This window comes from Archangium sp. (assembly GCF_057119385.1).
The window spans coordinates 1-57,671 of record NZ_DBNGVP010000057.1 but is presented as its reverse complement, the minus strand read 5'-3'; the positions used below and the strand labels follow the sequence as shown (position 1 = coordinate 57,671).

Annotated in this window: 46 protein-coding genes and 1 pseudogene (1 of these 47 running past the window's edge); 29 read left to right on the top strand and 18 right to left on the bottom strand. The window is 69.4% G+C overall.

The window, feature by feature from the left end; all coding sequences use genetic code 11:
• The 3 genes from AC16DP_RS12735 to AC16DP_RS12725 form a co-directional block, all read left to right on the top strand.
• Positions 1 to 862, top strand: partial view of a phosphatase PAP2 family protein gene (locus tag AC16DP_RS12735; RefSeq protein ID WP_483956711.1) — the 3' portion only. It extends 53 nt beyond the left edge of the window; 862 of the gene's 915 nt are visible here — the last part of the coding sequence; its start codon lies off the left edge, out of view; it ends in the stop codon at positions 860 to 862.
• Between the two features lie 136 nt (positions 863 to 998).
• Positions 999 to 1,604: a tlde1 domain-containing protein gene (locus AC16DP_RS12730; protein ID WP_329731278.1), complete on the top strand. Its 606-nt coding sequence runs from the start codon at positions 999 to 1,001 to the stop codon at positions 1,602 to 1,604.
• Positions 1,597 to 1,929: a hypothetical protein gene (locus tag AC16DP_RS12725; protein ID WP_329731279.1), complete on the top strand. Its 333-nt coding sequence runs from the start codon at positions 1,597 to 1,599 to the stop codon at positions 1,927 to 1,929. Before AC16DP_RS12730 ends, AC16DP_RS12725 begins: the two co-directional genes overlap by 8 nt.
• A 17-nt stretch (positions 1,930 to 1,946) precedes the next feature.
• Here the strand turns inward: AC16DP_RS12725 and AC16DP_RS12720 are convergent, their stop codons facing one another.
• The 3 genes from AC16DP_RS12720 to AC16DP_RS12710 all read right to left on the bottom strand — a co-directional run bounded on the left by AC16DP_RS12720 (position 1,947) and on the right by AC16DP_RS12710 (position 7,135).
• Positions 1,947 to 2,855 carry a metallophosphoesterase family protein gene (locus AC16DP_RS12720; RefSeq protein WP_329731280.1) on the bottom strand — a complete coding sequence of 303 codons (909 nt, stop codon included), beginning with the start codon at positions 2,853 to 2,855 and terminating at the stop codon, positions 1,947 to 1,949.
• A gap of 124 nt (positions 2,856 to 2,979) precedes the next feature.
• A complete protein-coding gene (locus AC16DP_RS12715) occupies positions 2,980 to 5,946 on the bottom strand; it encodes a choice-of-anchor D domain-containing protein (protein ID WP_329731281.1) in 2,967 nt (988 codons plus the stop codon).
• 292 nt (positions 5,947 to 6,238) lie between these two features.
• Positions 6,239 to 7,135, bottom strand: a complete 897-nt coding sequence (locus AC16DP_RS12710; RefSeq protein WP_329731282.1) for a DMT family transporter — start codon at positions 7,133 to 7,135, stop codon at positions 6,239 to 6,241.
• A gap of 183 nt (positions 7,136 to 7,318) precedes the next feature.
• Here AC16DP_RS12710 and uvrA point away from each other — a divergent pair, with 183 nt between their 5' ends.
• Together uvrA and AC16DP_RS12700 are read left to right on the top strand one after the other, a co-directional pair.
• The gene (gene uvrA, locus AC16DP_RS12705) at positions 7,319 to 10,204 is read left to right on the top strand and encodes an excinuclease ABC subunit UvrA (RefSeq protein WP_329731283.1); all 2,886 of its coding nucleotides are present in this window, start codon (positions 7,319 to 7,321) and stop codon (positions 10,202 to 10,204) included.
• An 87-nt stretch (positions 10,205 to 10,291) separates the two neighbouring features.
• The gene (locus AC16DP_RS12700; protein ID WP_329731284.1) at positions 10,292 to 10,978 is read left to right on the top strand and encodes a hypothetical protein; all 687 of its coding nucleotides are present in this window, start codon (positions 10,292 to 10,294) and stop codon (positions 10,976 to 10,978) included.
• 24 nt (positions 10,979 to 11,002) lie between these two features.
• Here the strand turns inward: AC16DP_RS12700 and AC16DP_RS12695 are convergent, their stop codons facing one another.
• Positions 11,003 to 12,289, bottom strand: a complete 1,287-nt coding sequence (locus AC16DP_RS12695) for a patatin-like phospholipase family protein (RefSeq protein ID WP_329731285.1) — start codon at positions 12,287 to 12,289, stop codon at positions 11,003 to 11,005.
• Between the two features lie 159 nt (positions 12,290 to 12,448).
• Between AC16DP_RS12695 and AC16DP_RS12690 the strand changes: the two genes are divergently transcribed.
• The 3 genes from AC16DP_RS12690 to AC16DP_RS12680 all read left to right on the top strand — a co-directional run bounded on the left by AC16DP_RS12690 (position 12,449) and on the right by AC16DP_RS12680 (position 15,866).
• Complete coding sequence (locus AC16DP_RS12690; RefSeq protein WP_329731286.1) at positions 12,449 to 13,252, top strand: hypothetical protein; 804 nt, start codon at positions 12,449 to 12,451, stop codon at positions 13,250 to 13,252.
• A 192-nt stretch (positions 13,253 to 13,444) separates the two neighbouring features.
• The gene (locus tag AC16DP_RS12685) at positions 13,445 to 14,335 is read left to right on the top strand and encodes a hypothetical protein (protein ID WP_329731287.1); all 891 of its coding nucleotides are present in this window, start codon (positions 13,445 to 13,447) and stop codon (positions 14,333 to 14,335) included.
• Between the two features lie 70 nt (positions 14,336 to 14,405).
• Positions 14,406 to 15,866 carry a POT family MFS transporter gene (locus AC16DP_RS12680; protein WP_329731288.1) on the top strand — a complete coding sequence of 487 codons (1,461 nt, stop codon included), beginning with the start codon at positions 14,406 to 14,408 and terminating at the stop codon, positions 15,864 to 15,866.
• 109 nt (positions 15,867 to 15,975) lie between these two features.
• On the opposite strand, the gene AC16DP_RS12675 is transcribed toward AC16DP_RS12680, so the two are convergent.
• From AC16DP_RS12675 to AC16DP_RS12660, 4 genes are all read right to left on the bottom strand, one after another.
• Positions 15,976 to 17,367, bottom strand: coding sequence for a peptide MFS transporter (locus AC16DP_RS12675; protein ID WP_329731289.1), 1,392 nt, complete (start codon positions 17,365 to 17,367; stop codon positions 15,976 to 15,978).
• Between the two features lie 101 nt (positions 17,368 to 17,468).
• On the bottom strand, positions 17,469 to 20,393 hold the full coding sequence (locus tag AC16DP_RS12670) for an ATP-binding protein (protein WP_329731290.1): 2,925 nt from the start codon (positions 20,391 to 20,393) through the stop codon (positions 17,469 to 17,471).
• Entirely contained in the window at positions 20,390 to 21,181 is a 792-nt protein-coding gene (locus AC16DP_RS12665) for a class I SAM-dependent methyltransferase (protein ID WP_329731291.1), read from the bottom strand. The genes AC16DP_RS12670 and AC16DP_RS12665 overlap by 4 nt, the downstream gene beginning before the upstream one ends.
• Entirely contained in the window at positions 21,178 to 23,598 is a 2,421-nt protein-coding gene (locus tag AC16DP_RS12660) for a PilZ domain-containing protein (RefSeq protein ID WP_329731292.1), read from the bottom strand. Before AC16DP_RS12660 ends, AC16DP_RS12665 begins: the two co-directional genes overlap by 4 nt.
• Before the next feature lie 377 nt (positions 23,599 to 23,975).
• On the opposite strand from AC16DP_RS12660, the gene nadA reads away from it, so the two are divergent.
• From nadA to AC16DP_RS12645, 3 genes are all read left to right on the top strand, one after another.
• Positions 23,976 to 24,908 (top strand): quinolinate synthase NadA, encoded by a 933-nt coding sequence (gene nadA / locus AC16DP_RS12655; protein ID WP_329731293.1) that lies wholly within the window; start codon positions 23,976 to 23,978, stop codon positions 24,906 to 24,908.
• Positions 24,909 to 25,009: 101 nt separating this feature from the next.
• Entirely contained in the window at positions 25,010 to 25,591 is a 582-nt protein-coding gene (locus AC16DP_RS12650; RefSeq protein ID WP_329731294.1) for a zinc ribbon domain-containing protein, read from the top strand.
• Between the two features lie 23 nt (positions 25,592 to 25,614).
• Positions 25,615 to 26,415, top strand: coding sequence for a class I SAM-dependent methyltransferase (locus AC16DP_RS12645; RefSeq protein WP_329731295.1), 801 nt, complete (start codon positions 25,615 to 25,617; stop codon positions 26,413 to 26,415).
• Here the strand turns inward: AC16DP_RS12645 and AC16DP_RS12640 are convergent.
• The gene (locus AC16DP_RS12640; RefSeq protein WP_329731296.1) at positions 26,408 to 26,767 is read right to left on the bottom strand and encodes a metallothionein; all 360 of its coding nucleotides are present in this window, start codon (positions 26,765 to 26,767) and stop codon (positions 26,408 to 26,410) included. The genes AC16DP_RS12645 and AC16DP_RS12640 overlap by 8 nt on opposite strands.
• Positions 26,768 to 26,953: 186 nt before the next feature.
• Between AC16DP_RS12640 and AC16DP_RS12635 the strand changes: the two genes are divergently transcribed.
• The gene (locus AC16DP_RS12635; RefSeq protein ID WP_329731297.1) at positions 26,954 to 28,516 is read left to right on the top strand and encodes a hypothetical protein; all 1,563 of its coding nucleotides are present in this window, start codon (positions 26,954 to 26,956) and stop codon (positions 28,514 to 28,516) included.
• 99 nt (positions 28,517 to 28,615) lie between these two features.
• Complete coding sequence (locus AC16DP_RS12630; protein WP_329731298.1) at positions 28,616 to 29,863, top strand: hypothetical protein; 1,248 nt, start codon at positions 28,616 to 28,618, stop codon at positions 29,861 to 29,863.
• 30 nt (positions 29,864 to 29,893) lie between these two features.
• On the opposite strand, the gene AC16DP_RS12625 is transcribed toward AC16DP_RS12630, so the two are convergent.
• From AC16DP_RS12625 to AC16DP_RS12615, 3 genes are all read right to left on the bottom strand, one after another.
• Positions 29,894 to 30,697: a hypothetical protein gene (locus AC16DP_RS12625; protein WP_329731299.1), complete on the bottom strand. Its 804-nt coding sequence runs from the start codon at positions 30,695 to 30,697 to the stop codon at positions 29,894 to 29,896.
• 157 nt (positions 30,698 to 30,854) lie between these two features.
• Positions 30,855 to 33,218, bottom strand: coding sequence for a serine/threonine-protein kinase (locus AC16DP_RS12620; RefSeq protein WP_414640767.1), 2,364 nt, complete (start codon positions 33,216 to 33,218; stop codon positions 30,855 to 30,857).
• A gap of 61 nt (positions 33,219 to 33,279) precedes the next feature.
• Positions 33,280 to 34,344, bottom strand: coding sequence for a hypothetical protein (locus AC16DP_RS12615; protein WP_329731301.1), 1,065 nt, complete (start codon positions 34,342 to 34,344; stop codon positions 33,280 to 33,282).
• A gap of 132 nt (positions 34,345 to 34,476) precedes the next feature.
• On the opposite strand from AC16DP_RS12615, the gene AC16DP_RS12610 reads away from it, so the two are divergent.
• The 13 genes from AC16DP_RS12610 (at position 34,477) to AC16DP_RS12550 (ending at position 51,077) form a co-directional block, all read left to right on the top strand.
• Complete coding sequence (locus AC16DP_RS12610; RefSeq protein WP_329731302.1) at positions 34,477 to 35,298, top strand: glycerophosphodiester phosphodiesterase family protein; 822 nt, start codon at positions 34,477 to 34,479, stop codon at positions 35,296 to 35,298.
• A 13-nt stretch (positions 35,299 to 35,311) separates the two neighbouring features.
• Positions 35,312 to 36,088 carry a deoxynucleoside kinase gene (locus AC16DP_RS12605; RefSeq protein ID WP_329731303.1) on the top strand — a complete coding sequence of 259 codons (777 nt, stop codon included), beginning with the start codon at positions 35,312 to 35,314 and terminating at the stop codon, positions 36,086 to 36,088.
• A gap of 64 nt (positions 36,089 to 36,152) precedes the next feature.
• The gene (locus tag AC16DP_RS12600) at positions 36,153 to 36,626 is read left to right on the top strand and encodes an acyl-CoA thioesterase (protein ID WP_329731326.1); all 474 of its coding nucleotides are present in this window, start codon (positions 36,153 to 36,155) and stop codon (positions 36,624 to 36,626) included.
• A 479-nt stretch (positions 36,627 to 37,105) separates the two neighbouring features.
• The gene (locus AC16DP_RS12595; protein WP_329731304.1) at positions 37,106 to 38,944 is read left to right on the top strand and encodes a sensor histidine kinase; all 1,839 of its coding nucleotides are present in this window, start codon (positions 37,106 to 37,108) and stop codon (positions 38,942 to 38,944) included.
• A gap of 134 nt (positions 38,945 to 39,078) precedes the next feature.
• Positions 39,079 to 39,960, top strand: a complete 882-nt coding sequence (locus AC16DP_RS12590; protein ID WP_329731305.1) for a nucleotidyltransferase — start codon at positions 39,079 to 39,081, stop codon at positions 39,958 to 39,960.
• A gap of 25 nt (positions 39,961 to 39,985) precedes the next feature.
• On the top strand, positions 39,986 to 41,917 hold the full coding sequence (locus AC16DP_RS12585; protein WP_329731306.1) for an SAVED domain-containing protein: 1,932 nt from the start codon (positions 39,986 to 39,988) through the stop codon (positions 41,915 to 41,917).
• A gap of 83 nt (positions 41,918 to 42,000) precedes the next feature.
• Positions 42,001 to 42,546 carry an RNA polymerase sigma factor gene (locus tag AC16DP_RS12580; RefSeq protein WP_329731307.1) on the top strand — a complete coding sequence of 182 codons (546 nt, stop codon included), beginning with the start codon at positions 42,001 to 42,003 and terminating at the stop codon, positions 42,544 to 42,546.
• Positions 42,546 to 45,515, top strand: coding sequence for a CHAT domain-containing protein (locus tag AC16DP_RS12575; protein WP_329731308.1), 2,970 nt, complete (start codon positions 42,546 to 42,548; stop codon positions 45,513 to 45,515). Before AC16DP_RS12580 ends, AC16DP_RS12575 begins: the two co-directional genes overlap by 1 nt.
• Before the next feature lie 49 nt (positions 45,516 to 45,564).
• Positions 45,565 to 46,161 (top strand): hypothetical protein, encoded by a 597-nt coding sequence (locus AC16DP_RS12570; protein ID WP_329731309.1) that lies wholly within the window; start codon positions 45,565 to 45,567, stop codon positions 46,159 to 46,161.
• On the top strand, positions 46,158 to 47,582 hold the full coding sequence (locus AC16DP_RS12565; RefSeq protein WP_329731310.1) for a hypothetical protein: 1,425 nt from the start codon (positions 46,158 to 46,160) through the stop codon (positions 47,580 to 47,582). The genes AC16DP_RS12570 and AC16DP_RS12565 overlap by 4 nt, the downstream gene beginning before the upstream one ends.
• Before the next feature lie 60 nt (positions 47,583 to 47,642).
• On the top strand, positions 47,643 to 48,731 hold the full coding sequence (locus tag AC16DP_RS12560; RefSeq protein ID WP_329731311.1) for an SMODS domain-containing nucleotidyltransferase: 1,089 nt from the start codon (positions 47,643 to 47,645) through the stop codon (positions 48,729 to 48,731).
• 65 nt (positions 48,732 to 48,796) lie between these two features.
• Positions 48,797 to 50,560: a ThiF family adenylyltransferase gene (locus AC16DP_RS12555; protein ID WP_329731312.1), complete on the top strand. Its 1,764-nt coding sequence runs from the start codon at positions 48,797 to 48,799 to the stop codon at positions 50,558 to 50,560.
• Positions 50,478 to 51,077 (top strand): Mov34/MPN/PAD-1 family protein, encoded by a 600-nt coding sequence (locus AC16DP_RS12550; RefSeq protein WP_483956710.1) that lies wholly within the window; start codon positions 50,478 to 50,480, stop codon positions 51,075 to 51,077. The genes AC16DP_RS12555 and AC16DP_RS12550 overlap by 83 nt, the downstream gene beginning before the upstream one ends.
• On the opposite strand, the gene AC16DP_RS12545 is transcribed toward AC16DP_RS12550, so the two are convergent.
• The 3 genes from AC16DP_RS12545 to AC16DP_RS12535 all read right to left on the bottom strand — a co-directional run bounded on the left by AC16DP_RS12545 (position 51,044) and on the right by AC16DP_RS12535 (position 52,334).
• Positions 51,044 to 51,187 carry a hypothetical protein gene (locus AC16DP_RS12545; protein WP_329731313.1) on the bottom strand — a complete coding sequence of 48 codons (144 nt, stop codon included), beginning with the start codon at positions 51,185 to 51,187 and terminating at the stop codon, positions 51,044 to 51,046. The two genes, AC16DP_RS12550 and AC16DP_RS12545, sit on opposite strands and share 34 nt — an antisense overlap.
• Entirely contained in the window at positions 51,171 to 51,779 is a 609-nt protein-coding gene (locus AC16DP_RS12540; protein ID WP_329731314.1) for a DUF7710 domain-containing protein, read from the bottom strand. Before AC16DP_RS12540 ends, AC16DP_RS12545 begins: the two co-directional genes overlap by 17 nt.
• A 168-nt stretch (positions 51,780 to 51,947) precedes the next feature.
• Positions 51,948 to 52,334, bottom strand: coding sequence for a HesB/IscA family protein (locus AC16DP_RS12535; protein WP_329731315.1), 387 nt, complete (start codon positions 52,332 to 52,334; stop codon positions 51,948 to 51,950).
• Positions 52,335 to 52,535: 201 nt separating this feature from the next.
• On the opposite strand from AC16DP_RS12535, the gene moeB reads away from it, so the two are divergent.
• Positions 52,536 to 53,696, top strand: coding sequence for a molybdopterin-synthase adenylyltransferase MoeB (moeB, locus tag AC16DP_RS12530; RefSeq protein ID WP_329731316.1), 1,161 nt, complete (start codon positions 52,536 to 52,538; stop codon positions 53,694 to 53,696).
• Between the two features lie 12 nt (positions 53,697 to 53,708).
• Positions 53,709 to 54,041: a rhodanese-like domain-containing protein gene (locus AC16DP_RS12525; RefSeq protein WP_329731317.1), complete on the top strand. Its 333-nt coding sequence runs from the start codon at positions 53,709 to 53,711 to the stop codon at positions 54,039 to 54,041.
• 6 nt (positions 54,042 to 54,047) lie between these two features.
• On the opposite strand, the gene AC16DP_RS12520 is transcribed toward AC16DP_RS12525, so the two are convergent.
• The gene (locus AC16DP_RS12520) at positions 54,048 to 56,345 is read right to left on the bottom strand and encodes a serine/threonine protein kinase (protein ID WP_329731318.1); all 2,298 of its coding nucleotides are present in this window, start codon (positions 56,343 to 56,345) and stop codon (positions 54,048 to 54,050) included.
• Between the two features lie 105 nt (positions 56,346 to 56,450).
• Between AC16DP_RS12520 and AC16DP_RS12515 the strand changes: the two genes are divergently transcribed.
• Positions 56,451 to 57,152 (top strand): hypothetical protein, encoded by a 702-nt coding sequence (locus AC16DP_RS12515; protein ID WP_329731319.1) that lies wholly within the window; start codon positions 56,451 to 56,453, stop codon positions 57,150 to 57,152.
• A 21-nt stretch (positions 57,153 to 57,173) separates the two neighbouring features.
• Here AC16DP_RS12515 and AC16DP_RS12510 read toward each other — a convergent pair whose 3' ends face one another.
• Complete coding sequence (locus AC16DP_RS12510) at positions 57,174 to 57,308, bottom strand: hypothetical protein (RefSeq protein ID WP_329731320.1); 135 nt, start codon at positions 57,306 to 57,308, stop codon at positions 57,174 to 57,176.
• Between the two features lie 79 nt (positions 57,309 to 57,387).
• Positions 57,388 to 57,671 (bottom strand): annotated as a pseudogene (locus tag AC16DP_RS12505) (AHH domain-containing protein); the annotation flags it as partial.

The following is a 57,671-nucleotide window of genomic DNA, read 5'->3' as shown; positions in this document are numbered from 1 at the left end:
CGCCTCCTCCCCCCTCCCCTCCGAGGCCCTCCCCTCGGCGGCCCGGCAGGCCGCGGACGCCCCCACGGTCCAGGCGCTCGACTTCGACTGGACGCGTGATGGAGCCATCACCGCCGCCGCCGGGGTGCTGTGGATCGGCAGTGAGGCCCTCTTCAAGAAGGACCTCGCTCCGAAGACCTGCCGCTGGTGCGACCGCTCGGTGGATGGAACGGACACCCTCAACGGATTCGACCGGTGGGGCCGGAGCGTGGCCGCGGACACGTTCGAGGGCCGCGAGCGCTGGGACCTGTGGAGCAACATCGGAGGCTTCGGCGTGCTCCCGGTGGGCGTGCTCGGGGCGCAGTACCTGCTGTCCTCGGGGAGCGGCGCGCCGCTGAGGTACTACGCGCAGGACGCCACCATCATCATCGAGTCGGTGGCGGTGGCCGCGCTGGTGAACCAGGTGGTGAAGTTCTCGGTGGGCCGCGAGCGCCCCTTCGTCCACGTGCTGCCCGAGGACCAGAAGGGCAGCACCAGGCACCCCACCGACAACAACCTGTCCTTCTACAGCGGGCACACCAACATGGCCTTCGCGCTCGTCACGGCGGCGGGCACGGTGTCCGAGCTGCGCGGCTACAAGAACCGCTGGCTCATCTGGGCGGTGGGCCTGCCGGCGGCGGCGTCCATCGGGTTGCTGCGCATGGGCGCGGACCGGCACTACCTCACGGACGTGCTGGTGGGCGCGGCGGCGGGCACGATCTTCGGTGTGGGCATGCCCCTGCTGCTCCACGGCCGCGAGGAGGCGCCGGCGTCCCGAGCCACGAGCATGTCGATGAACGTGTCCGGTGGCCTCGGCGGTGTGATGTTCTCCGGGCAGTTCTGAGGCCGCCAGGGGTCAGGGGAGGCAGAACCCCGGTGCACCATTCAGCACTTGACGTGCCCGGCGGATGACACTGAGTTAGCCCCATCGCGGAGTACGGAGCCTGGAGGAGCACGGCATGTCCTGGACAGGGCAACACATGCACTTCTTTCGCAGCACCCCCATGGCCATGCAGCAGGCGAGGCAGTGGCTCGCCAGGGCGGCGCCTACCGTCCAGGTCTCCTTGATGAGCGACGAGCAGGTCATCCAACAACTCGCCCGCATCATGGCGCCCCAGGCCTCCGTGGAGCCCGCCACGCTCCACTTCAACGGCCACATGCTGCGCTGGAGGCAGGCCTTCCCCGACAAGATCTGCGCCACCAGTTGGCCGGCGGTCTCGGGAAGGAGCGGCTACCAGACCAGGGAGCACCAGGACAAGGCGGACAAGGGACCCATTCCCGAAGGCGAGTGGCTCGTCGCCCAGGGGCAGTACCAGCAGATGCCGGAGCGCAGCCTGCTCGACAAGCTGATCAACGAGTTGGGGCGCGGCGGCTGGCCGGGTGGAGAGAGCTCCTGGGGCAAGCACCGCATCTGGCTGAAACCCAAGTCCGGGACGAAGACCTACGGGCGCAGCGGGTTCTCCATTCATGGAGGCGACAGCGCGGGCTCCGCCGGGTGCATCGACCTGGTGGGCCAGATGCCCAACTTCGTCAAGATGTTCCGGGCCTATGGCAAGGACATGGACCTGACCGTGAAATATGAGTAGCCCACCGGCCTCGCGCTGGCTTCGTTGGCTCAACGGGCTGCTCCAGCTGCTCATCTTCCTGCTGCTCGCCCTCTGCGTGGCGACGCTGGCCTCCTACCTGCTGCATCCCGAGGAGTACCGCTTCGGCACGGAGGTGGGCGGCCTCCGCTACCGCTCGAGCCTCCACTATTCAGGACTCCTCCTGCTCGAAGCGCTGCTGCTCTGCTGCGGACTCGTGCTGACCTTCGTCACCCGGACGCCCATCCGCCGGATGTGGCTCGCGCTGGGCGTGGTGCTCCTGGACGGCGTCGTCTTCGTGGGCCTGCTCCATGGCGGGGGACACTGACGCTTCACCGGCGCGTGTCAGCAGCCCGTGCCCAGGGGCTCGGGCTCCACGGGCGCCGGCAGCACGCCCAGGCCCCACGGCTGCCCGGCCCGCCACGACACCTGGCCCGACACACCCCACCCGGCGCACGCCACCTCGCGGCCCTGGAACTCCATCCAGAACACCGACTCCTCGGGCCGCGCCGCCTGGTCCAGGCACGCCACGCGCGTCAGCGGCCTGGCCGCGTTGCCCCCGAGCGACACCGCGAAGGCCCGGTGCGAGTGCCCGCACAGCACCCACTTCGGGTGCACCGTCTCCACCAGCCGCCGGGTGATGGGATTGCCAATCCAGTACGAGGGCAGCGTCCGGCCCGGCGGCGGCACCTCGCGCTCCTGCGCCCGCTGCGGCAACCCTCTCGGCCACTCGTGCACCAGCAGCAGATCCATGTCCTTCAGCGCCGCCACCTTCTCCACCTCGGGCGCGCGGAAGTACCCGGCCTGCTTCGCCGTATCCAGCGAGCGCGGCCGCTTCAACGGCTGCCCGTAGAAGCGCGGCGCGTGGATGCCCGACAGGTAGCCCACCCGCAGCCCGTGCAGTTCCTTCAGGCCCGCCCGCCCCAGGTAGTGCACGTTGGGCGCGAGCTGGAAGCCCTCCGGCCCGTCGTGCAGCGCCTCGAAGTCCTCGTTGTTGCCGCCAATGAAGTACAGCGGCCGCGACATCTCCCGGATGCCGTCCGCGTACTCGGCGAACTCGGCGGGCATGGCGCGCTTGGCCGCCTTGCGGCGGTGATCATCCGCCTGCCGGAAGGCCTCCACGTCGCCCACGGCCAGCACCAGGCCCACCGGACGGCCCCGCGCCTCCGCCAGCGCGTCGAGCCACGAGTCCACGCGGCGGAAGCGGCCGTGGATGTCTCCCACTGCGGCGACCAGGAGGGATTCTGGAGCCATCGTACCCATCACCCTGCCCCGCCCCCCTCGTGCTGTCGAGTGGGATTACCGCGCAGTGTGTCAAAAAGGAAAAGGGGCGCCCCGCGAAGAGCGCCCCCCGCGCGAGCCTCTCGCACTCCCGGTGCTAGCAGCCCACCGGGTAGGTGATCTGCACGCTGGCCCCGGGCTGCGGTGCCTTGTCCACGTCGAAGATGACGGTGTTGCTGGCCGCGTCGTACGTCCACCCGCCCGTCACCACCCCACCGTCCACGCGCACCACGATGCGCGAGGTGTCCGCGGGCGTCTCGCTGAGCGGGAAGGAGCGGTTGGGACCGAAGGCGTTCTCCGAGATGCGCTCCAGCGACTCGGCCCAGTTGGGCGTGCAGATGCTCTCCACCACGCCGCCGGTGGCCTGGGCCAGCTGGATGTAGCGGCTGCCGGTGCTGCTGGCCCGCGGGCAGGTGGTCAGGTCCCCAGGCCCGGCGATGGCGGAGAAGAGGACCTTGGAGCGATCCCCCCCCTTGAGGCCCAGCAGGAACGTCTCGTAGGCGGACACCGGCTGCGGGGAGAAGTCCTCCTCGTCGGTGACGGCGATGATGGCCAGCTTGGCGTCCTCGCGCAGGAAGCCGGCGTTGCCGTCCAGCGTCTGCGGCGTGCGCGGGTCATCCATGTCGAAGACGAGCGGATCCGACAGGGCGCGGTACATGGCCTCCAGGCCCTGCTCGTTCCAGTGGCACACGCCCACGTTGGTGTTGCGGGCGAAGACGGCCTCGGCCCCGGGCGTGGAGGGCGTGATGATGCGGGGCGAGGAGTTGTCCACGGGGAAGAAGCGGCCATTCTCACCGCCCTCGGCGCCACCGGGGCACACCGCCCAGCCGCCCGAGGAGCGCTCCAGGCCCGTGGTGGTGACGGCGATGTGGTAGTCCACGCCCGCCTCGCCCGCGTGGGACAGGAAGGCCGAGAAGTTGGCGCCCAGGCTCTGCTGCTCGTCCATCATCGAGCCCGAGTTGTCCACCACGAAGAGCACGTCCACCTTGGCCTGCGCCTCCTGGACGAACTCGTCCGTCTGCTCGTTCTTCAGCACGCCCTTGCCCATCAGGCCCACCGTGTAGGGCGCGCCCGTGGCCAGGTCGAACCGCAGCGCGGCGGCGTCATCCCCGTCGCTCGACGGCTCGTACGTCACCTTCATGGCCACCCGGCTCTTGGGGGCGAGCACCGCCGGGAACGCGAGGCCGTGGGACACCTTGAAGTCCGAGGCATCACCCTCGGTGCGCAGGGCCCTGACGGTGGTGGGCCCCGGGCAGTCGTTGTAGACGATGAGCTCGCGCTCGCGCGGGCCGCAGGTGAGCCGCGTGATGCCGAAATCCAGGCTGGTGGGCTGCACCGAGAAGCACCCCTGCACGCCCTGGCCGTGCAGCGGCACCAGCAGATGGCCGGCGCTGGCGTGGTTCACCCAGCCCTCCGCCATGCCGGAGAACTCCCCTTCCGAGCCCGGCTTGAAGCGCACCAGCAGCCGCGCGCGCTGCCCCGGCATCAGCACCTGGTTGCCCAGCCGCTCCGCCCGGAAGGCGTCATCCGAGCCGCCCGCCACCTGCATCCCCTTGAGGAAGCACTCGGACGTGCCGGTGTTGCGCACCGTCGCGCCGAGCGTCACCTCGGAGCCCACCGGCACGCTGCCGAACTCCACCACCTCCGGCTCCAGCACGTACTCGCAGGGCGCGAACACCTTGCCCGTGCCCTTCACCTCCACCACCTCGGTGGAGATGCTGGCGCCGTTGCTGATCTTCACGGAGAGCTCCGCCGCGCCCTCCCCCAGGCCGGCGCGCGGCATGAAGGTGATGGGCACGGCGGCGGACTGGCCCGCGGCAATGGGCAGGCTGGAGGGCGCCGTCGCCAGCAGGAAGTAGCCGCCCTTCTTCGTGGTGAGCGCCACGTCGCTCAGCAGCACGTCCGTGCGGCAGCGGTTGATGACCTGCACGTCCCGGGTGGCGCTCATGCCCTCGGCCACCACGCCGAAGTCGAGCGGATCCGGCTGCAGCGCCACGCACGAGTTGCCCACCTCGCCCCGCAGCGACACCTTGGGCCCCGGCTTCGAGGTGCCCAGGGGCTTCACGTCCAGCTCCAGCCGCGCCTCGCGCACCGGGCCGGGGGCCGTGGGCGTGAAGGCCACGCGAATCTCCGCCACCGCGCCCGCGGCCAGCACCCCGGCGGCCACCGGGGGCGCGCTCACCACGCGGAAGGCATTGCCCGTGTTGTCCAGCAGCTTCACCCCGCCGTACGCCATGGCCTCGGTGCCCAGGTTGCGCACGATGACGCGCTCCTCGGCGGTGGCCCCCACCGGCACGCGGCCGAAGTCCACGCGCAGCGGCGTCACCTCCAGCAGCGTGGCGATGCCCGTGCCCGACAGGTTCACCACGACGGGCTCGCACATGGGGCACTCCACGCCCACGTGCACCTGCGCCGCGGCCGCGCCCAGCCGCTGCGGGCTGAAGGACAGCGGCACCCGGCGCTCCTCTCCCGGCCGCAGCAGGAAGGACCTGCCCGCCTCGCTCGAGCCGAACTGATCCGCGTCCGCGCCGTCGAAGGACACGCGCACCGGGCTCTCCACCCGCGTGGGGTTGCGCACCACCAGCTCGCGCATCTCCACCTGGCCCAGCTCCACGTTGCCGAAGTCCAGCGCGCGCGCCGGCACCTCCACGAGCGCCTTCACGCCCTGCCCGTCCAGGCCGAGCTTCGCCACGCCCTCCCGGCCCACGTTGTCGGCGTCGGTGAGCACCTCCAGCATGCCGGCCACCGCGCCTTCCACGTCCGCCGTGAAGCGCACCTCCACCTCGCGCTCTCCGCCGGCCTTCAGCTCGAAGGCGTCGAAGGGCGCCACCTCCACGTTGGGCAGGGTGGCCCGGGCGCCGTGCACCCTGAAGGGCGCGCGGCCCCGGTTGGACAGCCGGACCTTCATCGTCTTGGTCACGCCCACCGCCGAGAGCCCGAACTCCAGCTTCTCCGGTGACGCCCCCAACCCCGACGGAGCCCGATGCGACGACGGCCGATCGCAGCCCGCCCCCGCGAGGGCCATCAGGCACGCGGCCACGCACACCCAGCGCATTCCCAACATCGCAACCTCCCCGGACCGGCGAGCGCCTGCACCGCCCGCGCGATCACCAGCCACACCTTGGGTGAGGGCTCTTGCAACCCCGGGGCCCGCCGCACCGCGACACCCCTTCGTTACCCAACGCTGTGACAAGTCGAGGGACTACGGGGAAAACTATTGGACTCCAGTGGGCATCCCCCTGCCCCTGGGGCCCGGCCTCGCTGAAAAGATTTCCAGAGTGCTCGCCAGGTGACGGGAAAAAACCGGAAGGCGCGGGGGCGAGAAAGGGAAACGCGCACTCCCCCGGACTCCCCGCTCAGGGCGCGGGCCGCGCCTCCGGCAGGAGCAGGCGAGGGACCAGCCCCGTCCCCCACAGCACCCCCCCCATGCACACCAGGGAGCCCACCATGGCGAGCGGGCGGAGGGGCTCGCCCAGCAGCAGCGCGCCGAGCAGCCAGGAGAAGGCCGGGGTGAGCTGCGTGGTGATGCCTCCGGCCGCGGCCGTCACGTAGCCCATGGCGTAGGTGAAGATCATCTGCGCCACCACGGAGGACAGGCCCACGCCGAGCAGCGGCAGCACCATGTCCGATGTCACGGGCCGCCAGTCCTGCAGGGCGAAGGGCAGGCCGAAGAGCAGCCCGAAGAGACAGAAGGAGAGGAAGATGGAGGCGGCGTCGGTGTCCCCGCGCAGGGCGCGCAGGGCGATGACGGCCGCGCCACTGAGGAGCGCGGAGGCCACCCCGGCCCACGCGCCCACGCCCGAGGTGAGCGACAGGCCTCCCTCCACGGTGCTCCAGATGACGAGCCCCGCGCCACAGGTGGTGGCCAGCAGTCCGGTGGCCAGGTAGCCATTCACGCGCTCGCCGAGGATGAAGATGCCGAGGATGGCGGCGCAGATGGGCCAGCAGGCGTTGAGCAGCGTGGCGGGCCCCACCGCGAGCCGGTCGATGGCCACGAAGTAGCAGTAGACGGAGCCGCCGCCGAAGAGGCCGCGCAGGGCCCACAGCACGGGCCGTCCCATGCGTGGACGGGTGCCGGTGAGCGGGAAGTAGAAGGCGAGGAAGACGAGGCCGATGGCGAAGCGGGCGCACACCACCTGCCCCACCGAGAGCCGGCCCGCCACCGTGCGCGCGCAGAAGGCCATCACGGCGAACATGAGGCTGGAGATGACGAGCAGCGGCGAGCCGCGCAGACGCTCGGGGATGGAGGGCATGGGTGCGGCACCCTAACGCGGAAACGCCCGCGTCCCCAGCCCGCTCGCCCGCCCGCTCCCCGCCCGGGCGGAGGGGGGGATTCGCGTTGAAAATCCAGGCGTTCAGGACCATTCAACCCCCCGGCAACCCCGCGCGCCAGAATCCCCTACCTGCGCGCCCTTTCAGTGGTAGATCGCGCCCCCATGTCCGAGCCCGACGTCATCTCCATCCGCGGAGCCAAGGAGCACAACCTCAAGAACATCTCCCTGGAGATTCCGAAGAAGAAGCTGGTGGTGTTCACCGGCGTCTCCGGCTCGGGGAAGAGCTCGCTGGCGTTCGACACGCTCTACGCCGAGGGCCAGCGCCGCTACGTGGAGAGCCTCTCCGCGTACGCGCGGCAGTTCCTCGGGCAGATGGAGAAGCCCAAGTACGACACCATCCGCGGCCTGTCGCCCACCATCTCCATCGAGCAGAAGGCGGCCAGCAACAACCCGCGCTCCACGGTGGGCACCGTCACCGAGGTGCATGACTACCTGCGCGTGCTCTTCGCCTCCGTGGGCGTGCAGCACTGCCCCCAGTGCGGCAATCGCGTGGGCAAGCAGAGCGCCCAGCAGATCGTCGACACGCTGATGGAGTCCCCCGCGGGCACCAAGGTGATGGTGCTGGCGCCGGTGGTCACCAATCGCAAGGGCGAGCACAAGGACATCCTCACCGAGGCGCAGAAGCGCGGCTTCTCCCGCGCGCGCGTGGACGGCAAGGTGAAGGGCCTGGAGGAGCGCATCGAGCTGGACAAGAAGTCCAAGCACGACATCGCGCTCATCATCGACCGGCTGGTGCTCAAGCCGGAGGTGCGCACGCGGCTCACCGACGCGGTGGAGACGGCGCTGCGCGAGGGCAAGGGCATGCTCATCCTCACGGATGAGACGGGCAATCCGGCGAGCGATCGCATCATGAGCGAGCTCAACGCCTGCCACGCGTGCGGCCTGTCCTTCGGCGAGCTGAGCCCCTCCTCGTTCTCCTTCAACAACCCGCTGGGCATGTGCCCGGACTGCAACGGCCTGGGCACCAAGGCGGAGATGGATCCGGAGCGGATTGTTCCGGACCCCTCGCGCAGCCTGCGCGACGGCGCGGTGGAGCCGTGGGCCAGCGGCATGAACAAGGGCGAGGGCTGGACGGCGGACTTCGTGGAGAGCCTGGCCGGGAACTTCGACATCGACCTGGACACGCCGTACGGCAAGCTGCCGGCGAAGGCGAAGAAGATCTTGATGTACGGCGCCGAGGGCAAGCGCTTCACCGTGAAGTGGGGCGATGGCGGCCGCTACGAGATGGAGTGGGAGGGCCTGGTCAACAGGCTGATGCGCGGCTTCAAGACGACGACGTCCGAGGCGATGCGCACCTACTACCAGAAGTTCTTCAGCGACAAGCCGTGCCCCACGTGCGATGGCGCGCGCCTGAAGCCGGAGAGCCGGGCGGTGAAGGTGCACGGGCGCTCCATCGTGGAGCTGAGCCGGCAGACGATCGGCGACGCGCTGCGCTGGCTCCGGGACATGCAGCTCACCGAGACGGAGCGGAAGATCGCCACCGAGCTGCTCAAGGAGATCCGCAGCCGCCTGGGCTTCCTGGAGGACGTGGGGCTGGCGTACCTGACGTTGGACCGCACGGCGTCCACGCTGTCCGGCGGCGAGAGCCAGCGCATCCGCCTGGCGTCGCAGATGGGCAGCGAGCTCACGGGCGTCATCTACATCCTCGACGAGCCGTCCATCGGCCTGCACCAGCGGGACAACGGCAAGCTGCTGGCCACGCTCAAGCGGCTGCGCGACCTGGGCAACTCCGTCGTGGTGGTGGAGCACGACGAGGAGACGATGGAGGAGGCGGACTGGCTGGTGGACTTCGGGCCGGGCGCGGGCGAGCTGGGCGGCCAGGTGGTGGCCGAGGGCACGCCGGCGCAGGTGATGGCCAACGAGAAGAGCTCCACGGGCGCGTACCTGTCCGGCCGCAAGGAGATCGCCATCCCCGAGCAGCGCCGGGTGCCCGGCAAGGCGAAGGTGGTCATCCAGGGGGCGAAGGAGAACAACCTCAAGGACGTCACGGTGGAGATTCCGCTCGGGATGTTCGTGGCGGTGACGGGCGTGTCGGGCGCGGGCAAGTCCACGCTCATCAATGAGATCCTCTACCCCGCCGCGGCGCGCGCGCTGTACGAGAGCCGCGAGGTGCCCGGCAAGCACAAGGCGATCACGGGGCTGGAGCACCTGGACAAGGTCATCGACATCGACCAGCGGCCCATCGGACGGACGCCGCGCAGCAACCCGGCCACGTACACGAAGCTCTTCGACTCCATCCGCGACGTGTTCGCGATGACGCCGGAGGCGCGAGCCTTCGGGTACACGCCGGGACGGTTCTCCTTCAACATCAAGGGCGGACGCTGCGAGGCGTGCGAGGGCGATGGCGTGAAGCTGGTGGAGATGCACTTCCTGGCGGACGTGTACGTGCCGTGCGAGGTGTGCAACGGCAAGCGCTTCAACGAGGCCACGCTGCGGGTGCGGTACAAGGGGAAGAACATCGCCGAGGTGCTCGAGATGAGCGTGCGCGAGGCGATGCAGCACTTCGGCGCGCACAAGGACATCATGCGCGTGCTGCAGACGCTGGAGGACGTGGGCCTGGGCTACATCCGGCTGGGGCAGAGCTCGCCCACGCTGTCGGGTGGCGAGGCCCAGCGCATCAAGCTGGCGCGCGAGCTGGCGCGCGTGGCCACGGGCCGCACCCTGTACATCCTCGACGAGCCCACCACGGGCCTGCACTTCGAGGACATCCGCAAGCTGTTGCACGTGCTCAACCGGCTGGTGGAGGCGGGCAACACGGTGCTCGTCATCGAGCACAACCTGGACGTCATCAAGAGCGCGGACTGGCTCATCGACATGGGGCCCGAGGGCGGCGCGGGCGGCGGCCAGCTGCTGGCCACGGGCACGCCCGAGCAGGTGGCGGAGGTGAAGGAGAGCCACACCGGGCGCTACCTCAAGCACGTGCTGACGAAGTCCCGGAAGAATCGCGTGGGCCGCAAGCCTCCCGAGACGGCCGCTCCCGCGGCCTGACCGGACACACCGGGCGCTCTTTAACTTGCGCCCCCCTCCCTCCTGCGCTGGCATCCAGGCCCACCACACTCGCAGGGGGGAGTACACGTGTCCGAGTCATCTCTCGCCGCACCGCAGCTCGTCATCAACAGCCGCATGCTGTACTCGAGCTGGATTCCCGCGGATCCGCACGCCGCCGCCGCGCTGCTGCCCAAGGGACTCCAGCCCGCCGCCAACCGCGCCATCTACATGAACCAGTACGTCGTCGACTCCGAGGATCAGACCTCGAGCTTCGGCGCCTACTCGCTCACGTACCTGGGGCTGGACCTGGCGGGCCGCACCGCGCCGGATGGAGTGACGCCGTCGCGCTTCTTCACCCACTACTTCAACTCCTCGGAGCGCGTGCGCGGCTACGTGCGCGAGCGCGGCGTCCCCGCCTCCCCCGGCACCACGACGCTGGAGCTCCACGGTGGCGAGCTGGTGGCCACCACGCGCGTCGAGGGCACCCCCATCATCCGCACGGTGGCCCGGGTGGGCTCGAAGATCGCCTCGGTGGCGCGCGGGCACCTCACCTACGTGACGCAGGTGAATGGCAAGCTCGTGGCCGGCAACTACCCCTACGTGGGGGAGCTGGCCTCGCCCTTCGAGCTGGTGTCGCTCGAGTTCCTCGCCAAGGACCACCCCGTCTACGCGCTGCGGCCCTCGAGCCCCCTGCAGAAGGTGGAGGGCTGGTGCTGGTACGCGCCGCGCGACTCCTTCGTCTACCCGGGCGGCGAGTACGAGTACAAGCAGTAGGGAGGGCCGCGGGGCGCCACCGGCTCAGGCGGCGCTCGCCGCGGGAGGGTGCGTGGCCCGCTCCGACACGGTCTGCGGCTCGTCCGACCAGAAGCGCAGCCACTCGTCGCGCAGGGCCCGGGCGTCCTGCCGGCCCAGGTCGATGAGGATGTCCGCGAAGCCGCCGTCGAAGAGCAGGTACGAGGCCAGGTCCGCCTCGTGCGCGGCGTCACGGTCCACCAGCCGGAGGATCGCCTTGTGCGCCAGGCCACTGCTGCGGCGGCGGAACTCGGGCGTGCGGACGTACTCGGCGGCCAGCGCGCCGATGTCCTTCGAGGGCCGCACCAGCAGCTCGCGCACGTAGCGCAGGGGCTGGCTGCGGTGGTGTCCCAGCACGCCGCTGAGCGTCCGGGCGAAGTCCGGCCCGTAGGCCACCGTCCCCGCCTCGAGGATGGCGTTGAGCCGCCGCAGCCGGCCGAGGTCCTGGTCCGTGCGGTCCATCATCAGCGTGTTGAGCATCTTGCCCGCGAGGAACGGCGCGGTCGCCAGCGCCTGCTCGCGCTCCTGCTCGGTGCTCTCCTGCGGGCCCGGGGCCTTCCGGGCGCGCAGGGCCTCGTGCCGCAGCGACACGACGATCACCCGCTGCGCGCCCAGCCGCAGCGCCGGGCTGAGCGGGACGTTGAGCCGCAGCCCTCCATCCACGTGCAGCCCGCCGCGCAGGCGCACCGCCGGGAAGACGACCGGGATGGCCGCCGAGGCCAGGGCGTGGTGCGGGGTGATGCGCGTGGCCTCGGCCTGGTACGAGGGATCATTGCCCCATGCGGGAATGACACCGTCGCGCCGCTGGACGAACACCGAGGCCCGTCCACTGCCCACGTGCGTGGCGCTCACCGCGAGCGCGTCGATATGGCCCCTGCGCATGTTGCGGGCGATCCCCAGCCAGGGAATGCCGCGGCTCACGATGGCCCGCAGCCCGCGGGGATCCACCAGCCCGCCGTACTGGAGATCGCGCGGATGGGGCGCCGGTTTGCCGAGCGCCTCGCGCAGCACCCGGAAGACGTCTCCCACGCCGACCCGGAGCACCTCCTCCACCTTCATGCCCGTCCAGTGCGCCCGCAAGCCCCGGCCCTGCGAGGCTGGCTGGTCGCTCGTCGCGGCGAGGTAGCAGGCGTGGATGGCCCCCACCGACGTGCCCGCGAGGATGTCGAGCCTCAGCGGCCGACCAAGCTCGGGCTCCAGCTCCTCGCGGAGATACGAGAGGACTCCGGCCTCGTAGGCCCCTCGCGCGGCACCACCTCCGAGCACCAGACCCGTCTTCAGTCCGGACATCATGGCGATCACCTCTCTGTAAGGGAGTCTACGGCGAATGATGCGTGACAGCGAGGGAACCCCTGCCTACAGCCGCCCACAGACTGGGGGCGTTGAGCACCCGGCACACACCGACCTATCGTGGCGGCCTCTTTCGACGTCGGCATCCCAGGGGGAGACACGGTGAGCAACGCACCCATCCAGAACGAGCAGGTCGAGTACTCGGACACGCGCCGCAGGGCCGCCGCTGCCGCGCCGCGCCGCTCGTTGAGGGAGATGGGCCCCATCACCGGCGCCATCGCCTCCGCCGCGGCCACCGTCGGCTCCCGGGCGCTGGGGCTCGGCGCCGCCGGCTTCATGCTCGGAATCGTGGCCTTCTTCGTCGAGAAGGGCACCGGCCTGCTCCACCACCCGTCGGAGAACTGGGGGGTGCTCGTCTATGGCCTGCTGCTCGTCTACATGGCGGCGGGGGCCATCGGGCTGGGGACCGCGGGGCTGTGGCGCGGCATCGGCCGCGTGGCGATGAACCTCGTGCAGCAGCACAAGCTCTGCCAGCGCATCGTCGAGCGCGTCTTCGAGCGGGCGGCCGGCCTCGTGGAGGGCGTGAACACGCCGGAGCTCCTCCGCAAGCCCCTGCCCATCCAGAAGCTGCGGGACGTGCTGAGCCGCGCCATCACCGCGTACGCCACGAGCGATGATGACGAGTCGGGCCTCAAGGGCTTCTCCCGCTCCATCTTCCGGCGCCTCAAGCTGAAGGTGTGCCTCCACATCGAGACGAAGCTCATCGACATCATCGGCGAGGAGAGCCGCGACCGGAACACCGTGGAGCTGACGCTCGAGCGGCTCCAGGACCTCGCCGAGGAGAAGCTCGACGAGCGGGTGATGGACGCGCTGGATGGCGCACGCAACCAGCAGGCGCTGGTGTGGGGCGGGCTGTTCGTCGCCGTGCTGGTGGTGCCGCCCATCGCGCTCGCGCTGCTGCGCTAGGCGTTTCGGAGGGACCTCCCGGCCGCGCGACTCACCAACTGGTCCGATTGTCGGACCAGTTGCTCGAGCTCGGGCCCGGAGGCTCCCCCCCTGCATGCGGGACGCGCCGGGAGTATCCTGTCCCGGCGCGTGTTGCGCCGCGCGCAAGGACAACCGGCCCCCCTTCACCGCCGGTTGCACGGGAGTAGGACCATGTGGAAACAAGGCTTCGCTGTCCTGGCCGCGCTCCTGATGGGACTCGGCTCCGGAAGTGCCGAGGCGCGCTTCGGCAAGCGCCCGCGCTCCTCGCCGTCAGCGCCCTCGTCGCCCTCGTCCCCGAGGCCCCCGCATCCGGCCAGCGGCGTGGGCGTGGGCAGGCCCCGTTCCAACCCGTACTCCGGGCCCGGGTACTACGGGTTCTACGGAGACCCCTGGACCCGCTACTACTACGACCCCGCCTGGGCCTGGCCGTACATGGGACCGGGACGCCCGTTCCTCTACGGCCGGTATTACGACCTGGCGTGGCGGCGCCGGATGATGCCTCCTCCGAGCGCCTCGGCGGCTCCCAGCGAGCCCTCGATGCCCTCCCGGGTGGACCTCACGGCGGATGCGGGCTTCGTCTCGGAGGGCTACGCGATGGGGCTGGGGCTGCAGGCGGATGGCGAGCAGCTCGCCGTCGGCGCCCGGATGACCCTCTTCAACCTGGCCACGGATGATGGCTCGCCGGGACGGGACACCCTCACGCTGGTGTCCCTCAAGCCGGGCGTGGTGCTGGTGGCGCGCGAGGACCTGCGCGTGCGCCTGCTGGCCGGCGTGGACCTGGCCTTCGCGCCGAGCGCCACCTTCGTGGGACCGGGGTTGGGCGCGAGCACGCTGATGCGCGTGGCGGGTCCGCTCGAGCTCGAGGCGAGCGCCCAGTGGACGCCCCTGCCCTTCACCCAGCTGAGCGGGGAGGCCGGACTGGCGCTGGAGCTCGGCCCGGTGCGGCTGCGGGGGGGCTACCGCGCCACCTATCTGGACGACCAGGGCCGCCTGGACCCCAACGGCATCCCCAACCGTGACTTCTTCACGGGGCCCTACGTCGGCGTGGCCGTGATGCCCTGAGCCATTTCGGGAGGGCTCACGCGCACCGCGGGTTGTGCTCGGAGCCACCGCTGGAGTAACCCTCCCGTCCATGGCCAGCCCGTCCACCGCCGCCCCCACCGCGACGCCCAGCGCCCGTTTCCCGCCCCAGATTCCCTTCATCATCGGGAACGAGGCCTGCGAGCGCTTCAGCTTCTACGGGATGCGGAACATCCTCACGGTGTTCCTCATCGACTACCTGCTGCGCAACGCCGTGCCCGACGAGGGCGCCCGCTCCGCCCAGGCCAAGAGCCTGATGCACCTCTTCATGGCGGGCGTGTACTTCTTCCCGCTGTTCGGCGGCTACCTCGCGGACCGCTGGCTGGGCAAGTACAAGGTCATCCTCTCGCTGAGCCTCGTGTACTGCCTGGGCCACGCCTGTCTGGCCATCTTCGAGAACAACGCCACCGGATTCTACGCCGGCCTCGTCCTCATCTCCCTGGGCAGCGGCGGCATCAAGCCGTGCGTGAGCGCCATGGTGGGGGACCAGTTCAACGAGTCCAACAAGCACCTGGTGAAGAAGGTCTTCGCCATCTTCTACTGGACCATCAACTTCGGGTCCTTCTTCGCCTCGCTGACCATCCCCCTCACCCTCAAGCACTTCGGCCCCGCGGTGGCGTTCGGCATCCCCGGCATCCTGATGTTCATCGCCACCGTCATCTTCTGGATGGGCCGCCATCACTACGTGAGGGTGCCCCCCACCGGCCCCAACCCCCACTCCTTCCTCAAGGTGGTCGGCTCCGCGCTGCGCCACCGCGGGCAGGGCTCGCACTGGCTCGACGGCGCCACCCGGGAGCACCCCGCCGAGGCCGTCGAGGGCGCCAAGGCCGTCTTCCGCATCAGCGCCCTGCTGCTGCCCACCATCCCGTTCTTCTGGATGCTCTTCGATCAGAAGGCCTCCACCTGGGTCATCCAGGCGCGCGCCATGGATCCGCAGATCGGCCCCGTCACCTTCCAGCCCAGCCAGATGCAGTTCATCAACCCCGCGCTGGTGATGATCCTCATCCCCTTGCTCGTGGGCGTGGTGTACCCCGCCCTCCAGCGCGCCGGCTGGGAGCTCACCCCCCTGCGCCGCATGCCCCTGGGGCTCGCCGTGGGCGCGCTCTCCTACGCCATCGCCGGCTACTACCAGGTGGTCATCGAGCGGGGCACCACGCTCAACATCGCCTGGCAGCTCCTGCCGTACATCGTCCTCACGCTGTCGGAGATCCTCGTCTCCACCACCGGCCTCGAGTTCGCCTACACCCAGGCCCCCCGCGAGATGAAGGGCATCATGCAGAGCGTCTGGCTGCTGACCTCCTCGCTCGCCAACGTCGCCGTGGCCATCGCCGCCGCCCTCAACGTCTTCACCGGCTCCGGCCAGTTCTTCTTCTATGGTGGCCTCGCGCTCGTCGCCGCCGTCGGCATGGCCCTCATGGCCCGGAAGTTCGAGGTGCGCGATTACTACCAGCTCGATACCTCCGGCCCCGTGCCCGACCGCGCCCAGCCTCCACTCGCCAGCTTGAGCAAGTAGGTCCGCGAGGGGAAATTGAAAAGCGAAGGGCCCCGGGTTCGTTCACCGGGGCCCTTCTTGTTGGGGCGGGAAGACCCTCACCCCTGCCCTCTCCCAGAGGGAGAGGGAGTTACGCCATCTGCGTCTTCGGCTCCGCCCCCGGCTGCTCCGCCGCCATCGGCTTCGTCTCGTCCGCCCCGTGCATCATCCGCTTCAGGATCGGCGAGATGGCCAGCAGCACCACGCCCGCCACCGTCGTGGCCGCCGTGATCGCCAGGAACAGGTCGAACTCGCCCAGCTTCTCCGCGTAGCCACCGATCAGACCCGCCAGGTAGTTGGCCACCGCGTTCGCGATGAACCATACCCCCATCAGCAGCGAGGCGAACCGCGTCGGCGCCAGCTTCGTCACCATCGACAGGCCCACCGGCGACAGGCACAGCTCGCCCGCCGTGTGGAAGAAGTAGGCCGCCACCACCCACATCAGCGCCGCCTTGCCCGCCGCCTCGCTCTGCTTGGACGCGCCCAGCATGAACACGAAGCCGAACGAGAGCAGCAACAGGCCCATCGCCATCTTCGCCGGAATCGACGGGTCCTTGTTCTTGCGGCCCAGCCCCGTCCACATCTCCGCGAAGATCGGCCCCAGCAGCATGATGAAGAGCGGATTCACCGCCTGCATCCACGTCGTGGGCACCTCGAAGCCGAACACGTTCCGGTCCACCTTCGCGTCCGTGTAGAGGTTCATCAGACCACCCGCCTGCTCGAACGCCGCCCAGAAGAAGACGACGAAGAGCGCCAGCACGAGGATCACGATGACGCGATCCACTTCCTGCCGGGTGAGCGCCACCGCCGGAGCCGCGGCCACGTCCGCCTTGCGCTCCACCCGCTTCGGCGCCGTGCCCACGTTGCCCAGCAGCCGCCTGGCGAACGCCAGGAACACCAGCACGCCCAGGCCCATGCCCACGCCCGCCGAGCCGAAGCCGTACATCCAGCCGAACTTCTCACCCAGCGTGCCGCACACCGCCGACGCCAGGAACGCGCCCACGTTGATGCCGATGTAGAAGATGGTGAAGGCTCCATCCCGGCGCGGATCTCCCGGCTCGTACAGCCCGCCCACCATCGTGGAGATGTTCGGCTTGAAGAAGCCGTTGCCCACCACCAGCAGGCCCAGGCCCGCGTAGAAGAGCGGCTCGGCGTTTCCAGGCATCGCCAGCACGAACTGGCCCAGCATCATCAGGATGCCGCCCAGCGTCACCGACAGCCGCTGTCCCAGGTAGCGGTCCGCGAGGAACCCGCCAATCACCGGCGTGGCGTACACCAGGCCCGTGTACAGGCCGTAGATCTGCAGCGCCTTGGCCTGGGTCCAGCCAAAACCGCCCTTCTCGGTGGCGCCCACCATGTAGAGCACCAGCAGGGCGCGCATGCCGTAATAGCTCATGCGCTCCCACATCTCGGTGGTGAACAGCAGGTAGAGGCCCTTGGGGTGACCCTGGGCCGGGGCCGCGGCGGCCGTGCTCTGTGCCATGCGAAGGTTTCCTCGCGAGTAGGGGAGAAAAAGAAAAAAGGTTCCTGGTTGTACCAGAAGCCCGCCCTACCCGTAAGAACGGTGACGCCCGCCAGCCGAGCCTACGTGCGCCAGTGCGGCTGGACGGCCTTCCCCTCGGACATCAGCGGCGGGAGGATCCGATCCGGATTGGCCTCCAGCGGCAGCCGCACCTCCACGCGCGTGCCCTTGCCCAGCTCGCTGAAGACGCGGATGCGTCCGCCCTGGCGCAGGACGATGCGCTGGCAGAGCGCCAGCCCGAGGCCCGTCCCCTCGCCCGCGTCCCGGGTGGAGAAGAAGGGCTGGAAGAGCCGCTCCATGTGCTCGGGCTTGATGCCCACGCCGTTGTCGATGATGGACACCACCGCGTCCTCGCCATCGCGCGCCGTGGCCACCTTGACGACGCCGTCCGGCCCGATGGCGCGCACCGCGTTGTCCAGCAGGTTCACCCACACCTGGTTGAGCGAGCCCGGGTCACCCCACACCGGCTCGCTCAGCTGGTAGTCGCGCTCCACCTTCATGCCGGGCGGCAGCCGCCACGAGAGCGCCTGCACGCTGGCGTCCAGCGACGCGCCCAGGTCCACCGCCACCGCCTTGCTGCTGGTGCGCACGAAGGACAGCAGGCCCTCGGCCAGGCCGCGGATGCGCTGCCCGCACTCCTCGATGAGGTCCAACATCGCCACGGCCATGGCGGTGTCCGGCGTGCCGCTGGTGAGGCTCTCGCGCAGCGGCAGCAGCGCGTTCATCAGGCCGTTGAGGGGGTTGCGCACCTCGTGGGCGAAGCCCGAGGTGAGCAGGCCCGTGGCCGCCAGCCGCTCGTTCTCCGCCGCGCGCACCGCCGCGTCCCGCAGGCGCAGCTGCGCCTCGATGCGCGCCAGCATCTCCCTGGGCGAGAAGGGCTTGCCCAGGTAGTCGTTGGCGCCCATGTTCAGGCCCTCCACCTTGGCGTCCACCTCCTGGCGCGCGGTGAGCATGATGATGGGCATGTCCACCGTCTCCGGCGAGCTGCGCAGCGCCGCGAGCATCTGGATGCCCGACATCACCGGCATCATCACGTCCGAGACGATCAGATCCGGCCGCTCCTTCTGCGCCGTCTTCAGGCCCTCCTCGCCGTTGGTGGCCTCCAGCAGCCGGTAGTAGGGCTTGAGCACCTGGCGCAGGAAGTCGCGGATCTCCGGCTCGTCCTCGACGATCAGCACGCGCGGCGCGTCCGGGCCCGCCGCGGCGTCCGGCGCGGGCAGCGGCAACGACTCCACCGCGGGCGTGTCGATGGCGCCAGGACCCTCCGGCTCCACCAGCGCCGTCACGTCCGCCGAGCGGCGCGTGGGCCGGAACGTCGGCTCCCCGTTGCCCGTGCGCAGCTCCTCGCGCACGTGCGCGGTGCCCTTGGGCAGCCGCACGTGGAAGTTGGAGCCCTTGCCCAGCTCGCTGGACACCTCGATGCCGCCCTTGTGCAGCTCCAGCGTCTCCTTCACCAGCGCCAGGCCGATGCCCGTGCCGCCAAAGCGCCGCGTGCCGCTCGAGTCCGCCTGGGCGAAGCGATCGAAGATGACCGACAGGTCCTGCGCGGCGATGCCCACGCCCGTGTCGATCACCTCCACGTGCACCCACTGCTCGTCCTCGCGCAGGCGCACCGCCACCTTGCCCTGCGTGGTGAACTTGAGGGCGTTGGAGATGAGGTTCTGGAAGACGTTCTCCAGGTGCGCCACGTCCACGTACACCGGCGTCGTCGTGCCCCCCTCCAACTCGAGCACCACGCCCTTGCGGTCCGCCAGCACCTCGAAGGGCACCAGCAGCGAGGAGAGGAAGGCCTGCAAATCCAACGGCTCGTAGCGCAGCTTCGTCTTGCCCGCCTCCAGCTTGGTCAGATCCAACAGGTTGTTGATGAGGCGCAGCAGGCGCGCGGCGCTGCGGTTCATCGTCTGCAGGTGCTGGCGCACCGGAGGGGCGAACTCCTCCGGGCCCCGCTGCAGCAGCGAGTCCAGCGTGAGGAGGATGAGCGTGAGCGGCGTGCGCAGCTCGTGGCTGACGTTGTCGAAGAACTCGCTCTTGAGCCGGTCCAGCTCCTTCTGCTTGGCGAGCGCCGCCTCCAGCCGCACGTTGGTCTCGGTCAGCTCGCGCGTGCGCGCGGCCACCCGGTCCTCCAGGGCGACGTTGATGCGGAACATCTCGTCGTAGCGCTGCTGGAGCTCCTCGAGCGAGCCCATCATCCCGTGGGCCTGCTCGTTGAGGGCCTCGTCCTTGCGGCCCATCTCCCGGCGCAGGTCAATCCAACTGCCCAGCGACACGCCGGCCAGCGACAGGGACGTCACGGTGAAGGCGGGATGGCCCAGGCCCAGCATGCTGGCCCCCACCCCGCTCAGCGCGCCCAGCACCAGGCCCGTGTAGCGGCCCCAGACGGGCAAGGGGTCCATCCACCGCAAGTGGTAGCGGCAGCAGTCGGCGCCCTGCACCTGGCACTGGCTCTCGCTCACGTCGGCCGGCGGCAGGCCCCAGATGGTGGGGAAGGAGGCGAACTGGCCCATGCGCAGCTCGCAGATGTGCCGGCTCTTCTCGGGCACGCTGCTGCGGTAGGAGAGCACCAGGCGGCCGCGCTCGAGCTTCTCGATGTCGAAGCTGCCCACCCGGTTGTAGCTGGCGCTGAGCTCCACCGTCTTGCGGAAGCAGATCTCCAGCGAGCCGAAGGCGCGCACCATGTAGTACGCGAAGCCGAGCGCCTCGGGGCCGGCCATGGACAGGCCCGCCTTGCGCATGAACTGGCTGTCGCCCGACTCGGCCACCAGCACGTCCGCCAGCCGCTCCAGGAACGGCAGGGAGATGAAGTTGGTGGCCGTGCGCAGGTAGTCCAGCGACAGACTGAAGGTGTGCCGGCGGAAGACCTCGGCGAGCTTGGAGGCCCCGTAGCGCCGCTCGAAATAGAGCAGCAGCGTGGACGTGGTGCGCACGCTCACCTCCGGCGCATTGTCCGGATGGGGCCTCTCCTGGCTCTGCACGGCGGGTTCGTTCAAGGACGCGTTCCCTCGGTGACCAGCAGGATCGAGTACTTCAAGGCATCGGGATCCGCCAGTAACTCCAGGTACTTCTGACACATGGCCCGGTAGTCTTCCAGACCACCGAGCAGGGGAGCCACCGCTGGTTCCAGCGCCGAAAACCGTGTTTCCCAGTCAAGATAGACAGCCGTGTCGGCGGTCCCGGCGATGACGTACTGAGGAAGCAGGTGGACGCGCACGTTCGTCAGGCCCAGCTGACGCATGGCGTTGAACACCTTGCGGCCCACGTGGACGTCCAGGCCCACGGTGCGCAGGAGCGCGTCGGTGAAGCGCAGGCACCAGTCGCGCAGGGGCTCGGGGCACGGCCAGTTGCCCAGCCCGAAGCCGTCGAACTCGGAGATGACCACCTTGCCGCCCGGGCGCGTCACGCGGGCGAGCTCCGCGAGCGTGTCCCAGCGCTCGGGAATGTACTGGAGGACGAACTGGCACCACGTGTAGTCGAACGAGGCGTCCGGCAGCCCGGTGCGGCGCACGTCCCCCGGGACGATGCGCACGTGGGGGTGGTGCTGATTGACCTGGCGCGCCTGCGCCAGCCGCTCCTCGCTGAGGTCCATGCCGGTGACATGGCCCGAGGGCCCCACCAGCTGCGCGATGAGATCCGTGATGCCACCGGGACCGCACCCGGCGTCGAGCACCCGGTCTCCCCAGCGAAGCCCGGCCATCAGCAGCGCGTCGCGCGCGTTGCCCGAGCGCTCCTGGACGAGCAGCCGGCGCGCCTCGTCGCTGGACTCCATGACGTATCTCACTCCACGCCCTCCTCTGTGGACCAATCGGGTGCGGGGGCGCCTCCGAGCCGCTCGAAGACGGAGCGCCACAGCTCGGTCACCCGGCGGAGCATGGAGCGGTGGAAGATCCACTCGGAGAAGCGGCCCATGTCCTGGAAGCCCGCCTGCTCCAGCACCTCCACATCCCCCTCTTCCACCAGGGCGATGGCCGAGGGCCGTCCGCGCTCGCGGGCATGCTCCACGCAGCGCTGGATGAGCGCCTGCGTGGCGGCGCGCGCCTGGGGATGGTTCCGGTTGGGCACCATGAGCCAGAAGGCGTTCGTCTTCTCCAGGAGGTTGAGCCCCGGCGTCCCCTCCTCGGAGAGGGCCACGGCCAGGGGCGTGTACTCCCCATCCACCACGAAGACGCGGCGGCGGCGGTGCATCCCGTGCGCCTTGTAGCGCTCGCTCAGCGCGCGCAGGTCCACCTCGTCCGTGAGCAGATCCTCGCTCAGCACCCGGACGAGCTCCCCCCGGTCACGCAGGTGCAGCTCGATCCACACGTAGTCGGTGCGCACCCCGTCCCGGACCTTGGGCAGATCCTCGCGGCCAGGAGGCGGCTCGCCCGTGAGCGGCAGGCGCATGTAGGAGAAGTGACGCAGGAAGCTGAGGCCGGGCGTCTCCAGGGCGCGGGCGAGCCAGCCGATGCGGCGGCTGGGCCAGCGGTTGTCCTTGCGCCAGGAGTAGCGGATGAACTCGATGTCGGGCTGCACCTCGCCCATCTCGACGGCGAGGTTGGTCAACTCGTAGGAGACCTGCTCGTCGCGGCGCACCCCGGGCCGCACGGCGAGGTGTTGCACGAGCCAGGTGCGCGAGTGGATGCGCACACCGGCGATCTGCCCCTGCAGGCCCTTGTCGCTGGTGTAGACGAGGCAGCGCCCCAGGTCGCCCGTGGAGTACACCTTGCGGTGGGTGTCCTGGAGGACGGGCAGCACCGACTCATCGCCGAAGGGGTAGTCCGGATGGAAGCGGTAGCGGGCCTCCTCCATCAGGCGCCAGATGTGGGTGAAGGGGACGTCCCAGCCCTCGGAGACGGACGTGCAGCGCGAGGCCACGAAGGCGCGGAGGATGACGTCCCGGGCCCGCTGGGGGAGCCCCGCGAAGCGGACCCCGGCGCGAAAGGGCCGCAGGCGCCCATCCGGCCGGCCATCCGAGGGCAGCCCGTGGATGGAGCGCACCTCCAGCTGGCAACTGGCGGACGTCCCATCCGGCAGCAGCAGCGAGGCCTCCAAGCGCGAGCCCGCGGGGATGATCTCGCTCGAGGCGTCGAAGGGGAAGGAGAGCCCGCCGACGCTCAGGTCCAACGGGGCCCGGGTGGTATGCTGGCCGGTGATGGGGGCCTGGAAGGAGATGAGGAACTGGTGCTCCGGATCCGGCTTGAAGCGCGGCAGGCTGCGCCAGTTGCGGATGACGAGCGAGCGCGGCACCCGGACGACCATCCTCCCGTCCCGGTCGTTGACGATCAGGGTGCAGACGCCCGAGTGGCTCTGCCCCCCCATCTCGAAGAACAGCTCCACCTCGTCGCCGGCCGAGCCCTCCAGCAGGCCGGAGGACTGGCAGCGCAGGACGGTCACCCCGTCCACCCCCTCCACGGCGGGCGCTTCCAGCCGCAGCTGCACGGAGGGATCGTTCACCGCCTGGAGCCAGAGCACGGCCTCGCGCCGCAGCGCCTTGCGCAGCGTGGCCACCACCTCGGAGGGCTCCTCCATGGTGACGCCGGGCACGGGCGGCGGCGGGTGCATGGCCGTGGCCCAGGAGACGCCCAGGCGCAGGTGGGTGCCATACCCGTCCGTCACCGGCTGCGCCCGCTGCACGTGGGACCACGTCGTCTTGAAGAGCAGGTGCCCGTCGCGCTCGATGCGCAGCCCCTCGAGCGCGGCGCCCGGAGGGAAATGGTCGGCGGAGGTGTCGCCCGGCATCAGCAGCGTGGCCCCGAAGTTGCCGATCTCCAGGCACCGGGCCCCGTAGCTCTGCTCGTTGCACTCGAAGTGGACCGCGTACGACGCGGGCGGCACGGTGGCGAAGGCCGAGCCGCGGTGCTGCAACAGGTGGGAGATGGTGCGGCCCAGCTCCGGGCCCGACAGCGCGTCGTCGAGCACGCTGAAGACATGGCCCTCGGCGGCGCTCTGCATCAACTCCGCCAGGCCGGCGGGATCCGACTTGGAGCAGATGAAGACGCGCAGCGCGTCCGGGGCCGTGTCGGCCAGCTGGCGCAGGAACAGGCGCGCATCATCCGGAGGCGCGATGATGAGGGCCGGAGCCCCATCCGCCATCCGGAAGGCCGCCTCCGTCTTGGACTCCACCGCCACCACCCGGTACGAGGGGAGGGCCGAGGCCAACGCGGCCCGCCTGCCTGCGTTCGGATGTACCACCAGGACGTCTCGAATCGGGACACTCATGGACCCCTCCTCAGCAGGCAGGCCGCTCAACCGTACCCGGCGCAATTCGCTCGCTCATCCGGGTGCGGACCACGTGCCCGTGCCGCCCCTCCCCCTGCCGCTCGTGCCACGAGAAAGCCTTTTCCAACGTCCAGCATCCAGGACACCAGGTGATCGGGCTTCATCCGCAGCCAATGCGGTCCCGGGAATATCTTAGCGGTTCCTGGGATGGTTGGCGTCAAGTGTCCGTGGGGGGTGCTCCCGGGGACGCCTCGGCCTGTGGGACAGGAGGGCGCTCCCCCGGCCGGACGTCACCGGAGCCGCCAGGGGCCATTCCCGGGGTATTCGTCCTTGGCCCCCATCCGGACCGCCGGTTAAATGAACCGGAAGGAGACGCGATGGGCGCCGAAGTGGACTACGAGCGGGAAATCCAGGAACTGAAGCGGAAACTCAACGCCGTCATCCTCGCGCACTACTACCAGGAGAGCGAGATCCAGGATGTGGCGGATTTCGTCGGGGACAGCCTGGCGCTGGCCCAGGCGGCGGCGAAGACGAAGGCGGACGTCATCGTCTTCTGCGGCGTCCACTTCATGGCCGAGACGGCGAAGATCCTCAATCCGGGAAAGCTGGTGCTGCTGCCGGACCTGAAGGCCGGCTGCTCGCTCTCCGACCGCTGCCCCCCGGCGGCCTTCCGGGCCTTCAAGGAGAAGCACCCGGACCACTTCGTGGTGAGCTACGTCAACAGCTCCGCCGCCGTGAAGGCCATGAGCGACGTCATCTGTACGTCCTCCAACGCGGTGAAGATCGTCAACCAGATCCCCAAGGACCGGCGCATCCTCTTCGCCCCGGACCAGCACCTGGGCCGCTATGTGATGAAGCAGACCGGCCGGGACATGGTCCTGTGGCCGGGCAGCTGCATCGTCCATGAAATCTTCAGCGAGAAGCGGCTGGTGCAGCTCAAGGTCCAACACCCGGAGGCCGAGGTGGTGGCGCACCCGGAGTGCGAGGAGGCCGTGCTGCGGCACGCCGACTACATCGGCTCGACCAAGGGCCTGCTGGATTACGTCCTCAAGAGCCCCAAGCGCGAGTTCATCGTGGTGACCGAGGCCGGAATCCTCCACCAGATGAAGCGCGGCGCCCCGGACAAGACCTTCATCCCCGCGCCGCCGGACAATGGTTGTTCCTGCAACGAATGTCCGTACATGCGGCTGAACACGATGGAGAAGCTGTACCGGTGCATGAAGGACAAGACGCCGGAGCTGACGCTGCCCACGGACCTGCAGGCGGCGGCCCTGGCACCGCTGCAGCGGATGCTCGAATGGTCACAGTGAGGGTTTGACGCGCCGCGCCGTCTGTCGCGGGCGTGGCAATTTCAGCATCGCACCGTATTCGTGCCTTGCACGGGACGCGGCGCGGTGCGATCTGGAGCACCGTGGGTTTCCGATTCGTCGCCATCCCTGGCCACCGCGTGGTGGCGCATCCCCAGTCGCTGCCCTCCGACGAGAGGCTCGAGCCGGATCTTCCGCCGCTGCACGAGGCGGTGGAGCGAGCGTTCGCGAGCGCCGAGTTCCGGGACGTGAAGGCGAAGGACCGCCTGCGCGCCCTGCTCAAGGGGGACAAGCCGCCCAACCTGGGCAGCCCCGGCTCGGGCTTCGGGCCGTCCGCCGTGTTCGCCCAGCCTCCGCAGGATCTGCCCGCGCTGTTGCGGCTGGCGGATGAGCTGGAGTCACTGGCCCGGCGCGACGCGGGAGAGCGGGCACTCGTCTGGAAGTGCACCGAGTGCAGCGCCCGCTATGCCGTGCCCGTGGCGCTGGCGCGCTCCGTCTCCATCCGCTGCGAGCGCTGCGGCCATCCGGTGGAGCTCAACCCCGGGCGCAGCCTGGGCGAGGAGTCCCTCATCGATCCGTTCCTCGGCGCGGTGAACAGCGCCCGGCACGAGCTGGCCGGCTTCTTCCGCGAGGCCATGGCCCGCGGCTGGCCCATCCTCGTGTCCACGGAGGAGATCAGCGGCTGAGCATCGGCCAGGTTGCGACGTTCATGCATCGCGCCATCTTCCAGCTGCTGCGCTGCCCCCGGTGCCGGCGCGGCCAGCTGATGCCGGACCAGGACACTCCCCAGCTCGTCTTCGGGCCGCTGCACTGTGCCGAGTGCCATGCGAGCTTCCCGGTGACCGAGGGCGTGGCGGACCTGGCGCACCAACCGGGGACCTCGGCCCTGGCCCAGCGCGGCATGGAGCAGCGGCTCATCGCCCGCTCCTACGAGCGCTACGTGCGCCCCGCCCTGCAGCGCGCCCTCGCGGCGCCGCCCCTGGACAGGGACAGCGAGTACCTCCTGTACCGCTCGCTGCTGGGCCGGCCGGAGGCGCCCGTGCTGGACCTGGGCACCGGCACCGGACTCTTCGCCCGGCGCCTGGCGCGCGAGCCGGACCTGCCCGCCGTGGTGGGGATGGATCTGTCCCGGGCGATGCTCGAGGAGGCCGTGGCCCAGGGGCGCGAGGCCGGCATCCACGTGGACTTCCTCCGGGCCGAGGCGCCCTACCTGCCCTTCCAGGATGACGCGCTGGGAGCGGTGCTGCTGGCCCACTCGCTGCACTTCATCTCCGACGTGGGCCGGTTGCTGCTGGAGGTGGCGCGCGTGCTGCGTCCGGGCGGCCGCTTCGTGGCCAGCACCTGGTTGCCACCGGGCAGGGCCTCCGCCTTCGTGCAGCGCCGCGCCGGACTCCACCCTCGCGAGGAGGAGGAGCTCCGCGATGCCCTGTCCGCCGTGGGACTGGTGGGCTTCGCCCGGCTCCGGCTGCCTCCCCTGCTCGTGGTGAAGGCCGAGAAGCCGGTCAGATGAAGACGCCCGCCGAGGCGTCCAGGCGCACCTTCCGCACCTCCTGCGGGGTGCCCTCGGCCTCCAGCGCCGGCACCACGTCCTGACGCGGCTTCTTGCACTTGGGGCACTCGCACGAGCCCTTCTTGCACGTGCAGTCCGCCGCGCTCGAGCACCGGCACTTGGCCGCGTGCAGCTCGTTCGCCGTGTCCTTCTTCGCGGTGTCCTGCTTCGCCGTGTCCTGCTTGCCGGGCTCCACCGGCGCGGGCACGGACTCGGCCTTGGCGCGGTGAGCCTCGCACGCCCCTGCCTGCCCCGCCGTGAGCAGTACGCCGCCCACCGCCGCCGCCGCCAGCGTCATCCCGATGTGCTTCATCTCCACGGTCCTCCCGGGTGACAGACCCGAATCCCTCCAGGCTATATCCCACCGGTTTCCCCCTGTCCAAACCCGGCGGCCCGCTCCGTACACCCGTCTCCCGCAGGGCCGCCCCGCGAGCAGGCACCTCGCGCCGCTCGCGGCGCTCGCGACACGCGGAGGCGCCACGTACAGTCCGGCCCACCCGTGTCCGCGCGAATCGATCGCCTCGTCTCCGCCGCCGCCCTCGTGCTGGGCGCCCTGCCCTTGTGGGTGTCCTCGCACCTGCCCATGGTGGACCTGCCCCAGCACCTCCACCTCATCTCCGTCCTCCACCGGCTGGACGATCCCACCACCCTCTACCCCCAGCTCTTCGCCGCGCGCCACGAGCTCACGCCCTACCTCGGCTACTACTACGCCGTCAGCCTCCTCAACTGGCTGCTCCCGCTCGACCTGGCCAACCGCCTCTTCCTCTCCGCCTACGTGGTGGGCCTGCCCCTGTCCCTCGCCTTCCTGCTGCGTGGACTCGGACGCCCCACGTGGCCCTCGCTGCTCGCCCTGCCGCTCGCCTATGGCGACAGCTTCGGCTGGGGCTTCATCAACTACCTCGCCGCGCTGCCCTTGGCGCTCCTGTGCTGCGGCCTCTTCATCCGCGCCCTCTCCCGCGCGGGCCAGCGCCCCCTCTGGGCCTTCGGGCTCGCCGCGAGCCTCGTCGCCGTCCTCCTCTTCCACGTGCAGGCCTTCGCCTTCCTCGGGCTCGCCCTGCCCTGGCTGCTGCTCACCACGCCCGTCCCCGAGGACGCCCATGCCCGCGGTTTCCAGGCCCGGCTGCGGCCCCGCGTCGCCGCGCTCCTCGGCGTGACGCCCGGCGTCGTCCTCTTCCTCTCGTGGGTGGTGCTGCGCCTGGGCCAGCCCTCCGAGGTGGAGACAGGCGCGCCCTGGAAGGCCTGGGGCCCCATGCTGTCGCCGCGGAACCTCGCCTGGAAGAGCTTCGCGCAGAACCGCGCCGAGCTCCTCGAGGTGCTCGCCAACCTCCTCCGCGATGGCTCGGATCGTCTGCCGCTGTACGCCGTGGGCCTCGTGGCCGCGTGCGCCCTCGTGCTCGGCGTGGTGCGCGGGGACTCCAGCGGCGAGGGCCCCGTGGCCCGCTGGCGCCTGCCGGGGCTCGTGCTGCTCGCGCTCGGCTTCTACTTCCTGCTGCCCTTCGACATCCGCGGCTACATCTACTACCTGAACACCCGTTACGCGCAGCTCGCCGCCGTGCTCGCCGTGGCGAGCCTCCCCGTGACTCGACTCGCGCTCCGCCGCCCGCTGCTGTGGGCCAGCGCCGCCTGCTCGCTGGTGCTGGCGCTCGTGCTGGGCCAGGGCTTCCGCGCCTTCTCCCACGAGGCCTCCGAGTGGGACGTGCTCGCGGAGGCCACCGCGCCCAGGCCCCGGGTGATGGGGCTCATCTTCGACAGCGGCTCGCGCGTGGTGCGCCACCCCGTCTTCCTCCACGGCGCCGCCGAGCTGGCCCGCGCGCGCGGCGGCAGCACCAACTTCAGCTTCGCCCTCACCCCCCACTCCCCCCTGCGCTACCGGGGCACGCCCCCGCCCACCTTCCCCTCCGAGTGGCGGCCCCAGGACTTCGACTACGCCACCCAGGGCCCCGCGTACGATCACTTCCTCGTGCGCGGCGTCCACCCCTCGCGCATCTTCGGCGAGCGGCTCCGCCAGGAGCTCGCCGTGGCCGCCGAGTCGGGCAACAGCTGGCTGGTGCGCCGCCGCTGAACGCTCGGGGCGGGCAAGTGTGGGCCAGTGGTCGCCACCCGGCGCGCCCGGCCCCCACCCACCTCACCGCGCCGCGGACGGTGCCTTACCTGTCCGTGCATGCCCACCAAGAGCCCTCTGGCCGATCCGCGTCCACTGCTGGACGCTCTGCGCGCTGGCACGCCGGTGCCCGGCTTCCCCTCCGACGCGCTGGAGCGTGCCCGCTCGCTCGCGGCCGAGCCCGCCTCCGCCCCACCCGCCGACGTGGAGGCCCTCCCCGAGCCGCTCGCGCTCGCCCTGCTCGAGGGCTCCGTGCTCGCCGGCCAGCCCGCCCTCGCCGAGGCGCTCGCGGCCTCCAGCCACAAGGGGCTCGCCAAGGCCGCCAGGAAGGCGCTGTACCGGCTGCGCTCCCGGGGCGTCGAGATCGCCGAGCCGCACCGCCCCTCCGCCTCCGAGGCCTCGCGCCCCGTGACGGTGGCCCCGGAACCGCTGCCCGCCCTGCTCACCAGCATCGACGGCACCGGTGAGCGTGTGCTGGAGATCGCCCGTCCCCTGCGTGGCGGGGGCGTCGAGGCCATCCAGTTCCTCTACTCGGACGAGCAGGGCGTGCAGCGCCTGCAGGTGACGGAGCTCAGCCGCGGCGACTACCGGCGCGTGGTGAAGCAGGCGACCAGCCCCGGAGACGATGCCGCCGTGGAGCTCTCCCATGCCGAGGCCCTGGAGCGACTCAGCGCCGCCGCGGGGCTCAACCTGCGCGCACACACGCCCTTTCCCCAGGGGCTCGACACGGTGCTGCGGCATCTGGGCGTGCAGGCGCGGGACGTGCCCCTGGAGCTTCCCCCGCCGGAGCCGGAAGACGAGCGGCTCGCCTACGAGGGCCACAAGCTCCACGAGGAGCCGGAGATGCGGGGCTGGCTGCCCCCCATGGCCGAGCTGGAGCGGCTGGCCCACACGGTGGACGAGCTCGAGGCGAGCCCGCTCGCGCTCACCCTGGCCCAGCGCAACGAGGAGCTCATCCAGGCGGCCCACACCCAGGCCCATGCCTTCTTCGCCGCCCCGGCCATGCGCCAGCTCCAAGCCAGCCGGCTGTGGGAGATGGCGCTCCACTTCGAGCGCACCGGCAAGGAGCAACCGGCCAGACTGGCCCGCGCCGAGGCCCGCAGGCTCGCGCATGGCGTCACCGAACCGCCCTCGCGCTACGCCGAGCGCCTCTTCGAGAAGGCCCTGCTCGTCACCATGGCGCGGCGCGCCGCGCCGGAGGCAACCACTCCCGCCGAGGTCCGGGCGAGGGCCCGCGCCGCCGAGCAGCAGCGGGCCCCGTCAGCCGAGCCGGAGCGGCGCAGCCCCGGCGGCATCATCCTCCCCTGAGCCTCCCCCGAGACTTCAGGGAGGCCCTGCTCACGCCGACACCCGCGCCCGCAGCAACAGGTCCAGGTTCTCCAGCTCCCAGGTCTGGGCGCGCGAGTAGTCGTGGAAGCGCTTCTCGTGCTCGAGGAACTCGGGCGGGTGGATGCAGCGCCGCCCGTCCTCGCCCCGGCGCGTCCGGTACACGTGGTGCAGCATCTCGTGGAAGACGATCCACTCCACGAAGTAGCGCGGCACCACCGGCTGATCCAACGCCGGGTGGATGCGGATGACGCGCGAGTCCGCCGAGTAGGAGCCCATCTTGATGCTCTTGCGCGGCCGGGTGACGCGCGGCGCCGGTCCGAACGTAATGGCCGCGTCGATGCGGCCCCGGAAGTAGCGCTCGTTGAGCCGCTCGAAGATGCGGCCCAGGTCATGGTGCTGCCCCACCGGCTCCATGCGCAGGCGCTTGCGCATCTGCGCGGGGGACACGCGGCGGATGTAGACCTTGTTGCGCTCGATGAACTTGTCGAGCAGCACGCTGGCCTCCGCGTCGCCGGTGCGCACGTAGTCCGCCAGCGCGTGGATGACCTCGTCCGGCGCCGCCAGGAACATGTGGTGCAGCCGCAGCCGCCACAACGCCCGGTGCCGCTGGAACGTGAGCATCGTGTGTGTGTTGTCGTGGACCTCCACCGCCACCGGAGCCCGCAGCCGGGTGCGCAGCCGACGCTCGAGCACTCGCCGCCATACCTTCAGCAGGCGGTTGGGCTCGGGTGCCACGGACTGCTGCTCACGGGCGATCCGCCCCGCCGGCGAGCTCCGCTTCTTCGCCAGGTTCTTCTTCTTCGCGCGCGCCATAGACAGGGCCGGATTCTAAAGACCCGTCTGACACGTGTAAACGAGATGAAGAGAGCAAATCCCCTGGAATTCCAACGGCTTATATCCACTCCCGCGTACCCTCGCCCACTTGTCCGCCGGAGGGGGAGCCCACCGCATATGTCCCCCCCGAGGACCCTTACCGACGGGTCTTCTGGGTGCTGCAATCCCGCCTGCTCAGGCTGAAGACGACCGGCCTGCCCGAATCCCCGGGAACCTCGAATTCCTTGATTCTCCAAGGGCCTCGATTCGCGCACCGGTAGGTGACCTCGACGGAGCCCGGAGGCAGCGGGAGGTACCCGTTGGGACGCACGGTGCGATCGGCCACCTTCATCACCGTCCGTGCGGGTGCCTTGAACTGCACGCGAACCTCGGCGGGAGGCGCGGGGGTCGGTGTCTCGGCGGGTGTCTCGGTCGGCGTCCCACCGGCCGCCAGCGCGGAGGTCTCCGGAGACCCGCTCCCCGGTTCGGTGCCGGGGGTGGTCGAACCTGCTCCCGTATCGGTCCCGGTCGCACCCGGGTCGGCCGCGGTGGCACCCGTGCCCGTGCCCGTCTCGGGGGTAGCGGAGCCAGTGCCCGTCCCCGTGCCCGGCTCGGAAGCGGCGGAGCCAGCCGTGGCCGAAGTGCTTCCCGTCCCGGCCGTGGCACCGGCGGGGTCACCCTCGGGCTCGGGTGGAACCTCATCGCGGGTGGACGTGACGGGCCTGCGCGGCGCGGGCTCCGGCGGCGGCTGGGGCGCCATCAGGAACAGCCACGCGATTCCACCCGCGCTCACCACGAGCAGCGTCACCAGCGCGGCCACCACCAGGCGCAGGCCCCGCGACTTGCCGGGGGCGGGCGCGGGCCGGGAGGACTCGGACTGGGTGACGAAGCTGTGGTCGTAGCCGGCGGTGGACTCGTCGTCGTCCTGGTCCTCCACCACGGCGCGACGCACCGGAGGGGCCGGCAAGTCATGCGTCCGCGAGACGTCGTCGGTGAGGGAGTCGGGCAGGGAGTCCTCGTCGTCCTCCCCGTACGCGGGCCCGCGCTCGTTCACGGTGGAGGACGTGACGGAGACGGACTGCTGCGCGCCCTCGTCCTCGTCCTCGTCGGGCACGGGCGGCGCCGCGCGGCGGCGATCCAACGCGGCCACGGAGCCGGAGATGGCGGGCTTGCGCACGGGCGTGGGACGCCGGGCCGAGGAGGGAGGCGTGCGCGCCGGCCGATCCTGCAACGTGGACTCGCCCGTGGCGGTGCGCGGCGGTGCCCCGGGAACGGCGGAAGCGCGTCCGGGCGCGGTGCGCAAGGCGGTGGGCTCGTCATCCTCCTCGTCACCCAGGGCCGCGGCGGCGAGCATGTCCCGCGGTCGCGCCATCTCCGTGGCGGGCTCGGCCTCGTCGGGCTCCACCGCCGAGGGCACGTTCTGCGCACTGGGCCGGCGCGTGGGGCGCGCCACGAGGCCCGCGGGCTGCTGCGTCGAGGAGTCCTTGCGCCCGGCGGGCTTGGGGATGGGGACGTGGAGCATGGTGCGCTCCTCCTCCTCCCCGAGCAGCCGCGCGATGTAGGCCGCCACGTCGTCGCTCTGCCGCATCAGCCCCGACTCGAGCAGCCCCTCCAGGTCCGCCTGCACCTGCGCCGCCCGCTGGTAGCGCAGGTTGCGATCCTTCACGAGGCACTTCATCACGATGCGCGACAGCGCTTCCGGGTAGTCGTCGCGGATGAGGTGCGGCGGGGACGGGTTCTCGAAGCGGATGCCGTAGAGGATGCCCTCCGTCGTCGGCCGCGCGAAGGGCGAGCGCCCGGTGGTGATCTCATACAGCATCACCCCCAGCGCGAAGACGTCCGAGCGGTGATCCAACCGCTCCTGCATCACCTGCTCGGGCGAGAGGTAGAGGAACTTGCCCTTGATGACGCCCGGCTTGCTGCGCTCGGCGATGGCCTCGGCCTTGGCGATGCCGAAGTCCACCAGCTTCACCGCGCCGCTGTACGTCACCATCACGTTCTGCGGGCTCACGTCCCGGTGGATGAGCCCCAGCGGACGGCCATCCACGCCCTTGGAGTTGTGGGCGTACTCGAGCCCCGCGGCCACCTGGGCGCAGATGCGCGCGGCCACCGCGTACGGCACCGCCGCGGTGAACTTCGCCTCCTCCGCGAGGATCCGCCGGAGGTCCACACCCTCCAGGTACTCCATGGCGATGAAGATGCTCTCGCCAATCTTCCCCAGCTCGAAGACCTGGACGATGTTGGGATGGTGCAGCTGCGCGGCGATGCGCGCCTCGTCCAGGAACATCTGGACGAACTCCGGCTCCTCCGACAGGTACGGGAGGATCCGTTTGATCACCAACAACTCGGGACTGGGGGCCTCCTGCGCGAGGAAGAGCTCCGCCATTCCCCCCATCGCGAGCCGCTTGATGAGGAGGTACTTGCCAAAGGGGGTGGCAGTCTGTGGCGCGTTCTCGGGAATGGGAGCCCCCAGGAGTCGATCGGCGTGAGACGCTGAGCTTGTTTCCGAGCTTACCCGCAATCCCCACCTGCATGGTGGGGCGCGAACCAGATGTGGGATAGCAGACCTGAGGCCCGCTCGGCTACCTGCCCGAGCCCGCACTCCCCCCGTCCCACCCACTCCCCAGGTCCCGGTCGCACATGCGGGGATACAGGACATGGGTGAACCGGTTGCCGAGGCCCCCATCCGGTGGCTGAGTCCCCGGAATCTGGCCGCCCGCCGGGTCCGGGACGCAGCCCTCTCCCGTGCCTGCGTCCTCGCAGGGCACGAAGGTGTAGGTGTCCCACACACCCCGGAGGCCCAGGGGGAAGATGCCGGTGCCCCCATCGCCGACGACGCGGGCCAGGGCCTCGCACGCCTCCGGGCCCCCGTCCGCGGAGGGGGCTTCGGAGAGGAACCGGGTGCTCACCAGGATTCCGCCCGAGACCTCGAAGCCGGAGGCGGCGCCGAAGGCCAGGGGCGAGGGGTCCGTCACGACGAGCGGCCCGGGCACGTACACCCGCGTGCCGAGCAGCTCCGGGTTGGGACGGGCCAGCCCCTCCTCCGCGTCGCCGAAGCGCGGGGGCACGAGGTTGTCGGCGGGCACCACGAGCGTGCCGAGGAGGCGGATCCCCACCTGCGCGAGCCCCGTGCGGTAGCCATGGAACTGTTCGAAACCAGACTCGGCCCGGACCAGGCCCGTGAGGTCCACGCGCTGACCCACCTGGGGAACGAAGCCCGCGGGCACGTCCGTCCAGTCCTTGTGGACCCAGAGCCCCTGGGTGGGACGCGCCGGGTCCACCACCCAGAACCAGGCGCGCACCTGCTCCTGGGTGCCCTCGGCGCGGCGCTCCACGCGGTCGAGCGTGTGGATGACGACGCGCTCGAGCAGCACCCGCGTCCCGCTGTCCGGGGGGAGCGCGCGGGCCTCGGAGAGGGTCATCACCACGGGAGCGGACCCCGTGCCCGCGTCGGCCTGGGAGCCGCCATCGGTGGAGGCTCCCGCGTCCGGAGGCAAACCCCCATCCTCGCTGCACACGCCGGTGCAGCCGGGGCGCCCTCCCGCGTCCCGCTTGGACATGCCCGGCCCCTCTCCGCAGCCGGGAACCAACACTGCCGCGGCCACGACCAGGGCCGCCGCGCCGAAGGTCTTGCGCAGAGGAATCACGGTGGCGTCTCCTGTGGATGGGCCGATGCGGGAGTTCCAGGATTCCCGCGCTTCCGGCCTCTTCTGCCGGCCTTATAGCGGCGGGCCAGGAACCCCGGCAAGGAACCGCGTCCCGCTCGGAGACTCCCTCTCATGCCGCACCCCAGGCACCCCTACTTCCGTGGCCTCTCCCCCACCCTGCACATCTCCCACCGGGGAGGCTCGCTGCTGGCGCCGGAGAACACCCTGCCCGCCTTCCGCATGGCGGTGGAGCGCTACCACACGCAGGTGCTGGAGACGGACGTCCACCTCACCCGCGACGGCGAGCTGGTGGTGTTCCACGACGACACGCTCGGACGGTGCACCAATGGCGAAGGGCCCCTCGCGGCCCACACGCTCGCCGAGCTGAAGCGCCTGGACGCGGGCTACCACTTCACCCCGGACGGAGGCCGCACCTTCCCCTTCCGCGGCCAGGGCGTGCACCTGTCCACGCTGCGCGAGCTGCTGCGCGCCTTCCGGGGCGTGCGCTTCAACATCGAGGTGAAGCCGGACGTGCCGGGCATCGAGGACGTCTTCTTCCAGGTGCTGCGCGAGGAGGGCGCGCTGGAACAGGCCTGTATCGGCAGCGAGCTGGACACGGTGGGCGAGCGGCTGGCGCGGGTGATGCCGGACGCCTGCCATTTCTATCCGCGCGACGCGCTGGCGGCCTTCGTGCTCTCGGTGCGGGCGGGCGAGCAGCCTCCAGAGGACCGGCGCTACACGGTGCTGGACATGCCCCTGTACTTCGGAGACGTCCGTCTGGTGGACGAGTCGCTGCTGCGCGCGGTGGACGCGCACGACAAGTGGTGCAACGTGTGGACGGTGGATAACCCGGAGGAGATGCGCGGGCTCGTGACCGAGGGCGTCGGAGGTATCATGACGGACAGACCGGACCTTCTGCGCCGAGTCTTGGACGAGCAGCCAAAGCCGCGTTAAGCCCATGGCCCGTATGCCCCGCTCCCCCCCGCGCAAGCGCGCTCCGAAGGCCGCGACAGCCCCCAACACCGTCCTGCCCCAGGCCGCGCCCGAGGCTCCAGCGCCCGTGCCTCCCGCCGCTCCCGAGGCTCCGGCGCGCAACACGGTGCGCCGCGTGCGTGCGCCGCGCGCCAAGCGCTTCGTCGCGCTGGCCGGCAACATCGGCGCGGGCAAGACGACGGCCGCGAAGATCATCAGCCAGACCTTCGGCTTCGAGCTCTTCGACGAGCCCGTCATCGACAACCGCTTCCTCAAGGACTACTACGCCAACATGGGGCGGTGGTCCTTCACCCTGCAGCTGGAGTTCCTCATCCGGCGCGTCGAGCACCACGAGCTCATCCACTCGGTGAAGAAGAGCTGCGTGCAGGACCGCACGCTGTACGAGGACCCGGAAATCTTCGCCAAGTACCTGCACGGCCTGGGGCACATGACGAACGCGGAGCTGGACCTGTACTTCGAGTACTTCCAGCGGCTCACGCGCACCATCGTGCACCCGGACAAGGTCATCTACTTCGACGTGCCCACCGTGGACGTGCTGCTGGGACGCATCCGCCAGCGCGGCCGCGAGGAGGAGAAGGGAATCGAAAAGGGCTTCCTGCGCGGGCTCAACGGGTACTACGCCACCTTCCCCATGGTGCTGCAGAACAAGTACGGGGTGGACTGCCTGGTGATGGACGTGACGAACCAGGACATCCGCACCGGCCGGGGACGCGAGGAGTTCCTCGACCGGGTCACCACCTTCCTCGCCTGAGGTTTCCGCCGTGTCCGAGCAGTCCGAGCTCCCCGCCAAGAGCGCCCGCGAGTCCGAAGTGGTGATGACGCAGATGATCCTCCCCTCGGACGCCAACGCGGTGAACAGCGCGTTCGGCGGCAAGGTGATGGAGTGGATCGACATCTGCTGCGCCGTGGCCGCCCAGCGCCACTGCCGGCAGGTGGTGGTCACCGCCTCCATGGACGACCTGCACTTCCACGCCCCCATCAAGGTGGGCTGGACGGTGACGCTGCACTCGCGCGTCATCGCCGCGTTCCGCACGTCGATGGAGGTGGGCGTGACGGTGACGGCGGAGAATCCGCTCACCGGCGAGAAGCACATGGCCACCAGCGCCCTGCTCACCTTCGTGGCGGTGTCGGCCAACGGGCAGCGGCTTCCGGTGCCCCCGCTCCAGCTGGAGACGGACGCGGAGCGCGCGGCCTTCCGCGAGGCCGAGGAGCGGCGCAAGGAGCGGCTCGCGCGCAAGCAGACGAGCCTCGCCTGGCAGAAGGTCATCCGGCCCGGCGCCGCGGGCTGAGACACCCCGAAACGAAAAACAGCTCCCGCGAACCCCGTGCCTCTCCCAAAGCACGGGGCCCGCGGGCCCGCCGGACGACCGTTACGCTCCGCTGACGCGGAGGGGTCAACAATCCACGAGCGCCGGTGGTCCGCCGAACACCGCGACCCGGGATGCGCCTGTCGACCGATGGTGTCTCCGGTATACCCGCCGGGTCTGACATGCCCGCGGCCCGCTTGCCCTCCGTGGCGCTGCCCGGAAACGTCCGGAAGCGGGCAGTGCGCGGGGACGAGCGACCCGGATGTTCTCCTTTCCCAACGGGGTGCCCCGGGAGCTGTTCAGAACCGGTCCCCGGTCCACGACTCCAGTGCGGTTGACTCCCCGGTCTGTTACGCAATGGCGCTGGGATGGGAGGAGAAGTGCCTCTGGAGTCGCGGCAACGCGCGCATACAACGGGAGACTCGCATCAGGGTGGCGGCAGGTGGAGCAGCTCCTCGCTGATGAACCATGGCTTCGCCGTCCTGGTGACGGCCGCGGCCCTCCTCGTCCAGTTCGCGCTGTACCCCCATGTCCGGGCCACGCCGTTCATCCTCTTCTTCGGCGCGGTGATGCTCTCGGGGTGGAGAGGGGGATGGGGGCCCGGCCTCTCGAGCGCCGTCCTCTCGGCCCTGCTGGCCGACTACTTCTTCCTGCCCCCGCGGTTCGCGTTCTCCGTGAGCCCGGCCGACCTGCTGTCGGTCGCCGTCTTCCTCGCCATCTCCATCCTCATCACCCGGCTGAACGTGCGCGAGCGGACCGCCCGGGCCGAGGCCGAGGCCCAGCGCGAACGGCTCCACACCCTCTTCATGAGGGCTCCCGCCATCATCGCCATCCACCGGGGACCCGAGCACACCTACGAGTTCAGCAACCCCGTCCATGCGCGGCTGCTCGGCGGCCGGGAGCTGCTGGGCAAGACCGTGAGGCAGGCCCAGCCCGAGCTGGAGGGCCAGGGCTTCTACGAGCTGCTGGACCGGGTGTACCAGACGGGAGAGCCCCTCTACGGCAAGGAGGCCCCCGCCAGCGTGGGCGACCCCGCCCATCCGCGCACCGGCTACTTCAACTTCGTCTACCAGCCCATGCCCGGGCCGGACGGAAAGCCGGACGGGGTGATGGTCTTCGGCTTCGAGGTGACCGAGCAGGTGCTGGCCCGGCGCAGCCTCGAGCGCACCGAGCGGCGCCTCGCCGCCATCACCCACAACGCCACGCTGGGACTCTTCATGATGGACGAGCGCCAGCAGTGCGTCTTCATGAACCCCGCGGCCGAGCAGATCACCGGCTTCACCCTGGAGGAGCTGCGGGGCAAGCCGCTCCATGACTTCATCCACCACACCCGGCCGGATGGAACGCCCTACCCCATGGCGGAGTGCCCCATCGACCGGGCGCTGCCCACCCGGGCCCAGGAGCGGGGACAGGACGTCTTCGTCCGCAAGGACGGCAGCTTCTACCCGGTGGCCTTCACCGCCAGCCCCATCCTCGAGGAGGGCAAGGCGACGGGGACCGTCATCGAGCTGAGGGATACCACCGAGGACCGGCACAAGCAGGCCGAGCGCGAGCGCCTCCTGGTCGAGCTCCAAGAGGCAGTGCGCCTCCGGGACGAGTTCCTCTCCGTCGCCAGCCATGAGCTGAAGACGCCGCTGACCCCGCTGAGCCTGCGGCTGCAGGGGCTCGAGCGGAGCATCCGGGCCGAGCCGGGCTCCCTCATGGCGCAGCGCCTGGGCAAGGAGGTGGACGTGATGCGCCGGCAGGTGAAGCGCCTGTCGGACCTGGTGAACGAGCTGCTGGATGTGTCGCGCATCACCACCGGGCGCCTGAAGCTGCTGCTCGAGGAGGTGGACCTCACGGAGGTGACACGCGAGGTCGTGGCCCGCTTCCAACCCGAGGCGCAACGCGCCGGGTGCGAGCTCATCCTCGACACGAACGGGCCCGTGTCCGGCCATTGGGACCGGCTCCGGCTGGAGCAGGTGCTGACGAACCTGCTGTCCAACGCCATCAAGTACGGAGCCGGCAAGCCCGTCCACCTCCGCGTCGAGCAGCGCGAGGACCGCTCGCGGCTCGTGGTCCGGGACGAGGGCATCGGCATCGAGCCCGAGGCCATGGGGCGCATCTTCAATCGCTTCGAGCGCGCCGTGTCGGAGCGGCACTACGGAGGGCTCGGCCTGGGCCTGTACGTGACGCGGCAGATCATCGTCGCGATGGGCGGCAACGTGACGGCCGAGAGCACTCCAGCCCAGGGCGCCACCTTCACCGTGGAGCTGCCCCGCCAGGCCGTTGCGCAACAGGGGGATACCAAGACCGGCTGAGATACCAAGTGTGGGTCTGAATCCGACCCGGAAGAGCCAGGTCAGCGACAGCAAGGGGTTACGGGTCCGACGTACCAACCCATGTAATGCCCGCAGTCTCCTCCGTATCTCTTCCAGGAGAGGAGACACCAACGATGCTGACCGTGGCGCAGGCGTTCGAGAAGTTCATGCAGGGCCTGGAACTCCATGAGGGAGAGGATCGCGAGGCGAAGCGTCAAGAGCGGAACGTCTTCGAGGCGATGCGCCGCCGGCTGGGACCTCGGGAGTCCATCCTCAGTGGCTCCTACGGACGGAAGACGGCCATCCGGCCGCTGCACGACATCGACCTCTTCCTCATCTTCACGGCGAACACGAGCGGCACTGGAAAGACCGTCGGCCCCGAGGAGTTCCTGAATCGCGTGAAGGAGGCGCTGGAGGAGGAGTTCCGCGGTAAGCAGGCGAGATTGCAGAACCGCTCGGTCAACATCGAGTTCAACGGGACGGGCATTGGCTTCGATGTCGTCCCCGCACTGGAGGATCCACGGCGGCCGGGCACCTACTGGATTCCCGACGTGCGCAAGGACGACTGGATCCAAAGCAATCCGCGCAAGCACATCGATGCCTGTGACGCCGCGAACGCCAAAGCCAGTCAGCGGCTCAAGCCGCTCATCAAGGCCATCAAGCGCTGGAGACAACTCCAGGGCAAGCCCGTGCCGTCGTTCCTTCTGGAGGTGATGGCCTACAAGGGCATCGACTCGTTCCACCCGGATCCCCGCCTGTCCATCTACGCACAGGGCATGGCCCACCTGTTCCAGTTCATGAGCGAGCGCATCATGGAGCAGTGGCCGGAGCCGGCCGGGCTCGGGCCTCCCGTCAATTCCGGGGTGGGCCAGACCAACCTCGTGCAAGGGCAACAACGGCTGTCGGGAGCTGCCCGCAGGGCAGCCCGGGCGCTGGAACTGGAGCGGGTGGGCGACATACTCGGAGCGAACGAGATCTGGCGGGAGCTGCTCGGTCCGGACTTCCCGGTACGGTAGGAAGCCCATGCCTGGACCGCGCATATTGACCATCGAGTTGGGCCGCGTCGAGAGCCCCAATAAGCCTTATGCGTTCGACGGAAGGCCACAGCAGTACTCCACGCGCGGCGAGCAAGGGAAGCCGGGAGTGGCCGTGCTCCGCTGGGACGAGGTGGAGAAGCTGCGTGCGGAGTTCCTGCAAGCAACTCCAACGCCAGGTGCGCGGAAGCGGATGGGTGACCTGCTGCGCGGATTCCTCGTGGACGTGCTGAAAGAACTGGACGGCTGGTCGTCCTACGAAAAGGCCTTGCTCAAGGCCGAGGCAAAGAAAGCGTCCCTTCGATTGCGCTTCCGCTTCAGCGCGGGAGAACTGTTCAGTCTCCCCTGGTCGCTGACCGCACTCCACAATGGCCGAAGCCTCGGCAACATCAAGCCGCATCCACTGCAATTCGAATGGGCTCATGACCTTCGGGCATCTCTGGCCTCACCTAGCCATGGCCGGGTTCTATTCGCCTGGTCCGACGCGGGAGATTACGTCTCGGAGGAACGCCACCTCGCGGCCCTCCAGAAGGCGTGCCCGGACTTCGATTGTGAGCAGGACGAACTCGCGAACCTGAATCTGGACTCCCTTCGCGACAAGCTGGAAAAGGCTCGCCAGGAGGGTAGGCCGTTTCGCATCCTCCACATCCTGTGTCACGGAGGTCCGATTCCCGGAGGGACTTTCGGACTCATATGGACGGATCCCAACCATCCGCGGAGGCCCATGCTCGTGGATGGAGACAGACTTCGTGACGTGCTCGGCCCTTATCAGGGCGACTTGCAGGCGGTCGTACTGAGCGCATGTCACGGAAGTAACCCCGGTCAGGTGGGAAGCATGTTCGGAGGGGTAGCCCATGACCTCCACCGTCTCGGAATCCCAGCAGTCATTGCCTCGCAGATGCCCTTGACGGTGAATGGCTCCATTCAGATGACTGAGGCACTCTACGAAGCACTCTGCCAGCGGAAGTTCCCTATCGATGTGGCCTTCCAGAAAGCCCATGAGGCGCTGAGTGCCTCATCACTCGACTGGGCGTCGCTCCAGTTCTTCGCACCGTCTCCGCCTGTGGAAGCCCGTACGAGAGGGCAGCGAATCGTCTTTTCCCCGGACGCTCCAATCCCCGAACTCCCGGAGGAACTCGCGGTGGCCTACGAAGTGAACTTCAACGTGGCACCAGCCTCCATGGTCGAAGCCCTGGAAGGACGCGCCGGTGGGGACCCGGACATCGTCGCGCTGCAACCCTTCGGAAGGGTGGCGGATGACCTTCCCAACACCACCAGGGATTGGCGACGTGCACTCAAGCAGGCCGATCAACTCGTGAACAGGCTCGGGACAGACGTATCGATGGTGCACCTCTTCGGGCGCGCCCCGTTGCCCCTCATGTTCCACCTGGGATGGAGACTGAGCCGGTGGAAGCTTCGCGTGTACCAGGAGGAACGAGGACGTACGGGCAGGTGGACCTGCGGCTACGACTCCATGCAGAAGCCATCCTCCGAGGAGAGATTCTTCCGGGAGGAGGCCTGGCCGGATTCCAAGGCTTACAGCGTTGCAAGGGGACGTCTGGCCATGACCATCGAGGTGAACCTGTCCATCCACCCCGAGGAGTTGGCGAAATGGCTGGGAACCGAAAACCCTCCCGCGTTGGTGCGCCTGGTAGCGGCTCGAGGCACCTCTCCCACCGTGGTGCGGGGACCGATGGACACGGCTCGCGCCGTGGACGAGTTCCGCGCATACCTGGACCGCATCCACGCGGAATGGCGCGATGCCAGCGAGGTGTGGCTCGCGATGGCGTGCCCGGCCAGTCTGGCGGCGGCACTGGGCAGGGCCTACAACCCGAAGTCCCAGCCGACCGTCAAGCTCTTCAACTTCCGCAAGTCCGAGGGCTACGTGGAAGTCCCCTGGACCGGGGGCGTCACCCGCAAGCCCGGGCGCCGCTCATGACTCCGACCAGCCACCCACGGAATGGGACGTAATATCCGGCGTGCCCTCCGTATCCCGCATGGGGACGGACCAGAGACGCGGTCATGACGAGCGCCGGGGAGATTGTGGCCAGCAATTTCGAAGAGTGGCACGCGAGGTGCAAAAAGCTGCTGTCGCCTATTGCCCAGAGACTCTGCCGCGGCGCCGTGGGCATCGACGCCCAGGACCTCGTGCAGGAGACGTTCTTGCGCTTCATCGAGCGATTCGGCGGTGCGTTGGGCGAACTCGATGACACACGGGCGGACGGCTGGCTCATCCGCGTCATGAACAATCATTTCTGTGACTTGCTCCGAGGCGCCATGGGCCGCAAGAAAGCGGAAGACGATCCAACCATCACGCGCTGGACCCTGGCGCAGGAAGCGGACTCGGACACGTACGAGCGCATCTCCCAAGAGCGCTTCGATTGGGCGATCGACAAGCTGCCCCGGCAGCAGCGCCTCACCTTCCTGCTCCGCGCCCAGGGCCTCGGTAACAAGGAGATCGCCCACAAGCTGGGCGTTTCGCCTGGAGCCGTGGCCAAGCGCCTGTTCGACGCCCGCCAGAGGCTCGACGAGCTGCTCAAGCCCTACCTCGATGAGGGAACCCACTGATGTCCACGCCCTGCGACTCACTCCAGGCCTTCGCGGATGGAGAGCTCCCGCCCGCGGACGCCCAGGCTTTCGGCCAGCACCTGGCCGGATGTGAGCGATGCCAGTCGGAACTGACCCGGCTGCTACAGCTCGAACAACTCGGCAGGCGCTATCTCGAGCGGCACGGCCAGGTCGAGGTGCCATGGCATGTCATTCCCCGGAACCGGTGGCTGGCGGCCGGTGCGGCGGTGCTCTCCGTCGTGGCCGTGCTGATGCTCATCCCGCGCCTCACGAACGAGCCGACACCGCGAGCCGTGCCCGAGTTGTGGGCGCGACAGGCACGGGCGTTGGAAGCGCGCGTCACCTATCCCCAGGCGGATACCTACCGTCCGATGGCCCAGTCCTTCATGGGCACGGCTCCCGCCCAGAATGTGACCGAGCCCTCCAATGCCGTCATGGGCCAACTGGAGGCCCTGGGAGACCTGCCTCAGCTCGTCGCGGCCTACCTCGCCGGTGGCAGGCCCGACACCTGGAGCGCGAAGCACGTCCTGCAACGGATGCAGAGCGAGCGCACGTGGGACGCGAACGTGCTCTGCGACCTGGGGGTAGCACACTATCTGGACGCCCGTGCCCTGGATGCTTCCCGCAGGACAGCGGAGCTGAGGGAATCCCTCCGTCTGTTCAATGAGGTGCTCCGCAGGGTGCCCACACATCTCCAGGCCCTGTGGAATCGCTCCCTGGTGTACCGGGACCTGGGACTGCCTCTATTGGCCATGCAAGACCTCGAGGCGCTGGAACGCACCGAACCGGATGCGCAATGGAGGAACGAGGCCCGTGACAGGAGGCAGCGGCTCGCCGTCGCGCTGCAGCGAAAGGAGCGCTGGAAGGCCGCTGACAACGCGGGATTCGAGCTCATCTCCCATGGCGTCCCCGCGTTGACTGACGCGCTCGCCTACGCCGACGTCCCGCTGATGCGCCGGGATTTCTATCACGCCGTGCGTGCCCGAACCTCCGCCGTGGAGGTGCGCGCGTTCCTTCCCCTCGCCAGCAAGCTGGATGAAATCTCGGGAGGCGGCACCGTGCTCCAGGACTACGTCCAGCGCGTTGCCGCACGCAACTTCTCCGTCCGCGCGCCCCTGGCGGCGCAATACGCCCAATTGGTGGCGGGAAAAGTGGACTCGCGTGACGAGGAGACGTTGCTCCGGACTTTTCTCGCCTCGGGAGAGGACGACATCGCCCTGGGCGCGCTCACGTACGCGGTCCCGCGCCTTCCGCAATACGCCAGCACGCTCGTGGAGCGGACCCGCGTCAGCCCGGATCCCTGGTTCCAGGTGCTGGGGCTCCAGCAGGAGGCCACGCAGGAGCAGCAACTGGAGCGCTATGACCGGGCGCAGAAGCTGCTCGAAAAGGCACTCGAGCTTTGTACCCGGAATCAATTGGTCTACCGGTGCGTCGACGTCGAGAACGACCTGGCCCATGTGTCCGGCTGGCTCTTCCACCTCATCGATGCCGAGCGGTACGCACGCGCAGCGCTCACACAGGCCCGGCGGGCCCAATGGGATCAGGAGCGGATGCTGTTGCAGACGCTGGGGAACACCGCGCGCCTGGCGTCGGACGTCACGCTGGGCCGTGCCTACTTTGGTGAGGCCCTCCTCATGTCCGACGGCAACCGGAAGATCCTGAGGAACATTCATCAGAACCTCGCCCACCTGGCCATTCAGGCACTCGAACTGGATGAGGCGCGTGCCGAGCTGGACAAGGCGCTGGAGGTCGGACTGCCGCTCACGAGGCATGGCATCGAAGCACTGGTGGATGTGGCCCGAACGCGCCGCTCCCCCCGGGACGCGGAAGCCGTGGAGAAGACGCTGGCGCTGGAGCCCGGCAACACCCAGGGACAGCGAGCTTATGCGACGTTCCTCCGGGGGCGCTTCCTGGTGGAGGTGGACGCAGTCAGGGGGCGTGCGCTGCTGGAGGATGCCATCCACGAGGCGGGGTCCGCGACCCGCGAGGACGTCACAGCCAGGCATGCGCGTACGTACAGCTACACGTCCCTCATCTTCGCCGATGCCGCCAAGGGCGACTTCGCCGCGGCTCTGGGTCGCTTCGGCACGGAGCTGGGCTTCGCCGCCATGGGCCGGTGCGTCCTCGCACTCACCGAGGATACCGAGCGCAGCCTGGTGGTGGCGCGGGGAGCGGATGGACAGTGGGTCGGCCGCTACACACCGATGCGGGTCACGCGATTCGACCCCACGAGCCTCGCGGGAGTGGTGCCCCAAGACATGGTGGAGGCCCTTCGTCCCTGTGCCTCTGTGGATGTCCTGGCACGGCCTCCCTTGCAGGGGCGTGCGGGGCTTCTTCCGCCCGAGTTCGCCTGGCGCTACCTGACGCGGGCCACCGCGCCACAACCTCCCGCGCAACGCGGCCTTCACCTCGTGGTGAGCGATGTACGGTACGACGAGCAGCGCAGTGAGCCCGCCCTGACGTGGTCTCCTCGCGTCGCGACGGGAACGGAGCTCCGGAGCCTGCGGGAGCTGGACGCCACGCCGAATCGCGTATTGGAGGCCATGCCCGAGGCGACGGACATCGACCTGGCAACCCACGGGAAGATCGACCCGGGCTCGAACACGGCCTATCTGCTGCTGGCCCCTGCCCCGGACGGCGGCGATGAGCTGTACGAGAATCGCATCCGCGGCTTGAAGCTCTCGGGTGCGCCGCTCGTCGTCCTGGCGGCCTGCGAGGCCGCGCGGGGAACCTCGGCTCTGCACGAGCATGGCAGCCTGCCGAATGCCTTCCTCACCGCGGGGGCGCGCACGGTGCTGGCGGCGACGCAGCCGCTCCCGAATGAAGACGCGTCGGCCTTCTTCGGTGCCGTGCGCGAGCGGATCCGCGGTGGCGCTTCTCCCAGCATGGCCACACGCGACGAACGCCTGGAGTGGCTGCGCAAGGGGAAGGACGTCGACTGGATCGGCGGAGTCCTCGTCTTCGAGTGAAGAGCGGCTGCCGCATGACGCACAGCCACAGTGGAGCAGGGAGGGACCAATGCAGGGTGAGTCGCTTGAGACGCAGGACTTCTCGACGTGGGATGGCTCGCCGTTCTTCGAGGGCCATCCAGAGGAAGGACGGCACGTCTACATCGTCAAATCGCGTGAGGAGGGGACATTCACCGCCTATGGGGCACTGGATGACCAGCAGCAGGTCATCTTCATCGTCCAGGGGACGCTCGCGCAGCTCGACCGCTTCGTGGCGCAGGTGAAGTCGGAGGGAGCCCGGGTGACGCGCGGCCTGCCTCCTTTCGACACCAACACGGGAGGAGACAAAGCGAACGACACCAGCCGGCCTGGTTTCGTGGGAGACCCTAGCGAGAACATCGAGGCGCGGGACTTCTCGACGTGGGATGGAAGACCCTTCTTCGAGGGATATCCGAAGGAAGGACGGCACATCTACATCGTCAGACAGCACGAGCAGGGCGGATTCATCGCCCATGGGGCACTGGATGGCCAGCAGCAGGTCATGTTCGGAGTCCGGGGAACGCACACGCAGCTCGACCGCTTCGTGGCACAGGTGAAGTCGGAGGGAGCCCGGGTGACGCATGGTCAGCCTCCTTTCAACAAGCGAGTGCCTGGAGGGGCGAAGTGACACTGCAACTGTTGCTCGCGCGGGCGGGGGATGGGCAGCCCGTCCTCGAAACGCCCCTGACGGCGGAGTCGCTGCGGGGAGCGCCACTTCCAGCGCCCCTGCCAAAGCCCACCCACCTGTACAACATGTCCGCCGAGCCCGACTCGCTGCGCGAACAGCGATGGGCGCTCGTGGTTCCCGACACCAGGCGAGGCCGATGCCTCGAGCGCATCCTGTCACCGCTGTGCGAGCGCCGTGCGGAGGAGCAGGGCCGGAAGGTGGATGTCTACCCCGCTCCGCCGGGGATGGACATGAGCAAGGCTCGCGAGTTCGTGGACGAAAAGATGTACCCGACGTCCCGGTCCTCGCGGGAGCACGCCCGCTACGTCCTGCTCGCCGGAACGCCAGAAGACCTCTCGATGGAGCTACAAGAGGAATTGACGGGTGATGGCTCCTGCCTCGTGGGACGCCTGCCCTTCGAGCGGGAGGAGGACTACGCGGCCTATGTCGCGAAGGTGGTGGCGCGTGAGCAGGATGCAACGCGCCCTCGAAAGGCCCGGGCCCTGTTACTGACCGCGCAGGACAGATCGCCCCAGATACTGAGCGGCCATCAATTCGTCACCGCTCCGGCGGCACGACGTTGCTCGGCGGCGCGCTCGCAGGGATTCTTTCCGGCGAGCAGTGTGGTTGCGGAGGAACTGTCAGCAGGCTCCAAGGGGCGGCTGATGGAGCTGGCCGGAGCGCGGGAACCAGCCCTGCTCTTCACGTTGAGTCATGGCGTCGGGGGGCCGCTCTCGGGCTGGGCGAGCGCGGAAGAACAGCGGCGGGAACAGGGCAACATGTGGCTCGGCAACCGGACCGTGCTGACGGCCGAGGAGGTTCGCCAGGGAGCATTCCTTCCGGGAGGCATCTGGTTCTACTTCGCCTGCTTCGGCGCGGGTACGCCGGCGCGGAGCGTGTACCAACCCTGGATGGAGCAACTCGTGCGGTCAGGCCTGATGCCCAAACGAGAGCTGGAGAGCATCGAGCGCTCCCGCCCCCTGGAGGCGAGGCCCTTCATCGCGGCGCTGCCCCAGGCGGCACTGGCCAATCCCGATGGGCCCCTCGCCGTTATCGGCCACCTGGATCACGCATGGATCTGCGCCTTTCACGATCCCCGGAATGGGCAGTCACATGTCAACCGGCTCGAGGAAGCGCTTGCGAGCCTGGTGGAAGGCTACCGGGCGGGTCTGGCGCTCCAATCTCTGTCACGCTTCGCCGCCAAAGCGGACCGTGAGTTGCGGAAGCACTATCAGGCAGACGCGCAGGCCGAAGCCTCCGGCCAGTCTCAAGCCCCCCAGGTGGAGGAGCGGGCCTACCTGTGGATGGAGAGGCATGACGTCACCCACTACACGCTGTTGGGAGATCCGGCGGTGCGGCTCGTGGATCGGCCCTCCCGCTGAGCTGCGGGAAGGGATGGCAGTGCAGGTAATAAACGCCACGCCATTCGTATTCCATATGCCATGACACTTCCACTTCCCTCGTATTTCACTGACTTCCTCAAGGAAATCCGCCCGACGCCGGCTCAGCGTGCCGACATGATCAACGGGCACTCCAAGCTGAAGGAGCGCTTGGAATCGGATAAGGAACTCAAGACAGGATTCGTCAGCATCTTCCTGCAGGGCAGCTACAAGCGCCGCACGGCGGTCCGGCCAAAGGACGGCAAGCGAGCGGATGTCGACCTCATCGTAGTCACCCGCATGAAGGAGTCCGAGTTCACACCCGTCGAGGCCATGGCCTGCTTCAAGCCCTTTCTGGAGAAGCACTACAAGGGCAAGTATCGCCAGCAGGGCCGCTCCTTCGGCATTGAGATGTCCACTGTGGAGATGGACCTCGTCATCACCGCCGCGCCAGTGGAAGCCGAGGCTGGCGTCTACAGCTCTTTCTCCAAGAGCGAAGACATCCTCCGCCTCGACGAGGACGAGACGCAGCCGATCGTGAAGACAGCCTCGGACGGCACCCCGCAGTGGAAGACGGAACCCTTGCGGATTCCGGACCGGGACCTTGGCACATGGCAGGACACCCACCCACTGGTGCAACTGAGTTGGACAAGCCAGAAGAATGCCCGGTGCTCAGGGCACTTCGTCAACGTCGTGAAGGCTCTCAAGTGGTGGCGGCTCGTCCATGCCAGTGAGTTGCCGGACCGGCCTAAGAGCTACCCACTGGAGCACCTCATCGGCAACTGCTGCCCGGACGGCATTTCCTCCGTAGCCGAGGGCGTGGTCCGAACCTTGGAGCGCTTCAGCCAACGCTACGCCTTCCATGCCGCCAACAACCAAGCGCCCTACGCACCTGACCGGGGTGTGGACCAGAACGTCCTGGCGCGCATCGACGGTGAGGATTTCGCGAAGTTCCACACGCAAGTGGTGGCCGCCGCGAAGACGGCGCGCAAGGCGTTCGAGGCACCGGATGTGCAGACCGCAGCACCGCTGTGGCGAGAGCTCTTCGGCGACAAGTTCCCCCAGGCTCCGGGGGGCGGCTCCTCCACCAAGGTGGGCTTCACGTCGCATGAGGGAGGACCGGGAGTCGTGAGCAGCAGCAGGTTCGCATGAGAGGTGCTCCCGCTCTGACGAACGAGATCCGCGTGGGCCGCCGCGCTCTCGATGGAGTAGCCGGAGTGGAGCTGCTCGCCGAGGTGTCCTGGGATCAGCAGGAGCAGTGCTGGGTCCTACCCCTTCGCCTGCGGGCAGACACCTCGGAAAGTTGCATTCCCGAGTGGACGGACTGGTACGTGCTCATCGACAAGAACTACCCCTGGGGACGGATCGACATCTTCCCTTCCAAGAAGGGGGGCATCGAGGACACGCATCCGCACCAGCGCCTGAACCGACCAGGGCCGGCGACTCGACCCTGGAGGGAAGGGCGACTGTGCCTGCAGACAGGACTGGCATCGCTCGGATTGAGGACGCGCGCGGAAGAGCCACGGAGCGCGGAGGCGCGGCTTTCGTGGCACGTCGCGGGTACGCGAGAGTGGCTAGAAACCGCGGCCCGGGGCCAGCTTCTCGCCCCGGGCCATGCTTTCGAACTGCCCGACCTGCCTACGGGAGGAAGCCCGCAGGTGGTCGTCCGCGAAACGGCTGAGACGCTCGGCATCTGGACGGAGAGCCCGGAGCGCCGGGGATGGGTGGAATTGAGCCCTGTCCCCGGCAACCCGCGGCTGCTCGCGGTGAAGGCGTTCTCATCGCTTGACGGCCGCCGTGTCTTGTCACCCGAATGGGGAGACCTGCTCCGCGCGGGGCCTCGTCGGAAACGCCTTCGCGTGCCCTGGATGCGAGGTGACTCGCTCCCGGTCCTGCCTCCCTACGCGCCCCCCACCTCCTGGCCCGAATTGGAGGAGGCGCTTCGCTCCCGGGGACTGGACCTGCGCAAGGAGCTTCAAGCCTTCGCCTCGCAATCGCGCGACGGCGAACGCCACCTGTGTCTCATCGGCTTTCCTATTCCGCAGAAAGTGGGCGGGCCGAACGCGCGCATGCACTGGTGGGCGCTTCGACTGCCCATGTTCGCCCATGTCAAAAAGGCTCCGCGCGGCTATCGACATCACGAGCAAGCGTACTGGCGTCATGACCAGGTTCAACTGTTCGAGCGATCGCTCCCTCTCGAATGGCTCCGCACCGACAACTGGGCACCCGAGGACCTGCGCAGCAGAGGTGCGCTGCCGAAACCGCTGCGGAGTTCCTGGGTGTTGCTGCTCGGGGCGGGGGCACTCGGCTCAGCCATGGCGGAGTTGCTCGTGCGCGGTGGAGTCTCCCGCCTGGTCATCATGGATGGGGAAGTCCTCGAGGCGGGAAACCTCGTCCGCCACACGTTGGATGTGATGGACGTGCGGTACTCCAAGGCCCATGCGCTCGCACGTCGCCTGCGTCACCTCAACCCAGACCTGCAGGTTCACGCCATCCCGGAGCGCCTGGACGAACAGACAGCTCGGAGCAACTGGCTCGTCTCCCGGTGCGACACCATCCTGGACTGTACGGCCTCGGACGAGGTCCTCGAGGTGCTGGGCCAGCACACCTGGGACGGGCCTCGCCTGTTCTTCTCCACCTCCTTTGGTGTGGGAGCGCAGCGCCTGCTGTGCTTCAGCGCGACAGACACCGCGTTCCCATCGGGTGAGTTCTGGAAGCAGGCCGCATCGTGGCTCCAAAGAGAGCACGAGGAACTCCGGCGCACCGCGCTGCCCAGAGAGGGACTCGGTTGCTGGCACCCTGTCTTCCCAGCCCGAGCGGATGACGTGGCTTTGGCCGCCGCCATCGCGGTGAAGGCTCTGGTACGGGCCACGGCCACGCGCCCCGCGGCGCGCCTCGATGTCTATGAGCGCCAGGAAGACGATGGCTGTTTTCGTGGAGTCACTCATGTGCCCCCTGTTGAAGCGCATGCCAGCTCTTGAGTTCCGTTCAGCGGATGCACGCTTCCGAGTGCACGTTCCAGGAGCCACGGTCCAACGGCTCCTGCATCTGTGCCGCTCGTCTGGAATGCTGGAGACAGGAGGCATCCTTGTCGGTGGGTACTCCGCCACACTCGACTGTGCCCGAGTGAGTGCCGCATCCGGCCCTTCCGGAGACTCGGTTCGTGGGCCCAGCTCGTTCCAGCGTGGAACGAGAGGCCTCCAGAAGTGGCTCGAGCGCCGGTGGACCGCACGTGGCGATCATTACCTGGGCGAGTGGCATTTCCACCCTTATGCTCCGCCAGTACCGAGCAACACGGACCTCCAGCAACTCGGGCGCATCGCACGCACCGCCGATTACCGCTGCCCCGAGCCCATCCTGCTCATTGTGGGAGGGGACCCTGCTGGAAAGTGGTTGATCAGTGCCCATGTCGTTCCCAAGGGGCAGACCGCCGTCCCGCTCCAGCTCATCCAAAGCCCTGCCGATCACTTCGCTCCCTGCTGGAGCTCCAGCCAATAGCCCTGCTTGTGGACGGCGCTCTCCATCTTCTGGAGCGCCTTCATCGCCTCGGCCCGGCTGCCGAAACCGTCCACCAGGAAGCGCGAGCCGTTGTCATCCTGCCGCCACAACTGCCAGCGCTCCGTGCCCGAGAGCTGCCGGCCCTCGAAGTACTCGTTCCCCCACGTTGCCCACGTACCGCTGGGCCTCCTCGGAGCCGGGCGGAGGCAGGGTGACCCGCCCCCAGCTCCTGTCATGCTCGTAGCGGGACATGTCGAGCGGGTACGGGACGAGCGTTCCGGAGAAGCGATTCTTCGCCAGCCACGCGTCCGCGAGCTGCTTGCGCGAGAAGACCGCCGTCGGCTGTGCGGAGCCCTCGCCCGTGAAGAGCCACACGGCGCCTCGCGCGTGGCCATGCCGCAGCGGCGAGAACTCCTCCGGAAGCGGGCAGAGCTCGAAGGAAGCCTCCACTCCGAGCTCACGCAGGGCCGGGATGACCCGCTGCGGCTCGGGAGGATCGGCGATGACCGTGGCGTACTCGATGGGTTCAGCCCACATCAGGCTCAGGCGCTGCCCGTCCTCCCTTTCGAAGGCCCACCACAGCTCACGCCCACTCGCGGTCCGGGTGTGGTCGTCCTCGATGAAGCCCGGATCTCCCAGGGGACTCAGTGCGCTCCGCGTGGCCGGAAACCCCACCACGGGCTCGTGATTTGCGTAGGGCATGACAATGGGAAAGCTCAGCCGGCGTATGGGGCGCTCCCATGAAGAAAAAAGGGGTGAGGGGCGCTCGGTGGAGCGGCTTCCCTCACCCCGGATTCACCGCCACGGGTTGGAACACCGGGACGGATACCCTCACCCCGACCCTCTCCCGAGGGGAGAGGGAGGAGTGACTCAGGTCGAGAACGACGTCCCGCAGCCGCAGGAGGACTTCGCGTTCGGGTTGTTGAACTTGAAGCCCGCGCCCGTCACGCTCGACACGAAGTCGATCTCCGTGCCCGACAGGTACTTGTTGCTCAGCGCGTCCGTCGCGATCTTCACCCCGTCCTGCTCCCAGGTCAGATCGCCCGCCTTCATCTCGCGCACCAGGTTCAGGTCGTAGCCCAGCCCACTGCAGCCGGCCGGCACCACCCGGATGGAGAAGAAGTAGTCCTGGAAGCCCTGATCCTGGATGACCTTCTTCACCTGGGCCACGGCGGCCGCGGTGAGCCGCACCGGGCTCGAAGGCTCGCCCTGCGGGGCAACGGGGGTGTTGGAAGCGGGGGTGGTCGTCGTGTCCATGTAGGTTGCTCTCCTTACAGGCGCCTTATAACGCCCGGCGCCAGAATTTCCATCTGCTCCACCTGCTCCAGGGGTACGGCTCCCCTCCACTGTCTGAATCTGTCCCCTCGTGGATGCGGGTGCCAGTCCCCTCGCCCGCTCCCAGGCCCTCGGTGCGAGCGCCCGCCCCCGGCGGCCTCCGCCCGGGTTATACGTGCCCCCATGTCCGCCACCTTCCGCGAGCTGCTGTCCGCCACCAGGAAGGAGATCCGCGAGGTCTCCGTCGAGGACGTCAAGCGCCTGCTGGACGCGCGCACCCCCGTGAAGCTCATCGACGTGCGCGAGGGCGACGAGTACGCCGGTGGCCGCCTGCCCGGCGCCGTGCACATCCCCCGCGGCTTCCTCGAGCTGCGCATCGAGGACAAGGCCTCCCGCGACGAGGAGCTCGTCCTCTACTGCGCCGGTGGCACCCGCTCGGCCCTGGCGGCTCGCACCCTTCAGCACATGGGCTACACGCGCGTGGCCTCGCTCGCCGGGGGCTTCAACCGCTGGAGCGATGCCCACTACCCCGTGGAGAAGCCCGTGGTGCTCTCCCCCGCCCAGAAGGAGCGCTACCGCCGCCACCTCATCCTCCCCGAGGTCGGTGAGGAAGGTCAGGCGAAGCTCCTCGCCTCCAAGGTGCTGCTGCTGGGCGCGGGCGGACTGGGCTCGCCGGCCGCGCTCTACCTCGCCGCCGCGGGCGTGGGCACCCTCGGCATCGTCGACGCGGACGTGGTGGACCTCAGCAACCTCCAGCGCCAGGTGCTCCACACCCAGGAGCGCGCCGGCCAGCCCAAGGTGCAGAGCGCCCGCGCCGCCCTCGAGGCCCTCAACCCCGACGTGAAGGTGGTCCCCTTCCAGGAGCGCCTCACCTCGGACAACGTCCTGCGCATCCTCGAGGGCTTCGATCTGGTGCTCGACGGCGGGGACAACTTCCCCACCCGCTACCTGCTCAATGACGCGTGCCTCATCCAGGGCAAGCCCAACCTCCACGGCTCCATCTTCCGCTTCGAGGGCCAGGTCACCACCTTCGTCCCCGGCCAGGGCCCCTGCTACCGCTGCCTCTACCCCGCCCCGCCGCCTCCCGAGCTCGCCCCCTCGTGCGCCGAGGCCGGCGTGCTCGGCGTGCTCCCCGGCATCATCGGCCTCTTCCAGGCCAACGAGGCCCTCAAGCTCCTGCTCGGCGTGGGCGAGCCGCTCGTGGGCCGCCTGCTCACCTTCGACGCGCTCGGCACCCGCTTCCAGGAGCTCAAGCTGCGAAGAGACCCCAAGTGCCCCGTGTGCGCGCCCGGCGCCCGCGTGGAGCTCATCGATTACGAACGGTTCTGCGCCTCGTCCGCCTGAAGGAGTCCCCGCGTGCCCATCCCGGAGATCGATCCCGCCACCCTCGCCCAGCAGCTCTCCGGACCGCCCGAGTCGCGGCCCGTGCTGCTCGACGTGCGCTTCCCCCAGGAGCACGCCTACGTGGCCTTCCCGGGCTCGGTGCTCATCCCCCTGCCCGAGCTGGAGGAGCGCACCGAGGAGCTGGAGGCCTTCCGCGGCAGGCGCATCGTCGTCTACTGCCACCACGGCGTGCGCAGCCTGGACGGCGCGGCCTGGCTGCTCTCGCGCGGCCTCGACGCGGTGTCCCTGCGCGGGGGGATCGACCTCTACTCCCGCGCCGTGGACCCGAGCCTGCCGCGCTACTGACGCCCGCTACCGGAGGTAGGGCGTCAGGTCCACCGTCTTGTCGGTGATGTCGCGGGCCTTCACGTCGACATCCACCTGCACCGGCTCCTTGAGCGACGTCCCCTGCAGCATCAGGTGGTGCGTGCCCTCGACCAGCTCCAGCTTCAACCCGGGCTGGTACAGGCCGAGCTTCTGGCCGTCGCGGTAGATCTCGATGCCCGAGACATTGCGCGGCGTCAGCTTGGGCCGGAAGTAGCCCATCTGGAAGGTGCGCTCGATGGACTTCGTCTCCTGGGGCTCGCCGAAGGGCACCTCGATCTCCTCGTAGATGCCCTGCTCCTTGTTCTCCAGGATGAGCGTGTCCTGCACGTGCGCGCCGCCCATGCGGCTGAGCGGCGTGAAGCCGAGCACGGAGATGGGCTCGGAGCTGCGGCAGCGGATGCCGTGACGCACCGACACCTGCACGCGCTGGTTGGACTCGACGTTGAGGTAGATGCCCTGCCCGTCCATGGCCGAGCTGCCGAGCATGTCCAGGATGGGCCCGCGGAAGATGACGGCCAGGCCCACCAGCGACAGCGCCACGAACACGCCGAGCAGGTTCTTCAGCGGGGGCAGGGACAGGCCCCGCCGGGCGGGTTTGGAGCCGGCCTCGTCGTCCTCCACCGGGTGCAGGGCCGAGCGCCTGCGGGGATTCGCGGGCGCCTCGGGCATCTCCGTGCGGCTGCTGGTGCGGCGCGGCTTGGGAGTCGGCTCGGGCTGCTGCTGGGCGGACGGACCCATCCCCGTGCGGCGGCGCACGGGCTCCGGCTCCGGCGGCGGCGGCAACATCGTGCGCTCGGGATCCTCGTCGTCGTCCTCGTACGGGCGGGCCCGCGGGTTGACGGCCACGGAGCCACGCGAGGGCCGAGGCGGAGGCACATCCTCGTCCTCTGCCGGCTCCGCGGGCCGGACACCCGAGCGGCGAACGGCGGAGGACTCGGTGCCGCGCCGCGGGACGGCGGCCTCGGGACCGGCCCGGGTCATGTCCTGACGGCTGGGCATGCGCGCCACGGACGTGGAGCCCACGTTGGTGCGGCGCGGGGCCTCGTTGCTCGTGCGGCGGCGGGGCACTTCCGTGGCCGGAGGCGCCTCCCACTCCTGCACTTCCGGCACGTCCTCCATCGGCAGGGTGGCGGACTCCGTGCGCTTGTTGACCACCCCGGCGCGTGTCCCGGTGCGCCGCGGCTGCATGTCGCCCGGCGGCGCCTCCCAGTTCATCTCCGCGGCGTTCGTCTGCGTGCCGGTGCGCGGCTGCGAGCTGCTCCGGGGCGGCGGCTCCTCGGGCGGAGGCTCCGGCGGCACGGGCATCGCGGACATCGACTCCTCGCCGCGAGGCTCCGGATTGCCGCTGCGCTTCTCCTCGTCCAGCCGGTCCGCGAAGAGCGTCTCCATCAGCTCGGAGATCTGCACCGAGCCGGCCACCCACCGCTGGCCAACGAGGAACTCCTCCAGCGCCAGCTGCATCTGCCGCGCGTCCCGGTAGCGGTCATCCGCGGCCTTGGCCAGCGCGCGCATCACCACCTCGTCCAGCTCCGGCGGCACATCCGCCACCTGCGAGGGCGGGAGGATGTTGCACTCCATGGCCGCCTGCAGCGTGCCCAGCTCCGACTCCCGCTTGAGCGGGCGCGTGCCGGTGAGCAGCTCGTAGAGCACCAGGCCGATGGCGAAGATGTCCGCGCGGTGATCCAACGGCTTGCCCGAGGCCTGCTCCGGCGCCATGTAGGCGAACTTGCCCTTGATGGCGCCCGACTTCGTCGCCGTGGCCTGGTCCGCCGCCTTGGCGATGCCGAAGTCCACCAGCTTCACCGAGCCGTCGAAGCTGATGAGGATGTTCTGCGGCGAGATGTCGCGGTGCACCACCTTGAGGGGCTTGCCGTTGTCGTCCGTGCGGGTGTGGGCGTAGTAGAGGCCCTCGCACGCCGAGGCGACGATGCGGATGGCCAGCGGCCGGGCGATCCACCCGCCCGCGGTGTACGCCTTGCGCATCACCCGGCCGAGATCCTCGCCGTGGATGAACTCCATGGCGATGAAGTACGTGCCGTTGGCCTCGCCGAACTCGTACACCTGCGCGATGTTCGGGTGGTTGAAGCGCGCGGCGATGCGCGCCTCGTTGCCGAACATGCCCACGAACTCCTGATCCTCCGCGAGGTGCGGGAGGATGCGCTTCACCACGACGTTCTTGGCGAAACCCTCAATGCCCTTCTGGCGCGCCAGCCACACCTCGGCCATGCCGCCGGTGGCGAGCTTCTTGAGGAGCTGATATTTCCCGAAAAGTTGAGGGTTCATCCCGGGTTGCTCGCCGGGGGGAGCAAGCGCGAAGTGGAAGACATCAGAGCGGCTCATCTTAGGCGACGGGCCGGGGCGAGGCAAAGACGGCCCGCAGGAATCCGCGTGTTTCCTCTGATGGCCGCCCTGTGGCTGGCCACCGCCGGGGCCGCCCCCCTGGGTCAGGACCCCACGGATCGGATCGACGTCGAGGCGCGGGACGACCTGCTGACGCTCTCCTGGTCGGACACCGAGGAGCAGCTCAAGGGCAGCATCCGCCCCGCCACTCCCCGGGAGGGCGAGCCGCTCCAGGTCAGCCTCCAGGTGGGCAGCTTCGAGGGGGAGGACTTCGACGGGCCCCTCATCATCACCCTGCGGGAGGAGGGAGCCTCCCACGGGCAGAGCCTCACCGTGAAGAAGGACGCGCTGCACTGGCAGGCCACCTTCGTCCCGGAGCACGACGGACCCCACCTGCTCGACGTGAGCTTCCGGACCACCCGTCACAAGGCGCTCCATGCGCCCCTCCATGTGAAGGCGTCCCGGCTGCCCCTGCGGCTCGGGTGGGGCGTGCTCGGCCTCGGGTGCCTGGCACTGCTTGGCTACACGGTGCGCGGCCTCCTGCGCGGCGAGCGGCCAGGCGAGCCCTCCCCACCCGTGGACACGCCGCCGGCCCCGGCCGCGGAAACTCCTGCCCCCCCCCAGTCCGCCCTCACGGGAGCCAATGCACCACCCGCCGGTGAACCGCCGCCCGCGCTGGTGGAGTCCGGGGCACCCTCTCCGGACTCCGCTCCGCCGTCGTCCACGGGCGAACCGCCGGCCTCTTCATAGCGGAAACGCGGCGACCGCCTGTCAGTAGACGAGGAAGTCGAACTGCTCGATGACGGCCCTGAGTGCCTCCGGAGTGGTCTCGAACTGCCTGGCAAGGGAAGGGGCGTGATAGGTCAGGGCCTGGGTGGAGGGCGGTTGGGTGTGCAGGCGCGCCATGACGACACGGCCGACCCGCCCCGGCCACTGGACCCTGCGCCCGCTACTGCGCGCTCGCCAGGCCGTAACCCGGCAGCGCCCGCACCCGCGCCGCCACTTCCCCCACCAACCGGCTGTCCTCGTCCTTGGGCACCAGGGTGAGGACGCGGCCCTTGCCCACCTCGGCCACCCACGTCCCGCTCATTTGTTCCCACTCCGGGTGCTGCTCCACCTGTCCCTTCAGCCACTCGAGCGCGGCCTCGCGCGGGCTCTTGCCCTCGTGTTGCACCTGGTGGGCGATGTGCCGCAGGGCGCGCTGGAAGTCCGCCCGGCTCACCGGCACCGGCCGGGTGGTTCCACGGCCCGGCTCCACCACCGCCACCT

Bases quoted from the DNA above. Each gene is read 5' to 3' on its own strand.
- AC16DP_RS12730 (WP_329731278.1), top strand. From the start codon at position 999: ATGCACTTCTTTCGCAGCACCCCCATGGCCATGCAGCAGGCGAGGCAG.
- AC16DP_RS12725 (WP_329731279.1), top strand. From the start codon at position 1,597: ATGAGTAGCCCACCGGCCTCGCGCTGGCTTCGTTGGCTCAACGGGCTG.
- AC16DP_RS12720 (WP_329731280.1), bottom strand. From the start codon at position 2,855: ATGGCTCCAGAATCCCTCCTGGTCGCCGCAGTGGGAGACATCCACGGC.
- AC16DP_RS12715 (WP_329731281.1), bottom strand. From the start codon at position 5,946: ATGTTGGGAATGCGCTGGGTGTGCGTGGCCGCGTGCCTGATGGCCCTC.
- AC16DP_RS12710 (WP_329731282.1), bottom strand. From the start codon at position 7,135: ATGCCCTCCATCCCCGAGCGTCTGCGCGGCTCGCCGCTGCTCGTCATC.
- uvrA (WP_329731283.1), top strand. From the start codon at position 7,319: ATGTCCGAGCCCGACGTCATCTCCATCCGCGGAGCCAAGGAGCACAAC.
- AC16DP_RS12695 (WP_329731285.1), bottom strand. From the start codon at position 12,289: ATGATGTCCGGACTGAAGACGGGTCTGGTGCTCGGAGGTGGTGCCGCG.
- AC16DP_RS12685 (WP_329731287.1), top strand. From the start codon at position 13,445: ATGTGGAAACAAGGCTTCGCTGTCCTGGCCGCGCTCCTGATGGGACTC.
- AC16DP_RS12680 (WP_329731288.1), top strand. From the start codon at position 14,406: ATGGCCAGCCCGTCCACCGCCGCCCCCACCGCGACGCCCAGCGCCCGT.
- AC16DP_RS12675 (WP_329731289.1), bottom strand. From the start codon at position 17,367: ATGGCACAGAGCACGGCCGCCGCGGCCCCGGCCCAGGGTCACCCCAAG.
- AC16DP_RS12660 (WP_329731292.1), bottom strand. From the start codon at position 23,598: ATGAGTGTCCCGATTCGAGACGTCCTGGTGGTACATCCGAACGCAGGC.
- nadA (WP_329731293.1), top strand. From the start codon at position 23,976: ATGGGCGCCGAAGTGGACTACGAGCGGGAAATCCAGGAACTGAAGCGG.
- AC16DP_RS12645 (WP_329731295.1), top strand. From the start codon at position 25,615: ATGCATCGCGCCATCTTCCAGCTGCTGCGCTGCCCCCGGTGCCGGCGC.
- AC16DP_RS12640 (WP_329731296.1), bottom strand. From the start codon at position 26,767: ATGAAGCACATCGGGATGACGCTGGCGGCGGCGGCGGTGGGCGGCGTA.
- AC16DP_RS12630 (WP_329731298.1), top strand. From the start codon at position 28,616: ATGCCCACCAAGAGCCCTCTGGCCGATCCGCGTCCACTGCTGGACGCT.
- AC16DP_RS12625 (WP_329731299.1), bottom strand. From the start codon at position 30,697: ATGGCGCGCGCGAAGAAGAAGAACCTGGCGAAGAAGCGGAGCTCGCCG.
- AC16DP_RS12610 (WP_329731302.1), top strand. From the start codon at position 34,477: ATGCCGCACCCCAGGCACCCCTACTTCCGTGGCCTCTCCCCCACCCTG.
- AC16DP_RS12605 (WP_329731303.1), top strand. From the start codon at position 35,312: ATGCCCCGCTCCCCCCCGCGCAAGCGCGCTCCGAAGGCCGCGACAGCC.
- AC16DP_RS12600 (WP_329731326.1), top strand. From the start codon at position 36,153: ATGACGCAGATGATCCTCCCCTCGGACGCCAACGCGGTGAACAGCGCG.
- AC16DP_RS12595 (WP_329731304.1), top strand. From the start codon at position 37,106: ATGAACCATGGCTTCGCCGTCCTGGTGACGGCCGCGGCCCTCCTCGTC.
- AC16DP_RS12590 (WP_329731305.1), top strand. From the start codon at position 39,079: ATGCTGACCGTGGCGCAGGCGTTCGAGAAGTTCATGCAGGGCCTGGAA.
- AC16DP_RS12580 (WP_329731307.1), top strand. From the start codon at position 42,001: ATGACGAGCGCCGGGGAGATTGTGGCCAGCAATTTCGAAGAGTGGCAC.
- AC16DP_RS12575 (WP_329731308.1), top strand. From the start codon at position 42,546: ATGTCCACGCCCTGCGACTCACTCCAGGCCTTCGCGGATGGAGAGCTC.
- AC16DP_RS12570 (WP_329731309.1), top strand. From the start codon at position 45,565: ATGCAGGGTGAGTCGCTTGAGACGCAGGACTTCTCGACGTGGGATGGC.
- AC16DP_RS12560 (WP_329731311.1), top strand. From the start codon at position 47,643: ATGACACTTCCACTTCCCTCGTATTTCACTGACTTCCTCAAGGAAATC.
- AC16DP_RS12550 (WP_483956710.1), top strand. From the start codon at position 50,478: ATGTCTATGAGCGCCAGGAAGACGATGGCTGTTTTCGTGGAGTCACTC.
- AC16DP_RS12540 (WP_329731314.1), bottom strand. From the start codon at position 51,779: ATGCCCTACGCAAATCACGAGCCCGTGGTGGGGTTTCCGGCCACGCGG.
- AC16DP_RS12535 (WP_329731315.1), bottom strand. From the start codon at position 52,334: ATGGACACGACGACCACCCCCGCTTCCAACACCCCCGTTGCCCCGCAG.
- moeB (WP_329731316.1), top strand. From the start codon at position 52,536: ATGTCCGCCACCTTCCGCGAGCTGCTGTCCGCCACCAGGAAGGAGATC.
- AC16DP_RS12520 (WP_329731318.1), bottom strand. From the start codon at position 56,345: ATGAACCCTCAACTTTTCGGGAAATATCAGCTCCTCAAGAAGCTCGCC.
- AC16DP_RS12510 (WP_329731320.1), bottom strand. From the start codon at position 57,308: ATGGCGCGCCTGCACACCCAACCGCCCTCCACCCAGGCCCTGACCTAT.